General features: G+C 69.8%; 57 protein-coding genes (1 of these 57 only partly in view). 42 read left to right on the top strand and 15 right to left on the bottom strand.

Annotated features, from left to right (window positions below; translation table 11 throughout):
- Positions 1-29 carry the beginning of a hypothetical protein gene (locus ACFSOX_RS11540; RefSeq protein ID WP_378477960.1) on the bottom strand. 277 nt of this gene lie to the left of the window's left edge, so only the first 29 of its 306 coding nucleotides appear in the window; its start codon is at positions 27-29; its stop codon lies beyond the left edge, outside the window.
- Positions 30-519: 490 nt separating this feature from the next.
- On the opposite strand from ACFSOX_RS11540, the gene ACFSOX_RS11535 reads away from it, so the two are divergent.
- The 5 genes from ACFSOX_RS11535 to ACFSOX_RS11515 all read left to right on the top strand — a co-directional run bounded on the left by ACFSOX_RS11535 (position 520) and on the right by ACFSOX_RS11515 (position 5,479).
- Positions 520-1,362 carry a dihydroorotate dehydrogenase electron transfer subunit gene (locus ACFSOX_RS11535; RefSeq protein ID WP_378477959.1) on the top strand — a complete coding sequence of 281 codons (843 nt, stop codon included), beginning with the start codon at positions 520-522 and terminating at the stop codon, positions 1,360-1,362.
- Positions 1,356-2,360 carry a dihydroorotate dehydrogenase gene (locus tag ACFSOX_RS11530; RefSeq protein ID WP_378477958.1) on the top strand — a complete coding sequence of 335 codons (1,005 nt, stop codon included), beginning with the start codon at positions 1,356-1,358 and terminating at the stop codon, positions 2,358-2,360. The genes ACFSOX_RS11535 and ACFSOX_RS11530 overlap by 7 nt, the downstream gene beginning before the upstream one ends.
- 41 nt (positions 2,361-2,401) lie before the next feature.
- Positions 2,402-3,685 (top strand): Zn-dependent hydrolase, encoded by a 1,284-nt coding sequence (locus ACFSOX_RS11525; RefSeq protein ID WP_378477957.1) that lies wholly within the window; start codon positions 2,402-2,404, stop codon positions 3,683-3,685.
- Positions 3,686-3,945: 260 nt separating this feature from the next.
- Positions 3,946-4,731: an orotate phosphoribosyltransferase gene (locus ACFSOX_RS11520; protein WP_111355768.1), complete on the top strand. Its 786-nt coding sequence runs from the start codon at positions 3,946-3,948 to the stop codon at positions 4,729-4,731.
- Between the two features lie 46 nt (positions 4,732-4,777).
- The gene (locus ACFSOX_RS11515; protein ID WP_378477956.1) at positions 4,778-5,479 is read left to right on the top strand and encodes an HAD hydrolase-like protein; all 702 of its coding nucleotides are present in this window, start codon (positions 4,778-4,780) and stop codon (positions 5,477-5,479) included.
- Positions 5,480-5,497: 18 nt separating this feature from the next.
- Here the strand turns inward: ACFSOX_RS11515 and ACFSOX_RS11510 are convergent, their stop codons facing one another.
- Entirely contained in the window at positions 5,498-6,238 is a 741-nt protein-coding gene (locus tag ACFSOX_RS11510; RefSeq protein WP_378477955.1) for a hypothetical protein, read from the bottom strand.
- Between the two features lie 658 nt (positions 6,239-6,896).
- Here ACFSOX_RS11510 and ACFSOX_RS11505 point away from each other — a divergent pair.
- The 13 genes from ACFSOX_RS11505 to ACFSOX_RS11445 all read left to right on the top strand — a co-directional run bounded on the left by ACFSOX_RS11505 (position 6,897) and on the right by ACFSOX_RS11445 (position 20,824).
- Positions 6,897-7,415, top strand: coding sequence for a Spy/CpxP family protein refolding chaperone (locus tag ACFSOX_RS11505; protein ID WP_378477954.1), 519 nt, complete (start codon positions 6,897-6,899; stop codon positions 7,413-7,415).
- A 645-nt stretch (positions 7,416-8,060) separates the two neighbouring features.
- A complete protein-coding gene (locus ACFSOX_RS11500; RefSeq protein WP_378477953.1) occupies positions 8,061-8,882 on the top strand; it encodes an outer membrane protein in 822 nt (273 codons plus the stop codon).
- A 262-nt stretch (positions 8,883-9,144) separates the two neighbouring features.
- The gene (locus ACFSOX_RS11495; protein WP_378477952.1) at positions 9,145-9,969 is read left to right on the top strand and encodes an outer membrane protein; all 825 of its coding nucleotides are present in this window, start codon (positions 9,145-9,147) and stop codon (positions 9,967-9,969) included.
- A 196-nt stretch (positions 9,970-10,165) separates the two neighbouring features.
- The gene (locus tag ACFSOX_RS11490) at positions 10,166-11,335 is read left to right on the top strand and encodes a phosphoserine transaminase (RefSeq protein WP_378477951.1); all 1,170 of its coding nucleotides are present in this window, start codon (positions 10,166-10,168) and stop codon (positions 11,333-11,335) included.
- Between the two features lie 229 nt (positions 11,336-11,564).
- Complete coding sequence (gene serA, locus ACFSOX_RS11485) at positions 11,565-13,151, top strand: phosphoglycerate dehydrogenase (protein ID WP_378477950.1); 1,587 nt, start codon at positions 11,565-11,567, stop codon at positions 13,149-13,151.
- 559 nt (positions 13,152-13,710) lie between these two features.
- Positions 13,711-14,133, top strand: a complete 423-nt coding sequence (locus tag ACFSOX_RS11480) for a DUF485 domain-containing protein (RefSeq protein WP_378477949.1) — start codon at positions 13,711-13,713, stop codon at positions 14,131-14,133.
- A 20-nt stretch (positions 14,134-14,153) separates the two neighbouring features.
- Positions 14,154-15,848: a cation acetate symporter gene (locus ACFSOX_RS11475; protein ID WP_378477999.1), complete on the top strand. Its 1,695-nt coding sequence runs from the start codon at positions 14,154-14,156 to the stop codon at positions 15,846-15,848.
- Between the two features lie 330 nt (positions 15,849-16,178).
- Positions 16,179-16,517, top strand: coding sequence for a hypothetical protein (locus tag ACFSOX_RS11470; RefSeq protein WP_378477948.1), 339 nt, complete (start codon positions 16,179-16,181; stop codon positions 16,515-16,517).
- A 64-nt stretch (positions 16,518-16,581) separates the two neighbouring features.
- Complete coding sequence (locus ACFSOX_RS11465) at positions 16,582-17,793, top strand: sodium ion-translocating decarboxylase subunit beta (protein WP_378477947.1); 1,212 nt, start codon at positions 16,582-16,584, stop codon at positions 17,791-17,793.
- A gap of 186 nt (positions 17,794-17,979) precedes the next feature.
- Complete coding sequence (locus ACFSOX_RS11460) at positions 17,980-18,423, top strand: secondary thiamine-phosphate synthase enzyme YjbQ (protein ID WP_378477946.1); 444 nt, start codon at positions 17,980-17,982, stop codon at positions 18,421-18,423.
- Positions 18,424-19,716 carry a RuBisCO large subunit C-terminal-like domain-containing protein gene (locus ACFSOX_RS11455; protein WP_378477945.1) on the top strand — a complete coding sequence of 431 codons (1,293 nt, stop codon included), beginning with the start codon at positions 18,424-18,426 and terminating at the stop codon, positions 19,714-19,716.
- Positions 19,717-19,968: 252 nt separating this feature from the next.
- A complete protein-coding gene (locus ACFSOX_RS11450; protein ID WP_378477944.1) occupies positions 19,969-20,214 on the top strand; it encodes a hypothetical protein in 246 nt (81 codons plus the stop codon).
- A 298-nt stretch (positions 20,215-20,512) separates the two neighbouring features.
- On the top strand, positions 20,513-20,824 hold the full coding sequence (locus tag ACFSOX_RS11445) for a hypothetical protein (protein WP_378477943.1): 312 nt from the start codon (positions 20,513-20,515) through the stop codon (positions 20,822-20,824).
- Between the two features lie 111 nt (positions 20,825-20,935).
- Here ACFSOX_RS11445 and ACFSOX_RS11440 read toward each other — a convergent pair whose 3' ends face one another.
- A complete protein-coding gene (locus tag ACFSOX_RS11440; RefSeq protein ID WP_378477942.1) occupies positions 20,936-21,229 on the bottom strand; it encodes a DUF1330 domain-containing protein in 294 nt (97 codons plus the stop codon).
- A gap of 229 nt (positions 21,230-21,458) precedes the next feature.
- Between ACFSOX_RS11440 and ACFSOX_RS11435 the strand changes: the two genes are divergently transcribed.
- The 7 genes from ACFSOX_RS11435 to ACFSOX_RS11405 all read left to right on the top strand — a co-directional run bounded on the left by ACFSOX_RS11435 (position 21,459) and on the right by ACFSOX_RS11405 (position 27,069).
- Complete coding sequence (locus ACFSOX_RS11435; protein ID WP_378477941.1) at positions 21,459-22,304, top strand: lytic murein transglycosylase; 846 nt, start codon at positions 21,459-21,461, stop codon at positions 22,302-22,304.
- Between the two features lie 78 nt (positions 22,305-22,382).
- Positions 22,383-22,982 (top strand): Uma2 family endonuclease, encoded by a 600-nt coding sequence (locus ACFSOX_RS11430; RefSeq protein WP_378477940.1) that lies wholly within the window; start codon positions 22,383-22,385, stop codon positions 22,980-22,982.
- Between the two features lie 152 nt (positions 22,983-23,134).
- Positions 23,135-24,640: a sensor histidine kinase gene (locus ACFSOX_RS11425; RefSeq protein WP_378477939.1), complete on the top strand. Its 1,506-nt coding sequence runs from the start codon at positions 23,135-23,137 to the stop codon at positions 24,638-24,640.
- 29 nt (positions 24,641-24,669) lie between these two features.
- Complete coding sequence (locus tag ACFSOX_RS11420) at positions 24,670-25,083, top strand: response regulator (protein ID WP_378477998.1); 414 nt, start codon at positions 24,670-24,672, stop codon at positions 25,081-25,083.
- A 3-nt stretch (positions 25,084-25,086) separates the two neighbouring features.
- Positions 25,087-26,133, top strand: a complete 1,047-nt coding sequence (locus ACFSOX_RS11415) for a histidine kinase dimerization/phosphoacceptor domain -containing protein (RefSeq protein WP_378477938.1) — start codon at positions 25,087-25,089, stop codon at positions 26,131-26,133.
- Between the two features lie 225 nt (positions 26,134-26,358).
- Positions 26,359-26,604 (top strand): hypothetical protein, encoded by a 246-nt coding sequence (locus ACFSOX_RS11410; RefSeq protein WP_378477937.1) that lies wholly within the window; start codon positions 26,359-26,361, stop codon positions 26,602-26,604.
- A gap of 180 nt (positions 26,605-26,784) precedes the next feature.
- Positions 26,785-27,069: an HlyU family transcriptional regulator gene (locus ACFSOX_RS11405; protein WP_378477936.1), complete on the top strand. Its 285-nt coding sequence runs from the start codon at positions 26,785-26,787 to the stop codon at positions 27,067-27,069.
- 230 nt (positions 27,070-27,299) lie between these two features.
- Here ACFSOX_RS11405 and glmM read toward each other — a convergent pair whose 3' ends face one another.
- From glmM to ACFSOX_RS11370, 7 genes are all read right to left on the bottom strand, one after another.
- On the bottom strand, positions 27,300-28,655 hold the full coding sequence (gene glmM / locus ACFSOX_RS11400) for a phosphoglucosamine mutase (RefSeq protein ID WP_378477935.1): 1,356 nt from the start codon (positions 28,653-28,655) through the stop codon (positions 27,300-27,302).
- Between the two features lie 130 nt (positions 28,656-28,785).
- Positions 28,786-28,968 (bottom strand): hypothetical protein, encoded by a 183-nt coding sequence (locus tag ACFSOX_RS11395; RefSeq protein WP_378477934.1) that lies wholly within the window; start codon positions 28,966-28,968, stop codon positions 28,786-28,788.
- A 91-nt stretch (positions 28,969-29,059) separates the two neighbouring features.
- Positions 29,060-29,749 (bottom strand): LutC/YkgG family protein, encoded by a 690-nt coding sequence (locus ACFSOX_RS11390; protein ID WP_378477933.1) that lies wholly within the window; start codon positions 29,747-29,749, stop codon positions 29,060-29,062.
- Positions 29,746-31,341, bottom strand: coding sequence for a lactate utilization protein B (locus ACFSOX_RS11385; protein WP_378477932.1), 1,596 nt, complete (start codon positions 31,339-31,341; stop codon positions 29,746-29,748). Before ACFSOX_RS11385 ends, ACFSOX_RS11390 begins: the two co-directional genes overlap by 4 nt.
- A gap of 187 nt (positions 31,342-31,528) precedes the next feature.
- Positions 31,529-32,320 (bottom strand): (Fe-S)-binding protein, encoded by a 792-nt coding sequence (locus ACFSOX_RS11380; protein ID WP_378477931.1) that lies wholly within the window; start codon positions 32,318-32,320, stop codon positions 31,529-31,531.
- A 103-nt stretch (positions 32,321-32,423) separates the two neighbouring features.
- Positions 32,424-33,308: a shikimate dehydrogenase gene (locus tag ACFSOX_RS11375; RefSeq protein ID WP_378477930.1), complete on the bottom strand. Its 885-nt coding sequence runs from the start codon at positions 33,306-33,308 to the stop codon at positions 32,424-32,426.
- Entirely contained in the window at positions 33,305-34,165 is an 861-nt protein-coding gene (locus ACFSOX_RS11370) for a fumarylacetoacetate hydrolase family protein (RefSeq protein ID WP_378477929.1), read from the bottom strand. The genes ACFSOX_RS11375 and ACFSOX_RS11370 overlap by 4 nt, the downstream gene beginning before the upstream one ends.
- 211 nt (positions 34,166-34,376) lie before the next feature.
- Here ACFSOX_RS11370 and ACFSOX_RS11365 point away from each other — a divergent pair, with 211 nt between their 5' ends.
- The 3 genes from ACFSOX_RS11365 (at position 34,377) to ACFSOX_RS11355 (ending at position 37,694) form a co-directional block, all read left to right on the top strand.
- A complete protein-coding gene (locus tag ACFSOX_RS11365) occupies positions 34,377-35,282 on the top strand; it encodes an NAD(P)-dependent oxidoreductase (protein ID WP_378477928.1) in 906 nt (301 codons plus the stop codon).
- A 172-nt stretch (positions 35,283-35,454) separates the two neighbouring features.
- A complete protein-coding gene (locus ACFSOX_RS11360) occupies positions 35,455-36,516 on the top strand; it encodes an ROK family protein (protein ID WP_378477927.1) in 1,062 nt (353 codons plus the stop codon).
- 224 nt (positions 36,517-36,740) lie between these two features.
- On the top strand, positions 36,741-37,694 hold the full coding sequence (locus ACFSOX_RS11355) for a cyclase family protein (protein WP_378477926.1): 954 nt from the start codon (positions 36,741-36,743) through the stop codon (positions 37,692-37,694).
- A gap of 128 nt (positions 37,695-37,822) precedes the next feature.
- Here ACFSOX_RS11355 and ACFSOX_RS11350 read toward each other — a convergent pair whose 3' ends face one another.
- From ACFSOX_RS11350 to maiA, 3 genes are all read right to left on the bottom strand, one after another.
- Entirely contained in the window at positions 37,823-38,782 is a 960-nt protein-coding gene (locus ACFSOX_RS11350; RefSeq protein WP_378477925.1) for a C-terminal binding protein, read from the bottom strand.
- An 83-nt stretch (positions 38,783-38,865) separates the two neighbouring features.
- Positions 38,866-39,849 carry a 2-hydroxyacid dehydrogenase gene (locus tag ACFSOX_RS11345; protein WP_378477924.1) on the bottom strand — a complete coding sequence of 328 codons (984 nt, stop codon included), beginning with the start codon at positions 39,847-39,849 and terminating at the stop codon, positions 38,866-38,868.
- A 235-nt stretch (positions 39,850-40,084) separates the two neighbouring features.
- On the bottom strand, positions 40,085-40,741 hold the full coding sequence (maiA, locus tag ACFSOX_RS11340; protein WP_378477923.1) for a maleylacetoacetate isomerase: 657 nt from the start codon (positions 40,739-40,741) through the stop codon (positions 40,085-40,087).
- 243 nt (positions 40,742-40,984) lie between these two features.
- Between maiA and ACFSOX_RS11335 the strand changes: the two genes are divergently transcribed.
- From ACFSOX_RS11335 to ACFSOX_RS11320, 4 genes are all read left to right on the top strand, one after another.
- On the top strand, positions 40,985-41,929 hold the full coding sequence (locus tag ACFSOX_RS11335; RefSeq protein WP_378477922.1) for an NAD(P)-dependent oxidoreductase: 945 nt from the start codon (positions 40,985-40,987) through the stop codon (positions 41,927-41,929).
- Positions 41,930-42,017: 88 nt separating this feature from the next.
- Entirely contained in the window at positions 42,018-43,907 is a 1,890-nt protein-coding gene (locus ACFSOX_RS11330) for a CocE/NonD family hydrolase (protein ID WP_378477921.1), read from the top strand.
- Between the two features lie 130 nt (positions 43,908-44,037).
- Complete coding sequence (locus ACFSOX_RS11325; RefSeq protein ID WP_378477920.1) at positions 44,038-44,475, top strand: FKBP-type peptidyl-prolyl cis-trans isomerase; 438 nt, start codon at positions 44,038-44,040, stop codon at positions 44,473-44,475.
- A 244-nt stretch (positions 44,476-44,719) separates the two neighbouring features.
- Positions 44,720-45,784: an amidohydrolase family protein gene (locus ACFSOX_RS11320; protein WP_378477919.1), complete on the top strand. Its 1,065-nt coding sequence runs from the start codon at positions 44,720-44,722 to the stop codon at positions 45,782-45,784.
- A gap of 303 nt (positions 45,785-46,087) precedes the next feature.
- Here the strand turns inward: ACFSOX_RS11320 and ACFSOX_RS11315 are convergent, their stop codons facing one another.
- On the bottom strand, positions 46,088-47,320 hold the full coding sequence (locus tag ACFSOX_RS11315; protein WP_378477918.1) for an FAD binding domain-containing protein: 1,233 nt from the start codon (positions 47,318-47,320) through the stop codon (positions 46,088-46,090).
- Between the two features lie 62 nt (positions 47,321-47,382).
- Here ACFSOX_RS11315 and ACFSOX_RS11310 point away from each other — a divergent pair, with 62 nt between their 5' ends.
- The 5 genes from ACFSOX_RS11310 to ACFSOX_RS11290 all read left to right on the top strand — a co-directional run bounded on the left by ACFSOX_RS11310 (position 47,383) and on the right by ACFSOX_RS11290 (position 51,432).
- Positions 47,383-47,880 carry a cupin domain-containing protein gene (locus tag ACFSOX_RS11310; protein ID WP_378477917.1) on the top strand — a complete coding sequence of 166 codons (498 nt, stop codon included), beginning with the start codon at positions 47,383-47,385 and terminating at the stop codon, positions 47,878-47,880.
- Positions 47,881-48,108: 228 nt separating this feature from the next.
- Positions 48,109-48,981 (top strand): branched-chain amino acid ABC transporter permease, encoded by an 873-nt coding sequence (locus tag ACFSOX_RS11305; protein ID WP_378477916.1) that lies wholly within the window; start codon positions 48,109-48,111, stop codon positions 48,979-48,981.
- 36 nt (positions 48,982-49,017) lie between these two features.
- Positions 49,018-49,977 (top strand): branched-chain amino acid ABC transporter permease, encoded by a 960-nt coding sequence (locus ACFSOX_RS11300; RefSeq protein ID WP_378477915.1) that lies wholly within the window; start codon positions 49,018-49,020, stop codon positions 49,975-49,977.
- On the top strand, positions 49,974-50,711 hold the full coding sequence (locus ACFSOX_RS11295) for an ABC transporter ATP-binding protein (protein WP_378477914.1): 738 nt from the start codon (positions 49,974-49,976) through the stop codon (positions 50,709-50,711). Before ACFSOX_RS11300 ends, ACFSOX_RS11295 begins: the two co-directional genes overlap by 4 nt.
- A complete protein-coding gene (locus ACFSOX_RS11290; RefSeq protein WP_378477913.1) occupies positions 50,701-51,432 on the top strand; it encodes an ABC transporter ATP-binding protein in 732 nt (243 codons plus the stop codon). The genes ACFSOX_RS11295 and ACFSOX_RS11290 overlap by 11 nt, the downstream gene beginning before the upstream one ends.
- Before the next feature lie 150 nt (positions 51,433-51,582).
- Here ACFSOX_RS11290 and ACFSOX_RS11285 read toward each other — a convergent pair whose 3' ends face one another.
- Entirely contained in the window at positions 51,583-52,917 is a 1,335-nt protein-coding gene (locus tag ACFSOX_RS11285) for an Nramp family divalent metal transporter (RefSeq protein ID WP_378477912.1), read from the bottom strand.
- A gap of 169 nt (positions 52,918-53,086) precedes the next feature.
- Between ACFSOX_RS11285 and mntR the strand changes: the two genes are divergently transcribed.
- From mntR to ACFSOX_RS11260, 5 genes are all read left to right on the top strand, one after another.
- Positions 53,087-53,599, top strand: coding sequence for a manganese-binding transcriptional regulator MntR (gene mntR / locus ACFSOX_RS11280; protein WP_378477911.1), 513 nt, complete (start codon positions 53,087-53,089; stop codon positions 53,597-53,599).
- Positions 53,600-53,659: 60 nt separating this feature from the next.
- Positions 53,660-54,034 carry a hypothetical protein gene (locus ACFSOX_RS11275; RefSeq protein WP_378477910.1) on the top strand — a complete coding sequence of 125 codons (375 nt, stop codon included), beginning with the start codon at positions 53,660-53,662 and terminating at the stop codon, positions 54,032-54,034.
- A gap of 111 nt (positions 54,035-54,145) precedes the next feature.
- Positions 54,146-54,520, top strand: a complete 375-nt coding sequence (locus tag ACFSOX_RS11270) for a hypothetical protein (protein ID WP_378477909.1) — start codon at positions 54,146-54,148, stop codon at positions 54,518-54,520.
- A gap of 138 nt (positions 54,521-54,658) precedes the next feature.
- Positions 54,659-55,024: a phosphoribosyl-ATP diphosphatase gene (hisE, locus tag ACFSOX_RS11265; protein WP_378477908.1), complete on the top strand. Its 366-nt coding sequence runs from the start codon at positions 54,659-54,661 to the stop codon at positions 55,022-55,024.
- 81 nt (positions 55,025-55,105) lie between these two features.
- Positions 55,106-55,687 (top strand): YqaA family protein, encoded by a 582-nt coding sequence (locus ACFSOX_RS11260; protein ID WP_378477907.1) that lies wholly within the window; start codon positions 55,106-55,108, stop codon positions 55,685-55,687.
- Positions 55,688-55,854: the final 167 nt, after the last annotated feature.

Raw genomic sequence — 55,854 nt, 5'->3', positions numbered from 1 at the left:
GCCTTCAGCCAGGTGAGCAGGTCGTCCAAGAGCGTTCCCTCCCTCGAATGCACGCGCGGGCGCCGACGGCGCCCCCGGAGAAGAAACCACCGTTGATACCACAACAAGAGGAGAAAAAAAGAGATTTCGATCGTTCGAACGTCGGCATCGGCTCCGCTGAAAACCGGCGTCGTGTCACCGACGATTCACGACAACGTTGTTTTACCGTCACAAATTTCCGGCGCGTCGCGCCCCCGATTGACAACGCGACCGCTCGCTGCGATAGTCTCAGAAATTAGACGGTCGGCCGACCTGCGGCGACGGTGAGATTCACCGGTCCGCGGCGGCCGAAACGATTCGGCCCGGCCCGCCTCGCGACCGCCGCAGCCGATCAGAAAGGGCGCCATGGGCCAGACGATCAGCTTCCCGCCGATCCGACCCGCCGCCGGTCCGCCGACGATCGGACCGCACGCGAGCGGCCCGCATGGCGGCACGCCGCAAGGGACTGGCGGAGCTCCGTCCGGCACGGCAGGATCGAGTGTGCAGACCGCCCCCGATCCGCATGCGGCGCCCGTGCCGGCGCCGCCCCCGGTCGCCGACGTGCTCGGCGTCGTGGTGTCGCATGTCTGGCTGAACGACGAATACCGCCACCTCGTGCTGGAGGCGCCCGACCCGGCGCCGCTCGCCAAGGCCGGCCAGTTCTTCAATCTCGAATGCCCGCACACGGCCGAGGACAAGCCGTTCCTGCGCCGGCCGATGAGCCTCTACGGCGCCGACCCGGCGCGCGGCCGCGTCGAGTTCCTCTACAAGGTCACGGGCGTCGGCACCCGGGCGCTCGCCTCGATCAAGGTCGGCCGCACCATGCGGCTGCTCGGCCCGCTCGGCGTCGGCTTCTCGATTCCGGAGAGCGCGAAGCACATCGTCGTGCTCGGCCGCGGCGTCGGGCTCGCCACGCTCGCGCCGCTCGCCGAGGCGGCGGCCGCGCAGGGCGTCGGCGTCACGGCGATCCTGTCGGCCCGCAGCCCCGCGACCGTGATGTCGGCGGAGCGCTTCGCCGCGGTCGGCGCGGCGGTGCGCATCGTGCTCGACACCGACGGGTCGAGCGATCCGGCGAATGTCGAGGCGATCCTGCGCGAGGCCGTCGCGGCGGGGCGCGCCGATGCGTTCTACACCTGCGGCTCCAACCGGCTGATGCTCACGATGCAGCGCGTCGGCCGCGAGCTGAACATTCCGGGCGAGGTCGCGCTCGAGCAGCAGATGGCCTGCGGGCTCGGCATGTGCTTCTGCTGCGTGCGCAACTTCTCGGTCGACGGCACCGTCGAGGCGCGCCGCGTCTGCACCGAGGGGCCGGTGTTCCCGCTCGCCGAGGCGATGTCATGGTAGGCCCGGCCTCACCCCACGGCGCCGGTCCGGGCGGGACGACAGGCATCGCCGCCGGCCAGACGATCGACCAGACGGTCCGCATCGGCAGCCTGACGCTGCGCAACGCCGTGATGCCGGCGTCCGGCACCTTCGCCGAGAATCTCGGCGCGATCGTGCCGTTCGAGGCGCTCGGCGCGCTGGTGACGAAGACCGTGACGCCGCAGCTGCGCGGCGGCAACCCGACGCCGCGCGTCTGCGAGGTCGGCCAGGGCATGCTCAATTCGATCGGCATCCCGAGCAAGGGGCTCGATCACTTCGTCGAGGAGACGCTGCCGCTCTATCGCGGCGTGCCGACCCCGCTGGTCGTCAGCGTCTCGGCGCTCTCGGCCGACGCCTTCGCCGACGCGGTGAAACACGTCGACGTGCCGGGCGTCGCCGCGATCGAGGCGAACATCTCGTGCCCGAACATCGAGGAGGACGGCAAGGCCTTCGCCATGGACCCGCGCCCGACCGCGCTGGTGGTCGAGAAGATGCGGCGCGCCACGGCGCTGCCGCTGTGGGTGAAGCTGTCGCCCAACACGGGCGATATCGCGAGCGTCGCCCGCGCCGCCGAGGCGGCCGGCGCCGACGCCGTCGTGGTCGCCAACACGATCCTCGCCATGTCGATCGACATCGAGACGATGCGGCCGCGGCTCGGCAACGTGATGGGCGGGCTCTCCGGTCCCGCCATCAAGCCGATCGCGGTGCGGATGGTGTGGCAATGCGCCCGCGCCGTCAAAATCCCGGTGATCGGCTGTGGCGGCATCGCGACGGCCGCCGACGCGGTCGAGTTCATGCTGGCCGGCGCCACCGCCGTCCAGGTCGGCACCGCCACCTTCGTGCGCCCGACCGCGATGCTCACCGTGATCCACGGCCTCGTCGACTACTGCCGGCGAAAAGGATTCCCGCGCGTCGCCGCGCTCACCGGCGCGATCCACGACGCGGATCTGACGGTCGACACCCACGAGGCCGCCTCGTGATCACGACCGCCGCAACCAGAGTATCGTAGCGAGATCGTCCCATGAGTGACGCCGCCGTGGTCCGCCTGCCCGAGCCGCTCCGCCTGCGCGACATCGCGCGCGACCTGTTCGACGCCCTGCGCGAGGCGTCGTTCGACGGTGTCGGCATCACGCGCGAGTGCTACGACGCCGGCGAGAACGCCGCGATCGCGATCTTTCGCGAGACCGCCGAGCGGCACGGCCTCAAGGTGAAGACCGACGCCGCCCAGAACATGATCGTGTCGCTTCCCGGCGACGACGGCACCAAGCCGGCGCTGCTGCTCGCCTCGCATGCCGACTCGGTGCCGCAGGGCGGCAATTTCGACGGCGGCGCCGGCGTCGTCGCGGCCCTGCTCACGCTGATCCGCATCGCGGCCGACGGCACACGTCCGCCCGTGCCGGTGCGCGCCATGGTGCTGCGCGGCGAGGAGAGCGCCTTCTACGGCCGCGCCAATATCGGCTCGCGCCTCCTGTTCGGCACGCTCGATCCGAAGGACATGGAGGCGAAGCGCCGCGGCACCGGCCGCACGCTGCGCGAGACGCTCCAAGCCGCCGGCATCGACGTCGAGGCGGCCGCGGCGGGACAGCGGATGATCGACCCGGCGACGATCCGGGCCTTCGTGGAGCTGCACATCGAGCAAGGCCCGGTGATGCTCGCGCGAAAATTTCCCACCGCGGTGGTGACCGGCATCCGCGGCAACCTGCGCCACCGCGCGATCATGTGCCGCGGCGAGGCGGGCCATTCCGGCACGGTGCCGCGCTGGTTGCGCCGCGACGCCGTGTTCGCGGTCGCCGATCTGCTCATGCGGCTCGACGAGCACTGGATGCGGCTCCTGGAGCGCGGCCTCGACCTCGTCGTCACGGCCGGCGTGATCGGCACCGATCCGAACGAGCACGCGATCAGCCGCATCCCCGGCGAGGTCACCTTCTCGTTCGAGGTGCGCAGCCAGAGCTTCGAGACGCTGGAGGCGTTCTACGAGCTGTTCCGCTCGGAGTGCCGCGCCGTCTCCGACCTGCGCCACGTCAAGTTCGAGTTCGACGACCGCGTCTACGCCGAGCCCGCCCGCATGGACGAGGCGCTGGTGCGAAAGCTCGTCGCGGCGTCCGAGAAGCTCGGCCTGCCGACCGAGACGCTCGCTTCCGGGGCCGGCCACGACGCCGCCGTGTTCGCCAATGCCGGCATCCCCTCGGCCATGATCTTCGTGCGCAACGCCAACGGCTCGCACAATCCGGCCGAGGCCCTGGACCTCGACGACTTCATACAGGGCGTCGAGCTGATGCACGCCTTCGCGGTCGAAGGGCCGTGACCGCACCCGGCCGACCATCGGTTGCGGCGCGGAGGGCGGCGGCCGTCGCCGATGCCGCCGGCGATGCCGCGGAGCCGCCCTGCGGCGCCGCCACGTCTCGCGAAGCTGTTTGGAGAACTTGGGGAAACCGGAATTCCTGAAGGGGCCGAGTCGCTTGACCGGCCCGGCGCATGGCGCGATAAGAGCCGAGTCGCGCTCATGCTCGAGACTGAACTCGACGCCGGCAGCCACGGCTGACCGGCGGTTTTCGCGCGCGGCTCATGACGGTGCCAGAGACGGAGGACCCCGTGAGCACGTTTTCCCCCCCGACCGAGAAACGCGTGATCGCCCAGCAGACCGCCAAGATGCTGCTGGAGATCAAGGCGATCCAGTTCAATGCGGCGCAGCCCTTCGTGTTCACGTCGGGGTGGGCGAGCCCGGTCTACGTCGACTGCCGCAAGATCATCTCCTATCCGCGGCTGCGCTCCGCCTTGATGGACTTCGCGGCCTCCACGATCCTCACCGAGGTCGGCTACGAGTCGATCGACAACATCGCGGGCGGCGAGACCGCCGGTATCCCATTCGCCGCCTGGATCGCCGACAAGCTGATGCTGCCGATGCAGTACATCCGCAAGAAGGCGAAGGGCTTCGGCCGCAACGCCCAGATCGAGGGCGAGGTTGTGCCGGGCTCGCGCACCCTGCTGGTCGAGGATCTGGCCACCGACGGGCGCAGCAAGGTGAATTTCTGCAACGCGCTCCGCAAGGCCGGCGCCACGGTCGACCACTGCTTCGTGCTGTTCTACTACGACATCTTCCCGATGGTGTCGGGCAACATGCGCGACCTCGGCGTCGAGCTGCATCACCTCGCCACCTGGCGCGACGTGCTGGAGGTCGCCACCGCCAGCGGCCATTTCGATCCCGGCGTGCTGCGCGAGGTGAAGGCGTTCCTCGAAGGACCGTCGGAGTGGTCGGCCGCGCACGGCGGCATCTCCAACTTCGACAGCGATCCGGAGAAGGTCGGCACCGGCGCGGGTGGCCCCGCCTCCGGCGCCAGCGCCGCGGCGTGAGCGCCTTGACCCAGGCGATGATCGCCGCACCGTCCGGGCGACCCGCATGAGCGGGTCCGTCCCTGCCCCGCGCGGCACCGTGCTGTTGGACCTCGACGGGACCATCAGCGATCCGGCCGGCGGCGTGTACGCCTCGTTCCGCTTCGCGCTGGAGCAGGTCGGCAAGCCGTGGCCGGACGGCGAGCCGCTCGCCTGGATCATCGGACCGCCGCTGCGGGAGAGCTTCATGCTCCTGCTCGACGACCCCGAGAAGGCGGCGGCGGCGCTCCAGCACTACCGCACCCACTACGCGGCCGGCGCCCTCTACGACAACCGACTCTATCCCGGCATGGCCGAGGCGGTCGCGGCACTCGCCGACGACGGCTTCCGCCTCTACGTCGCCACCTCCAAGCTGGTCGGCTTCGCCGAGAAGATCGTCGCCCGCTTCGGCCTCGCGCCGCGTTTCGAGCGCGTCTACGGCTCGTCGCTGGACGGCCGCATCGACCAGAAGGCCGACGTCATCGCGATGTGCCTCGGCACCGAGGACATCGATCCCGAGACCTGCATCATGGTCGGCGACCGCGAGCACGACGTGAACGGCGCGCGCGCCAACGGCCTCGACTGCATCGGCGTGACCTGGGGATTCGGCGGCGCCGAGGAGCTCACGGCCGCGCAAGCCCTGACGCTGTGCGAGCGGCCGGCGGATCTCCCCGGACTGATCCGGCAGGTGATCGACGCGCGCCTCGCGGTGCTCCCTTCCGAGACCTGAGCCCGGACGGCGCCGGCGTCAGCCGGCGGTCTCGCCGGGCAGCAGGTCGTGCCCCGTCGGCGGCGCGACGCCGCGGCTGCCGCCGGCGGCCCGGACCGGTCGCGGCATCGCCACGACCGACTCCGCCGACGCGATCACCGCGGCGAGCCACTCCTGCGGATAACCGCCGGCCAGCATCAGCCGCCGGTCGAGCGCCCGCATCACCAGGAGATCGAGCGGCATCACCGGCCGCTCCGCCGCCGCGCTGCCGGCCGACAACACGATCGTCGCCACCCGATCGGCGAAGCGCGCGTGCTCGTTCATGAAGGCCAACATGTAGCTGCGGTAGCTCATGTCGGGCAGCCGGTACCCGATCGCCTGAATGCCGCGGCGCGCGTGTCGCGTCGCCGGCGCGTAGACGGCGGGTGCACAGGCGCAGGCGAAGCGGGTGAGCAGCCCCGTCAGCGAGGCCGTGGTGATGCCGGCCCGCACGGCGTCGAAGTTGATCTCGTCGAGCCGCGCGAACGCCTCGGAGGTCGGCATCGCCGCACTGCGAAAGGCCGGGCGCGCGACGTCGTCGAGGAATGCGAGCAGCTGGCGGCGCTGAGCGGGGCGCAGGCGATCGGCGAGGTCGTGGAAGGCGAGCCAGCGATCGAACGTTCGCGGGGTCAGCGCCGCGGCGGCTCGCATCTCGGCCGAGAACGCCGCCTCGCCGGCACGCCATGTCGCCATGGCGGCGCGCACCGACAGATCGTCCAGTTCCCGCTGATTCCGCATCATGCACCCTGCTCGCCGCGCGACCGTACCCGTCGGGATCCCTCGGCCCACCGGCCTCGCAACCTCGATCGTCGACGAACCCCGCGCCTTCTGCTCCGGCCGCACGGCAATGTCGAAGAGCATCACGCCGAGAACGGGCATCGGTGTGAGGACGTGTTCGGATTTCCGCGCGATCCGTTAACATCAACGGCCCCGGACCTTGGACCCGTCATCCCGAGGTGCTCGCGCAGCCTGATGTGCTCGCGCCGCGAGTGCTCGCGCTGCGAGTATTCGCGCAGCGAGCCTCGAAGGACGCGGCCACCCAAGTCGGTGTTGCCGACTTGGGCTTCAATGGCATCGATCTCGGGCAAGCCCGAGATCGATGCCGTCGCCCTTCGAGGCCCGGCTTCGCCGGGCACTTCAGGGTGGCGGAAAGAGTCAGCCGTCATGGCCGTCGGTGTAACGCACGAGATCTGATCCGGGTCCGTGGAAAACCAGAAATCTCCCGAGTCGCCGCGGTCCTGGCGCATTTCCCATAAGGTGGGACCGAGGCAACGCTCGGAGAGGTCGCGCCTCGCCGGCGAGCGGGCTCGACCGCCTGATCAGGACGCCCCTTGACGCATGTCAACATGGCCGCGCGTGTGCGCGCGACACTCGTCACCGTAAAAGCAGGAGGTGTGTCATGACGACGAAGCGTCTCGTCGGTCTCGCGGTCGGCCTCGGCTTGCTCGGCCTTGCGGCGGCGGCTCCGGCCCTGGCGCAGGCGCCCGCCTATCCGGAGCCGGTGCGCGGCGCCCGCGGGATGGTGCTGCTGCCCGGCGTGATGACCGGCCCGGGCACGCTCGGCACCGGTGGCATGCGCCGGCTGTGCGATTCGCGCTCCATCGGTCTCACCCAGTGGCGGGTGACCTGGATCGAGCGGGTGATCAAGCCGACGGAGGCCCAGCAGAAGCCGCTCGACGACCTCAAGACCGCCTCGGCCAAGGCGGCGGACCTGTTCGCGACCGCCTGCCCGAAGCGGGTGCCGCGCCTGCAGACGGCGCCCGAGCAGCTCGCCATGATGGAGAAGCGGCTCGACACGGCGATCCAGGCGCTGCGCCTGGTCCGCCCGGCCTTCGACGCCTTCTACGCCGCGCTCGACGCGACCCAGAAAGCCCGCATCGACGAGCTCGGCCCGAAGCGCAGCGGCTGGCTGTGGTGAACGCGACGGCGCGCCGGCGTCGCCGGTGACCGGAAGGCTCGTGTTCCGGGTGCGGCGTAACGCGCTGCGACCCGAGCAACCGGGACCAAGGGTCACGGATCCGACCGGCGACAGGGGGGCCGCGATTCCGGTTTTGTCCAGACCTGTTTCTCCTGCGGTTGCGGGGGCTTCTGGATCCCGTGGGCGAAGCGGCGCGTCGTCCACGAGCCACGCCGATCCGACCGCCTCGGCCGGTCGCTGCCGAGCGTGACGACGCCGAACAGGATCGCCGCGTCGATCACCGCGACGCCGCGCGATCACCGCGACGCCCCGGTCCGTGGCCGTGCACGCCGACCGTCTCGCCCGCCAGACCTCGGCGACGTCGACGCACCGACCGGACACCCGAGCTCGCCGTCGCCGCGCTCGCCGCCATCCTCCGTTAACCCCCCGTCAATCGTTCGGGCAAAATACCTCCGTTAACACGCCGTAAACCATAAAAAGCAGATCGCCGTTAGGGTTAAGTTTTAGGGTTAAGTCGCCTTTAACCCTTGGTTGCCATCATCGCCTGGCCAGTGAGTGATCAGTCGGGTCGCGTCCTCGCGCCCTGCCACACGGAAGGACGATGTCATGGCAAGCGTGAAGTTGTTAGCAGTCGCGGGGTCGGCCGTGCTTCTCTCCCTGAATGCCGCGGGCGCCGCCGATCTCCCCCTCGCCCCGCCGCCCGTGCCGGTGGTCCAGGACTATTCGGGCTGGTACCTGCGCGGCGACATCGGGTTCAGCAATCAGCAGGTCAAGGAGATCGACAACCTGCTGTATCATCAGCCGCAGGTGACCTCGGTCGTCAACAAGAACAAGAGCTTCGACGCGGCGCCGTTCTTCGGCCTCGGCGTCGGCTATCAGTTCAACAGCTGGCTGCGCGCCGACCTGATCGGCGAGTATCGGGCCAACGCGAACTTCCACGGCGCCGACATCCAGACCTTCTCGGCCTATGGCCAGCCCGGCTGGACCGCCAACAACTTCACGGCCACCAAGTCCGAATGGCTGGTGATGGCCAACGCCTATGTGGATCTCGGCACCTGGTGGTGCGTGACGCCGTTCGTCGGCGCCGGCATCGGCGCGTCGTACAACCGGATCAGCAACATGGCTGATTCGTCGCTCTCCTATTATTATCTACCGGCGGCCGGCGGCTACGTGACGAGCCCCGGCATGGCCTTCGGGGCCGACACCGGCAAGTGGAACTTCGCCTGGGCGCTGCACGCCGGTCTCGCCTACAAGGTGACGCCCGGTCTCACGCTCGAGGTCGCATACCGCTACCTGAATCTGGGCGACGGCGCCTCCGGCGATCTCGTCGACTACACGGGCGGCAATTTCTACAACAACCCGGTCGACTTCAAGACGATCACGTCGCACGACCTGAAGGTCGGCATGCGCTGGATGCTCTCCGCGCCCGAGCCGGTCTATCAGCCGCCGCTGATGCGCAAGGGCTGAGCCGCGGGCGAGCGACCCGGCACAACGAGCTTCCGCCGGACCGGAAAAAGGTCTCGCGTACCGGACCGGCAAAGACAAACGGCGCGGAGCGTTTCTCCGCGCCGTTTTCATTTCGTTAACGACTTTTTTTAATTGCGCACCGCGCCGCTTCAATGAGTTTGCCCGGGTTCGCGCATCGCGGGTAACCCGACATTAAGGTTAATGCCCGATGATCGGTTGTGGCCGCGAGCGTTGCGGCCGTCCGGATCAGAGGGTCAGTCCCATGCGTAGCGTCGGCCTGTGCGGCCTCCTCCTCGCCGCCCTCGGCACCTCCTCGTTCGCCGCCGACATGCCGGTCCTGCGCGGCTCCCAGGGCCTGATGCCGAGCGAGCCCACCTATTTCCGCTGGCAGGGCGTCTACCTCGGCGGCCATGTCAGCTACTCGGCCGGCAACGCCGATTTCTCCAACGGCTCGGGGGATCTCGTCTCCTACATCCTGCGCAACACCATCGAGGAGAACGAGATGGGCGTGTCGCGTTGGACGACGCTCCCGTCGAAGAACGGCATGACCGGCGCCGGCTGGGGCGGCTACATCGGCTACAACGCGCAATGGGACGACGCGGTGCTCGGCATCGAGTTCAACTACACGCGGATCGGCCAGAAGGCGACGGCGTCGGATACGATGTCGCGCTACCAACTGTTGTCCGACAACTACATCCACAGCGTCAATCTGACGACCGGGGCGGGCATCGACCTCACCGATCTCGCCACGCTGCGTCTGCGCGGCGGCTGGGCGGCGTCGTGGTTCATGCCCTACGCCTTCATCGGTGTGGCCGCCGGCCGTGCCGACCTGACGCGCACCGCGACGGTGAGCGAGACCGTCTACGACGCGAACTGGAACTATCTCTACCGGGTCTCGCCGATGACCCGCGCCGACAACCGCACCGGCGCCTGGGGGTTCGGCTACTCGGCCGGCCTCGGCATCGATGTCGCGCTGATGGCCAACATCTTCCTGCGCGCCGAGTACGAGTACGTCTATTTCGGCGACTTCCAGGACATGAAGGTCACGGTCAACACCGTGCGCGGCGGCCTCGGTGTCAAGTTCTGAACGCGGCGAGCGGGCGGCGTCACGCCGTCTCCCGTGATCGCGAGGGTCGTGTGCGAACGCCATCGCGTGGCATCCAGACACCAAATATTCTCGAAAACGCGACGACCGAGGGTTGACACCCGCGGTCGTCTCTCATATTGCCGGCGGCGGGACACCCCTCCCCACCGAGGGGCGCCTATCTGAAAGGGTAGACACCATGACAGACGCTCCCGCCGCGCGTCCGCGCGTGCCCAATTTCTCGTCCGGCCCCTGCGCCAAGCGCCCCGGCTGGTCCCTCCAAAATCTGGCAGACGCGCCGCTCGGCCGCTCGCACCGGGCCAAGATCGGCAAGGCGAAGCTCGAGCGCGCCATCGAGCAGACCCGCACCGTGCTGAAGGTGCCGGCCGACTATCGCATCGGCATCGTCCCGGCCTCCGACACCGGCGCCGTCGAGATGGCGCTGTGGTCGCTTCTCGGCGCCCGCCCCGTCACCATGCTGGCGTGGGAATCGTTCGGCGAAGGCTGGGTCACCGACGTGACGAAGCAGCTCAAGCTGCCGAACGTCACGACCATGACGGCCGGCTACGGCGAGCTTCCGGACCTTTCGAAGGTCGACTGGTCGAACGACGTCGTCTTCACCTGGAACGGCACCACGTCCGGCGTGCGGGTGCCGAACGGCGACTGGATCGCCGCCGACCGCCAAGGCCTCGCGATCTGCGACGCGACCTCGGCCGCCTTCGCGCAGCCGCTCGACTGGGCGAAGCTCGATGTCGTCACCTTCTCGTGGCAGAAGGTTCTCGGCGGCGAGGCCGCACACGGCATGCTGATCCTCTCGCCCCGCGCCGTCGAGCGGCTGGTGACCTACAAGCCGGCCTGGCCGCTGCCGAAGATCTTCCGCATGACCTCGGGCGGCAAGCTCAACGAGGGCATCTTCAAGGGCGAGACCATCAACACGCCGTCGATGCTGTGCGTCGAGGACTATCTCGACGCGCTCGACTGGGCCGTGTCGATCGGCGGCCTCGAGGCGCTGTTCGCGCGCGCCGACGCCAACGCGCAGGCGATCGCCGACTGGGTCGCCAAGACCCCGTGGGTCGATTTCCTGGCGAGCGATCCGGCGATCCGCTCCAACACCTCGGTCTGCCTGAAGGTCGTCGATCCGGAGATCGCGGCGCTTCCGGCCGACGCGCAGGCGGCGTTCGCGAAGTCGCTGGCCTCGGCGGTCGAGAAGGAGGGCGTCGGCTACGATCTCGGCGCTTATCGCGACGCGCCTCCGGGCCTGCGCATCTGGTGCGGCGCCACGGTGGAGCGCGACGACGTCGTCGCCCTGACCGCCTGGCTCGACTGGGCCTTCGCCAAGACCAAGGCGGCACTCGCCAAGGCGGCGTGAGCTTTCTGCACAGCATCGACCCGTCACCCTGAGGCGGCCGCCGAAGGCGGCCCTCGAAGGGCGACGGGCACCAGCCTCGGACTTCGAGGCGGTCCATCTAAACGACATTTCAGTCCGCTATCGACGGACATTGGCCGTTCATCGTTCGAGGCGGGCTTGCCCGGTCGGCGCGAAGCGCCGCCGGGTCACGCACCTCCGGATGACGGATAACGAACAGGATGCTTCCAAAATGGCTCCTCGCGTTCTCATCTCCGACGCGCTGTCTCCCGCCGCCGTGCAGATCTTCAAGGATCGCGGCATCGAGGTCGACTTCCAGCCGGCTCTCGGCAAGGACAAGGACAAGCTCGCCGCGATCATCGGCGACTACGACGGCCTCGCCATCCGCTCCGCCACCAAGGTGACGCCGAAGATCATCGAGCAGGCGAAGAAGCTGAAGGTGATCGGCCGCGCCGGCATCGGCGTGGACAATGTCGACATCCCGGCCGCGACCGCCAAGGGCATCATCGTGATGAACACGCCCTTCGGCAACTCGATCACCACGGCCGAGCACGCCATCACCATGATGCTGGCGCTGGCCCGCGAGATCCCGCAGGCCGACGCCTCGACCCAGGCCGGCAAGTGGGAGAAGAACCGCTTCATGGGCGTCGAGATCACGGGCAAGACGCTCGGCGTGATCGGCTGCGGCAACATCGGCTCGATCGTCGCCGACCGCGCGCACGGCCTGAAGATGAAGGTGATCGCGTTCGATCCGTTCCTGTCGCCGGAGCGCGCCGTGACGCTCGGCGTCGAGAAGGTCGAGCTGCCGGAGCTGTTTCGCCGCGCCGACTTCATCACGCTGCACACGCCGCTCACCGAGAAGACCAAGAACATCATCTCGGCCGAGGCCATCGCTTCGATGAAGAAAGGCGTGCGTATCGTCAACTGCGCCCGCGGCGGCCTCGTCGACGAGGCGGCGTTGCGCGCCGCGCTCGATTCGGGCCACGTCGCCGGCGCCGCCTTCGACGTGTTCACCGAGGAGCCGGCGACCACCAACGTGCTGTTCGGCCATCCGAACGTGATCTGCACGCCGCATCTCGGCGCCTCGACGACCGAGGCGCAGGAGAACGTCGCCCTGCAGGTCGCCGAGCAGATGTCCGACTACCTGCTCCAGGGCGCCATCTCCAACGCCGTGAACTTCCCGAGCATCACGGCCGAGGAAGCCCCGCGCCTGAAGCCGATGGTCGATCTCGCCGAGAAGCTCGGCTCGTTCGCCGGCCAGCTCACCGAGACCGGTCTCACCAAGGTGCAGATCACCTACGAGGGCGAGGTCGCCACCATGAACACCAAGGCGCTGACCTCGGCGGCGATCGCCGGCCTCCTGCGCCCGATGCTGCAGGACGTCAACTTCGTCTCGGCCCCGGTGATGGCCAAGGAGCGCGGCATCGTGGTCGAGGAGGTCACCCGCGAGCACGAGGGCGATTACGAGAGCCTGATCACCGTCACGGTCGTGACCGAGCGGCGCACCCGCTCGGTCAGCGGCACCGTGTTCGCCGACGGCCGGCCGCGCATCGTCAACATCAAGGGCATCCGGGTCGACGCCGAGTTCGGCAAGTCGATGCTCTACGTGACCAACGACGATGCGCCCGGCTTCATCGGCCGCTTCGCCTCGCTGCTCGGCGAGGCCGGCATCAACATCGCGACCTTCGCGCTCGGCCGCGACGCGCCCGGCGGCAACGCCATCGCGCTGGTCGAGGTCGACGGCGAGGTGCCGGCCGACGTCCTCGACAAAGTCGGCAAGATCCAGAACGTCCAGCAGGCCCGCGCCCTGCGGTTCTGAGCCTTCCCTGCCCCGACGACGATCCGACGGGCCCGCTCCGCGGGCCCGTTTTTTTTTACGCATCCGCGACGATGTGGACAGGTCGCTGCGGTCCGCTTGTGCCGATGTGCAAAACAAGTGCCGCCGCGCCCCCTGCGAAAGTCTGCCTCCGCCGTCGTCCTCCCATGACAAAACGCAAAGCGGGTGGGTCCGCGATCTGATCCGATCGCAACCATTGCTTGCCGATCCGCTCGCATCGGACTGCCGGCCCGGTCGCCGGACATGCGGACCGCCGGTGCGGCTCCGCCCACTGCCGAAAGCCAGCTCCGGGACTCGCTTCGCCGACGTGATCAGGTCGCGGCGGCGGCACCCGGACCAGACCCGACATGCCCGGCCGCGACCCCGTCGCGGCTGCGATGTCGCACATCGGCGAGAGGGTCGCGTGTCGGCCCGGGCCGCGTGCCGGCCCAGACCGCGTGCCGGCCCAGGACGGCGGCCCGCCACGGGCCGGAGGGGAAACGTCGTGAGTCACGAGTGCAACGAGGACGCTCCAGAGAGGACGCCATGAGGAGGGACCGCCATGAGTGAGGCCGTCTATGCGCGCATCCGCGCCAATCCGAAGTTCCGGCAGCTCGTCGAGAGCCGCGGCCGGCTCGCCTGGACGCTGGCGAGCATCGTCCTCGTGCTGTTCTACGCCCTGGTGCTGACCATCGCGTTCGCGCCCGGCGTGATCGGCAGCCGGGTCGCCCCGGGCTCGACCCTGTCGGTCGGGATCGCGGCAGGCCTGTTCCAGTTCGTCTTCTTCTGGCTGCTCACCGCGCTCTACGTGAGCAAGGCGAACACCACCTACGACACGCTCACCAGCGAGGTCGTCCAGGACGCCGTCGCCGCCGAGGTGGCCGCGAGCCGCGAGACCGCCACCAAGGAGGCGCTCGCCGCCGAGACGGTCGTCGCGGTCGTGCACGAGCGGCCCCGCGAGGCTTCGGGAGGAGCACGCCGATGACCCGCACACCGACGACGGAAATGTCGACGATCCGCGCCACTGCGCATCGCGCCGCCGGCGCGGCTCTCGGCACCCTCGCGGCGTCGCTCGCCGGTCCGGCGCTCGCCGCCGGCCCGGCGGTCGGCGAGGCCGCCAAGCAGGCGACCAACTGGCACGCCATCGTCATGTTCGTCGCCTTCGTGAGCCTGACGCTCGGCATCACCTACTGGGCCGCCAAGCGCACCCGCTCGGCGGCGCACTTCTACACGGCGGGCGGCGGCATCACGGGGCTTCAGAACGGCCTCGCGATCGCCGGCGACTACATGTCGGCGGCGACGCTGCTCGGCCTCACGGCCATGGTCTACACGACCGGCTACGACGGCTACATCTACATGATCGCCTTCTTCGTCGGCTGGCCCATCATCCTGTTCCTGATGGCCGAGCGGCTGCGCAATCTCGGCCGCTACACGTTCGCCGACATCACGTCCTACCGGCTCGATCAGGGCCGGGTGCGCACCATGGCGGCGGTGTCGTCGCTCACCGTCGTGTGCTTCTATCTGGTCGCCCAGATGGTGGGTGCCGGCCAGCTCATCAAGCTCCTGTTCGGGCTCGACTACGTCTACGCGCTGTTCATCGTCGGCGGCCTGATGATGGTCTACGTCACCTTCGGCGGCATGGTCGCCACCACCTGGGTCCAGATCATCAAGGCCTGCATGCTGCTGGTCGGCGGCACCCTGGTGATGGTGCTGGCGATGAGTCGCTTCGGCTTCAGCTACGCCACCGTGGTGAACGAGGCGACGTCGATCCACAAGCTCGGCTTCAAGCTGTTCCAGCCCGGAGCGCTGCTCGCCGACCCGGTCAACGCCGTGTCGCTCGGCATCGGCCTGATGTTCGGCACCGCCGGCCTGCCGCATATTCTCATGCGGTTCTTCACCGTGTCGGACGCCAAGGCCGCGCGAAAATCGGTGCTCTATGCGTCCGGCTTCGTCGGCTACTTCTTCAACGTGATCTTCCTGATGGGACTCTGCGCCATCGTCATCGTCGGCACCAACCCGGCCTATTTCGAGGGCGGGCAGATCGGCGGCAAGATCATCGGCGGCGGCAACATGGTGGTGATGCACCTCGCCAACGCGGTCGGCGGCGATCTGCTGCTCGGCTTCCTGGCGGCGGTCGCCTTCGCCACCATCCTGGCCGTGGTGTCGGGCCTGGCGCTCGCCGGCGCCTCGGCGATCGGCCACGATCTCTACGCCCGCGTGATCATGAAGGGCAAGGCGACCGAGCAGGCGGAGCTGCGCGTCTCCAAGTTCGCCTCGATCGGGCTCGGCCTCGTCGCCATCACGCTCGGCATCCTGTTCGAGAGGATGAACGTCGCCTTCATGGTCGGGCTGGCCTTCGGCATCGCCGCCTCGGCGAATTTCCCGGTCCTGATCCTGTCGATGTACTGGCGGGGGCTGACGACGCGCGGCGCCGTGATCGGCGGCTACACCGGGCTCGTCTGCGCGGTGGTGCTGGTGGTGCTGTCCAAGCTCGTCTGGGTGCAGGTGCTCGGCTTCGCCAAGCCGATCGTGCCCTACGACCAGCCGGCCCTGTTCTCGATGCCGCTCGCGTTCCTGGTCACCATCGTCGTGTCGATGCTCGACCGCAGTCGGCAGGCGGCGGCCGAGAAAGCGGCCTTCGAGGACCAGTATGTCCGCGCGCAGACCGGCTTCGGTGCCGCCGGCGCGGTCGCGCACTGAAACGGCCGAGCCGACGGCCGCACGACTGCGGGCCCTCTCGCGACGCGCGAGAGGGCCCGTCCGCCCGGCCGGCGATCGCGCCGTTCGGCCCGGCGTCATACCGCTGTCACGCCAGCTCCGACCGCACCGGCCGGCGCTCGCCTGCGACATTGTCTCATGCCGGTGCCGCCTTTCGCGCCGCACCCCGTGTCCGTCCGGACATGACGGCATCCCGTAAAAGCGGTTGCCGCGCGGCCTGCCGCATCGCACACTCTGCCCGAATCGCGACCGTGAAACGGGCCTGGACCGCATGTGCATCGGCGCACCTGCGGCCTGCGACGGAGTATGCTCATGGGACACCTCGCCCTCTCGGCGCTCGGCAAGGGCCTGTTCTCGTTCGTGCTGATGGCCGTGCTGGCGGCCATCTGCGCCGTCATCATCCGCGGCATCGTGCTCCTGCTGGCCCGCTCCCGGCCGAAGGCGCCGGTCGTCGCGCCACAGCTGACCGTGCCGATGCCGAAGCCCGTGGGCGAGGAGGAATCGGACATCGTCGCCGCCGTCATCGCCGCCGCCGCCCATGTGGTGACGACGCCGCACCGCATCGTCTATCTGGCCGAGCAGAAGCGCAGCGCGAACTGGATCAGCGAGGTCCGCGCGCGCCATCACGGCGGGCACAGCCCTCATCGCTGACCCGAAGCCGGCGCGAGCCGCCGACCGTCACGCAACCCGTCCGAGTCCAGCAGAGCACCACGGCATGCCCGACATCGCCTTTCTCGACCTGTTCCAGGGCATCGCCACGCTGGTCAGCGCGGAGCCCACCATCCTGATCGGCCGCATCGCCCTGATGGCGCTCGGCGTGCTGCTGATCTATCTCGGCCAGCGGGGCGTCCTCGAGGCCCTGCTGATGATCCCGATGGGTCTCGGCATGGCGACCGTCAACGCCGCCGTGCTGTTCCTACCGGGCGGCAAGACCGGAACGCTGTTCCTCGATCCGCTCGCCAGCGGCACCGACGAGGTGATGACCCAGCTCCAGGTCGACTGGCTGCAGCCGATCTACACCTTCGCGTTCTCCAACGGGCTGATCGCCTGCCTGGTGTTCCTCGGCATCGGCACGCTGCTCGACGTCGGCTACGTGATGCAGCGGCCGTTCCGCTCGATGTTCCTCGCCGTCTGCGGCGAGCTCGGCACCCTGGTCGCCTTCCCGCTCGGCGTGCTGATGGGGCTGACCGACAAGCAGGCCGCCGCGACCGCGACCATCGGCGGCGCCGACGGCCCGATGGTGCTGTTCACGTCGCTGATTCTCGCGCCCGAGATCTTCGTCCCCATCACGGTGGTCGGCTATCTGTATCTCGGCCTCACCTATGGCGGCTATCCGTACCTGATCAAGCTGGTGGTTCCGAAGCACTTGCGCGCCATCGCGATGCCGCCCGACACCAAGCGACCGATCACGGCGAGCGAGAAGATGGTGTTCGCCGTGGTCGCTTGCCTGCTCCTGTCGTTGCTGTTCCCGGTCGCTGCACCGCTCTTCCTGTCGCTGTTTCTCGGCGTCATCGTGCGCGAGAGCGGGCTCTCCTATTTCTACGACCTGTTCTCCAATCAAATTCTCTACGGTGCGACCTTCTTCCTCGGCCTGGTGCTCGGCGTGCTGTGCGAGGCGAGCACCATCCTCAATCCCAAGGTTCTGATCCTCCTGGTGCTCGGCATCGTCGCGCTCACCTTCTCGGCGCTCGGCGGCCTCGCCGGCGGCTACGTGCTGTATTGGCTGTCGGGCGGCAAGTACAATCCGGTGATCGGCATCGCCGCCGTGTCCTGCGTGCCGACCACGGCCAAGGTGGCCCAGAAGGTGGTGACGGAGGCCAACAAGAACGCGATCGTCCTGCCGCACGCGCTCGGCGCCAGCATCTCGGGCGTCATCACCAGCGCGATCTTCGCGGCCGTGCTGGTGAGCGTTCTGAAGGCGAGCTGAAACGGCACGCTGCGGACGCGCCGCCGGCGGGAGCGGGCGTTTCGCGGGCCCGGCCGGGCGTCCGACCCGACCGGGAGGGTTTGCCTCGCTGCGCCCCGCGCGATAGACAGGGGCGTCCGGGGATTGCGCCCCGTCCTTCGGCCCGCGGCCTCGCCGCGCCTCGGGCGCGCCGCACGGAAGACCCCGATGCGTATCGTCAAGCACAGGATCACGGTCGCCACCACGGCGCCGATCGAGATCATCGACCTCACGCCGCAGGTGCGCGACTGGCTCGCCGGCACCGGCGTCGTCGACGGCCTGCTCACCGTGACGACGCTCCACACCACGGCGCGGCTCAACATCAACGAGCGCGAGGAGCGGCTCCAGCGCGACATGGTGACGTTCCTGAAGCGCCTGGTGCCGCGTGACGGCGACTACTTGCACAATCTCGACACGGTCGACGGCCGCGACAACGCCCATTCGCATCTGCTCGGCCTGTTCATGAGCTCGACCGAGAGCATTCCGGTCGCCGACGGCAAGCCGGTGCTGGGCGACTGGCAGGCGATCTTCTTCGTCGAGCTCGACGGGCCGCGCGAGCGCCGCGCGATCGAGCTGCAAGCCATGGGCGCGGAAAAATCCTCGGGGGCGTGAGTGAACGCGGACGACATCGTGGGCTTCTTCGCCCGCCGGCAGGATCTCGATCCCGAGCTCTACGTCGAGCTCGACTTCGCCTTCGAATGCGCCGGCGATCCACGCGAGGCGGCCGCGCATCTCGCCAGCGAGCAATCGACGGCGCAGTGGCGCCGCGTCGGCGTCGACGAGGATTTCCGCCCGCGCTTCGCCGCCAAGGTGGTGGATCTGGACGCCACGCCGCGTGAAACCTTCAGCGTGCCGGTGGACGGCGTTCCGGCGACCGACGTCCATCACGTGCGGGTGACGCTCGCGCATCCGCACGGCAATTTCGGGCCGCGGCTGCCGAACCTGCTGTCCGCCGTGTGTGGCGAGGGCGTGTTCTTCGTGCCGCGGATCCCGCTGATCCGTTTCCTCGACATCCGCTTCCCGGTGTCGCTCCTGGCCGCCTTCGAAGGGCCACGCTTCGGCATCGCCGGGCTTCGCGGTCTGTTGCGGGCCTACGACCGGCCGATCTTCTTCGGCGTCATCAAGCCCAACATCGGGCTGCCGGCCGAGCCCTTCGCCGAGATCGGATACCAGGCGATGGCGGGCGGGCTCGACATCGCCAAGGACGACGAGATGCTGGCCGACGCGCCGTGGTGCCCGCTCGCCGAGCGCGCCGCCCTGCTCGGCGACGCCGCCCGCCGCGCGAGCGCGGAGACCGGCGCGCCGAAGCTGTATCTCGCCAACATCACCGACGAGGTCGACCGGCTGATCCCGCTGCACGACCTCGCGGTGGCGCGCGGCGCCGGCGCCGTGCTGATCAACGCGATGCCGGTCGGGCTCTCGGCGGTGCGGATGCTGCGCGCCCATGCGAGCGTGCCGCTGATCGCGCATTTCCCCTTCATCGCCTCGTTCGCAAGGCTGCCCTGGTACGGCATCCACGCGCGCGTGCTGACGCGGCTGCAACGCCTCGCCGGCTTCGATGCGGTGATCATGCCGGGCTTCGGGCCGCGCATGATGACGCCGGAGGCGGAGGTGCAGGACTGCATCCGGGCCTGCCTGGAGCCGATGGGCGACATCCTCACGAGCCTCCCGGTGCCGGGCGGCAGCGACTCGGCCGCGACGCTCGAACGGGTTTTTTCGAAGGTCGGTGGAGTCGATTTCGGCTTCGTGCCAGGGCGCGGCGTGTTCGGCCACCCGATGGGACCGGCGGCGGGGGCGGCGAGCCTGCGCCAAGCCTGGGACGCGATCGCGGCCGGCGTGCCGGTCGAGGAGCGCGCCGCCGCCCATCCCGAGCTCGCCGCCGCGCTCGCCGCTTTCGGGGGCTGACCGGGCGGCCGGCGACCCCGTCGGCGACGCCAGCCCGAGAGCGGTCGCACGTCCGGGCGCGCCGCGGGCTGTGACAAGACTGTCACGCGAACGCAATTTAAGGCCCTGTGAAGCCACTCTTCAGGAAATTTAATTAGTATCAGCGCTGCAGTTGTGGCACCTTTTGCCCAATCCGTCCCGTGTCGTGACAGGCGCGTGACAATGGCGCCGCTGCCGCCGCGGCGCCTGGCAAGAAGCGGAAGGGGAAACTCCATGCGCGACGACGACACCCGCCATCGGCACGCCACCACCTGCCGAACCTGCGGCACCCCGGTCGCGGTGCCGGTCTTCTTCGACACCCGCGGGCACCACTATTGCTCGCCCGACTGCGGCGAGAATGTCGGCCTGGCGCATGGCCACGCCCATCCGCATGCTTATCAGCATGCTCATCCGCAAGCTTACCCGCACGCTTATCCGCAGGTGCCCGTCCACGCGCCCGCCGCGATGGAGATGCACTGAACCGCTCGGCCGCTCTCGAACGGCCATTCGGCCGGCGAGGAACCGGATCTCGCCCGATCCGCCGGCGCCTGAAGGGCGACGGTTCGGGCCGCAGCCGTCGGAGCTCGCTGCGCGAGCCCCCGACGGATGACGGGACGGGGTTCGGAACTGCGGCAGACGGCCGACACCGTGGTGGCTGCATGCGGCGGCCACCGACCCCGACCCGCAGGCGACGACCGCGGCGCGCGCCCGCCGCCTCCGCATCGTCACGGTCAGCGGCAAGAGCGGCCTGCCGCCACCGTTCCGGCAGGTTCTCGACGTGATCGGTCAGTGGGACTGGTTCGGCGCGTCGAACTCGCGCCCCGACCTGGAAGCCGACCACCCGGTGCCGCGCGCCTGGCACACCACCAATCCGGAGTTCCCGCTGGGACTCGGGATCGACGTGAAGGCGGCGCTGCGTCACGTGCTGCCGATGTTCGATCAGCCGCGACCGGCCGGCAAGGCGGCGATGCCGCTGTTCGCCGACCTGTCGCAGCGCGCCACCGCGGCCCTCGCCACCGCGGCCCTCGCCGCCGCGGCCCTCGCCGCCGCGGCCCTGAACGGCCGGGCGGGCCCGGGGCCGACCAGCTGAGCGGCCGGTCTCCGCCGGCCCGTGGCGCTTCGGCCCGCCGCGCATCGGGCGCGTGATCGCCCGATGCGGCGGGCCGTGCGGCTCACGCCGCGCCTTTCACGTCGTGTCGCGTCACTCCACGCCTTCGACGAAGCGCATGTCGCGCACGGCGCCGTCGGCCAGCACCTCGAGCGCCTTCTGGTAGCCGGGGCTGTCGTGGCAGGCGATCGCGGCCGCGAGGCTCGGGAACTCGCCGACGACGACGCGCTCCTTGACGCCCTGCTCGTGGGCGACGGCGGCCGGGCCACGGCACAGATAGCGGCAGCCGTGCTCGGTCATCACCGGGCCGGCGAGCGCCGCATAGGCGGCGACCTTGGCGGGATCCTTGATCGAACGATAGGTGGTGACCCAGTAGCCCTTCGGCATGGTGGCTCCGTTGCTCGAGACGCATCGCGGGTGGCGGCGGCGTGCCGTCGTCCCGACCGCACCATAAAACATCGTCCCGCCCCGGGCAGCCGGGCGGTCCGCGGATCTGTCGCGACGCCGGTGCACGGGAAGGGCGCCACGGCGTCGCAAACTGCCCGTCGAACCCGCCTTTTCCCCGCCGCACCCGCGTGCCACTCTCGCCCCGACATCGATCGACACGGGGACCGGAATGGCCTTTGCGAAATCTTTCGTGCGCCGCGGCGCACGCGCCTGTCTCGTCGCGTTCTCCGGTCTCCTCCTGGCGAGTCTCGTCGCCGTGGCACCCGCTCGCGCCGCCCCGTGCGGCGGCGACTTCGACACGTTCCTGGCCGCGATGGCGCGCGAGGCACAGGCGCAGGGCGTCTCGCGCGCCGTGATCGAGCAAGCCTTCGCCGGCGTCACGCCCGATCCGGCCGTCCTCGCCTTCGATCGCCGCCAACGCTACACCTTCAAGAAGAGCTTCGAGGAATACGCCGCGACCCGCGTCATCCCGGCCCGTATCAAGCGCGCCCGGGCGCTGATGCAGAAGCACGCGGCGCTCCTCGGCCGCGTCGAGCGCCAGTTCGGCGTGCCCAAGGAGCTCCTGATGGCGATCTGGACGCTGGAGAGCGACAACGGCACCGGCGACATGGGTAAGCTGCCGGTGATCCGCACCATCGCGACGCTGGCGCACGACTGCCGCCGCACCGAGCTGTTCCAGGGCGAGCTGATCGCCGCGCTGAAGATCCTCCAGCGCGGCGACCTGCCGCTGCGCGACATGATCGGCGCCTTCGCGGGCGAGCTCGGCCAGACCCAGTTCCTGCCGTCCTCCTACATCAAATACGGCGTCGACTACGACGGCAACGGCCATGTCGACCTGCGCCACAGCGTGCCGGACGTGCTCGCCTCGACGGCCAATCTCCTGAAGGTCAACGGCTGGCAGCCCGGCGCGCCGTTCGGCGAGGGCACGCAGAACTTCGAGGTGATGCGCGAGTGGAACCGCTCGGTCATCTACCGCAAGACCATGCACCTGTTCGCCGAGCGCCTGACCGAGTGAGGCCTGCGATGCGGCACCGTGGCCGGCGCGTGGCGCGCGACGTTCCGGGCCGACGCCCGTCGTGCCAGCATGGTCCTCATGAACGAGGTTCTCCGCCCCCCCGATCCGCCCCTGACGACGCAGGCCGCCGAAGGCCTGATGCGCCGGCGCTGGAGCGTCGCCGAGATCGAGGCGATGGTGAAGGCCGGCGTCATCGCCGAGGACGAGCGCTTCGAGCTGATCGGCGGGGAGGTGGTGCCGATGTCGCCGAAGGGGCTCCGCCACGAGCGGATCAAGGTCGATCTCGCATTGTATTGGGTGCCGCGCCTGCCCGAGGATCTCGCTGTCGCTCAGGAGACCACCTTCCGGCTCGATCCCGACACGTTCCTGGAGCCGGACTTCGTCTTCTTCCGCCGCGCCGACGGGCTGGAAAATCTCTCGGCCGAGACGGCGTTGGCCGCCGTCGAGATATCGGACTCGCGCCTCGTCTACGACCTCGGTCGCAAGGCCCGACTCTATGCGGCGTTCGGAATTCGGGAGGTCTGGGTCATCGAGACCGACGGGCTCGTCGCCCACGTCCACCCCAGCCCCGAACCGGAGGGGTTTCGCGAGAAGGTCACGGTCGACCCGGACGAGCCGCTGCGGCTCGGCTTCGCCCCGACGCTCGATCTGCGGCTGCGCGACCTCCCGCTCCTCTGACGGCGGTACATGGATAGCGTTAACGTGCTCGTCACGCAGGCGAATCCGGCGCGGCGCCGGACCTTTGCCGGCGCGGGCTGGCGAGCCGCGGAGAGCACCCTATATGAGCCGGATTGCCGTCTCGGCGGCGCCGGACGGCCGAAAACTCCCGCATGCCGATCTCGAAGCTCGCCCTGATCCGCTCGACCGTCGCCGCCTTGCTGGTCGGGCTGGCGGCGCTGCTCGCCATCGTGGTCACCACGCTGTGGCTGGTGGCCGACACGCGCGTCTATTCCGACCTGTCGGTCAAGGTGCGCCAGCAGCGCGCCGCGCTCGCCGACCTGCGCAGCCTGATGCAGGACGCCGAGACCGGACAACGCGGCTATCTGCTCACCACCGACGATCCCTATCTCGGCCCTTACGAGCGGGCGCGCCGCGGCCTCGTCGACCAGATCGACCTGGTGCGTCGGCGTCTCGCTTCCGAACCGACGGTCGCGGCACCGATCGCCCGCCTGTCCGAGATCGTCTCGGCCAAGCTCACGGAGATGGAGGAGACCATCGATCTGGTGCGCGCCGGCCGCCGCGACGAGGCGGTCGCCATCGTGCGGACCGACCGCGGCCGCGAGCTGATGGACGAGGCGCGCGCCATCCTCGCGATGCTCATCGGCGACGCCGAGGGGCGCATCGCGGAGGCCGTGTCCCACCAGTCCAAGACCATCTCGACCCTGTACTGGATCACCATCCTGGGCGCCCTCGCCATCGTCGCCGTGGTCGGCGGCGCCGCCTGGATGGCGATCGCCTACACGCGCCAGCTCGTCGCGGCGCAGGAGGAGGTGCGGGCTCTCAACGCCAGCCTGGAGCAGCGGGTCGCCGAGCGCACCGCCGATCTCGGCCGCGCCAACGACGAGATCCAGCGATTCGCCTACATCGTCACCCACGACCTGCGGGCGCCGCTCGTCAACATCATGGGCTTCACCAGCGAGCTGGAGGGGAGCCTCGGCGCCATCCGCGGCTGGATCGAGAAGACCGGCGTACCCGACGACGACCCGGTCGCCGCCGAGGCGCGGATCGCGGCGACCGAGGACGCGCCGGAGGCGCTCGGCTTCATCCGCTCCTCGACCCGCAAGATGGACGGGCTGATCAACGCCATCCTGAAGCTCTCCCGCGAGGGACGCCGCACGCTGCGGCCGGAACGCATCGAGCTCGGTGCACTGCTGGAGACCGCGGCGGAGAGCATCCGCCATCAGGTCGTCGAGGCCGGCGGCGAGGTGACGCTGTCGCCCGGCCTGCCGTCCGTGGTCTCCGACCGGCTGGCGCTCGAGCAGGTGTTCGGCAACCTGCTCGACAACGCCGTCAAGTATCGCAGCCCCGACCGCCCGATCCACATCCGAATCCGGGCGACGCCGGAACCGGGCCAACGCATCGTCGTCGAGGTCGAGGACAACGGCCGCGGCATCGCGCCTCAAGACCACGAGCGCGTGTTCGATCTGTTCCGCCGCTCCGGCGCACAGGATCAGCCCGGCGAGGGCATCGGCCTCGCCCATGTCCGCGCCATGGTGCGCAATCTCGGCGGCGACATCACGCTCGCCTCCGAGGTCGGGCGCGGCACCACTATGAAGATCAACCTGCCGCGCGACCTCCGCCAGGTCGCGCGTGCCGTCGGGAGTGAACGGACGTGAACCAGAACGCGAGGCCGGTCCGGATCGTGATGATCGAGGACGACGAGGGGCATGCCCGCCTCATCGAGAAGAACATCCGGCGCGCCGGCGTCAACAACGAGATCCTGCCGTTCACCAACGGCACCGACGCGCTCGACTTCCTGCTCGGGCCGGACGGCTCGGGGGAGGTCAGCGCCGGGCGTCAGCTCCTCGTGCTGCTCGACCTCAACCTGCCGGACATGACCGGCATCGACATCCTGGAGCGACTGAAGTCCAACCCGCACACGCGGCGCTCGCCCGTCGTGGTTCTCACCACCACGGACGACGCGCGAGAAATTCAGCGCTGCTACGACCTCGGCGCCAACGTGTACATCACCAAGCCCGTCAACTACGACGGCTTCGCCAACGCGATCCGCCAACTCGGCCTCTTCTTCGCCGTGATGCAGGTTCCGGAAACCGACTGATCCATGCCCAACTCGCCCGTCACGGTGCTGCATGTCGACGACGATCCCGGCCTCGCGCGCCTGGTGCAGAAGGCGCTCGGCCGGCGCGGCTACGCGGTCGAGCGGGTGACCACCGCCGAGGAAGGCTTCACGCGGCTCGCGCGCGGCGGCATCCAGGTGATCGTGCTCGACCACTTCCTGCCGACCGGCACCGGGCTCGACATGCTGGCCCAGCTGAAGGAGCTGCCGGCGGCGCCCCCCGTCGTCTATGTCACGGCCTCAGGCGAGACCTCGGTCGCGGTCGCGGCCCTCAAGGCCGGCGCCGCCGACTACGTCTCGAAAAGCGTCGGCGAGGAGTTCATGGCCCTGCTCGAGAGCGCCATCGACCAGGCGCTGGAGAAGGCCCGGCTCGCCGCCGCGCGCGACCGCGCCGAGCGCGAGATGCGTGAGGCCAAGGAGCGTGCCGAGGTGCTGCTGCACGAGGTCAACCACCGCGTCGCCAACTCGCTCGCGCTGGTCGCCGCCCTCGTCCACATGCAGGCCAAGGAGATCAGCGATCCGGCCGCCCAGGCGGCGCTGCGCGAGATGCAGGCCCGCATCATGGCGATCGCCGGCGTGCATCGCCGCCTGTACACGTCCGGCGACGTCCGCTCGGTGGAGATTTCCGAGTATCTCGGCGCCCTGCTCGGCGACCTCGAGGCGACCATGAAGGCGTCCGGTCACGCCGCCACGGTCCGGCTCGCCGCCGCGCCGCTGCGGGTGCCGACCGACAAGGCGGTGTCGATCGGCGTGATCGTGACCGAGCTGGTCACCAACGCCTTCAAGTATGCCTATCCGGTTGATCGCGGCGGCGAGATCCGGGTGCGCGTCGATGCGCTCGACGACGGCCGGGCGGCGCTGCGGGTCGAGGACGACGGCGTCGGCTGGCGCGGCGAGGGGCCGGCCAAGGGCACCGGCATGGGCAGCCGCATCGTCGCCGCGATGGCGCGCGGGCTCGGCTCCGAGGTCGTCTATCCGGCGCCGGCCGGGGCAGCCGCCGGCTGCTGTGTCAGCCTCGAGTTCGCGGTGTGAGCCGGGCGTGCCGGGGTCGCGCTGCGCTGCGGCAGAAGCCGGCTTTTTCTGCCGCACCGCCGCATGCATGGCTGTGCCGCGGCACGCTTGCGATCGGGTTTGCCGTTGAGGCAGACGTAAGCCCCGTGTAAGCTCGGACCCGGCTGCCGCCGTGCTGCCCGGCCGGTTCTGGCATCCCCGTTCCGCCCCCGAACGCTCGTCCTCGATCCTGCCCGGAGACCGTCCATGAAGGCGCTGGTCCTGTATGTCGTGTTCGTCCTGATCGGCGCCGCGATCGCCGCCGGCATCAGCTACTATGTCGAGATGTACGTCTCGGTGACGGCCGGCCTGATCACGTTCCTGGCGCTGTTCTTCACCAACTTCGTGACCGCCTGGCTCGCCGTGATTCTTGCCATGGACGGCTCGCTGCGCAACGCGACGGGGCGTGCCGAGCAGCTCGAGATCGAGGCCAGGACTCGGCGCGCGCACTGACGCGGCGCGCACACTGACGCGGCGCACCCGCTGACCCGGCGCACCCACTGACCCGGCGCACCCACTGACGCGGCCCCGCCCGGTCGCCGACGCCCGCCACGGCCGCGCCGTGCGGCGCGGTTTGCCGCGGCACCGTCCGCGGGCTAAGGTCGTGTCGGTGTTTCTGCTCCGGTGATCGCGATGTCGTTCTGGAAATCCCTGTTCGGCGGGCGCCCGTCCGCGCCCGCGACTGTCCCACGCAGCGAGGCGGTCGAGTACAAGGGGTACACGATCCGGGCCGAGCCGTTCCCGAACAACGGCCAGTACCAGACCGCCGGCGTGATCGAGAAGGAGATCGGCGGGGTTCGCAAGGAGCACCGCTTCATCCGCGCCGACAGCCACGCCGCACTCGACGACGCGACGAGCTTCACGCTCGCCAAGGCCCGCCAGATCGTCGACCTGCAGGGCGACCGCATCTTCGAGTGACATCCTGTCCGTAAGACGACCGCTCCGAGCGACGACGTTGCCGTCAGGGAACGCCCCGGCGCGTGGCTGCGCGCCCCGGACACGGCACGCCATGCTCGGTCCGAGGGACCGGCTCGGTCCTTGCCCGCTCCCGGCGAGGCTGCCGTGGAGGGGGCCAGGACCGGCCACAGGGGCGCCGGTTCGGCCCCCGACGACACAGGGGACAGGTCGGCAGATCGGCGCGCCGAGCCTCAGCCCGCCGAGACCTCGGTGATGGCGCCGACGATGTCGTCGACCACGGCCTCGATCAGCTCGGCGTCGTCACCCTCGCCGGTGACCCGGATCACCGGCTCGGTGCCGGAGGGCCGCACGATCAGCCGGCCGTGGCCGTTGAGCCGCGTCTCGGCGTCGGCGATGGCGCCCTTGACCTTCTCGTGCTCGGTCGGACGCCCGGCCGTGCCCTTGGCGTAGCGGACGTTCTTGGTCACCTGCGGCAGCGGCTCGAAGCGCCGGCACACCGCCGACATGGGCTGGTCGAGCTTCTTGACGCAGGCGAGCACCTGCAGGGCGGCGACGAAGCCGTCGCCCGTGGTCGCATAATCGGACAGGATGATGTGGCCGGACGGCTCGCCGCCGACATTGTAGCCCTGCTCGCGCATCTGCTCGAGCACGTAGCGGTCGCCGACCGCGGTGCGCACCAGCGACAGGCCCTTGGCGGCGAGATGCCGCTCGAGCCCGAGATTGCTCATCACGGTCGAGACGACGCCGGGCTTGGCGAGGCGGCCGTCCTCCAGCCAGCTCTCGGCGATCACGGCGAGGAGCTGGTCGCCGTCGATCAGATGACCCTGCTCGTCCACCATCACGACGCGGTCGGCGTCGCCGTCGAGCGCGATGCCGACATCGGCGCGCAGCTCGCGCACCTTCGCCTTGAGGGCCTGCGGCGAGGTGGAGCCGCATTCGCGGTTGATGTTGAGACCGTCCGGATCGACGCCGATCGAGATCACCTCGGCGCCGAGCTCCCACAGCGCCTCCGGCACCACCCGGTAGGCCGCCCCGTTGGCGCAGTCGACGACGACGCGCAGGCCGTCGAGCGACATGGCACGCGGCAGCGTGCGCTTGGCGAACTCGATGTAGCGGTCGTGCACGCCCTCGATACGCTTGGCGCGGCCGAGCGCCGCCGACTTGGCGAACTTCTTGGTGAGATCGGCGTCGATCATCGCCTCGATCTCGAGCTCGTCCTCGTCGGAGAGCTTGAAGCCGTCCGGACCGAACAGCTTGATGCCGTTGTCGTCGAACGGGTTGTGCGAGGCCGAGATCATCACGCCGAGATCGGCCCGCATCGAGCGCGTCAGCATCGCCACGGCCGGGGTCGGCATCGGGCCGAGCAGCAGCACGTCGAAGCCGACCGAGGTGAAGCCGGCCACCATGGCGGTCTCGATCATGTAGCCGGAGAGACGGGTGTCCTTGCCGATGACGACGCGATGGCGATGCTCGCCGCGTCGGAACACGAGGCCGGTCGCCTGCCCCACCCGCAACGCCAGATCCGCCGTGATGACGCCGTTGGCACGCCCGCGGATTCCGTCGGTGCCGAAGTATTTCCGAGCCATATGCCCCCCGGTCGTAGAATCGTGCGGCCGCGCGGAAAACGCGCGGCCGGGTCGGGCGCATATTACGGCCTCGGGGCGGACCGCGCTTTAAGAAAATTATCTTATCGTGAACGGGCTAGCCGCCCGGCTCCTAATCCGCGTCCTTGTCCTGCGGACTGGGGGCCGGCTGGGCGATCGAGACCGGGTCGGAGCCCGGAAAGCTCTCCTCCAGCGCCTCGTCGAGCGTCTTGTCCAGCGCCTCCTTCGACTTGCCGAGCGGCGGATTCGGGCGCCGCGCGGGATCGACGACATGCTTCTTCTTGGCGTCGGACATCGGACTCTCCTTGGAAACGAAGGCGGACACGCGCCGCGACGGCACGACAACGCCGGGCCGCCCGCGTGGTTTCATGGTGCGGCGCGACGGGTCAGACGTCGCCGACCAGGACCACGTGCAGGCGGCGCGGGCCGTGGGCGCCGAGGATCAGGGTCTGCTCGATGTCGGCGGTGCGCGACGGCCCGGTGACGAGGTGCACGCTGCGCGGCAACCCGCCGGGCCATCCCCCTGCCCCGCGGGTCTCCCGCAGCCCGGCCAGCACGGTCTCGAGGTCGCCCGCGACGGTCGCGGCGTCGACGACGACGAGGTGATGGTCCGGCAGGAAGTTCAGTGTGGTCGGGTTGTCGGGGCCGGAGAGAAGCACCAGTGTGCCGGTCTCGGCGACCGCCGCATGGGCGTGCGACACGCCGACGAGGTCGTCGCCCGCGGACGCGCCGACCGTCACGGCGAGATCCGGCACCCTCGCCCAGGGCAATGCTGCGAGCCGCGCGTCGGCACCGTGGCGGATCGCCCGCGGCAGATCGGCAGCGGCGAGATAATCGGCGACGGCGGCCGGTACCGCATCGGCGCCGGCCACCCGCACCACCGTGCCGGCGGCGAGCTCGACGCGCTTCTGGAACAGTGCGAGGCGCGCCGCCGGAAGGAGCTGGCCGCGCGCCGGGATGACGCCGCGCGGATGATCGGCGAGACGGTCGGCGACGATCTTCCGGCGTGACGGCTCCTCGCCCGTGACGCCGAGCGCGCGGCGGACGCCGCCGAGGACGTGATCACGTCCGCTCACGGCCGCGCCTCCGGTCCGGAGGCGACGATACGCGGTCGCGGCCGGCCGGATGCCGGCTCCGCCGGCGCGGTCTCGGCGACTTGCGAATCGGCGACTTGCGGCTCGGCGATTTGCGGCTCGCTGCCGCGACCGTGCGGATTGCCGGACGGCACGGTCCGTAGCCGATCGGAGCGGCGCCCGGCGCGCGCGCGCCACTGCTGCTGGAACGTCGCGCCCTGCGGGGCGGCGATATCGCGGGTCGCCGTGAAGCCGCCGGCGAGCGGCAGCCAGCGAAAATGTCCGCGGGCGCGGCCGAGCCGGGCGAGCAGCCGCGTGCCGAGTCCCGTGGTGACGCGATAGAGCCGGGGCCGCGCGGCGAAGAAGCCCCACAGCGCGAGACCGGCGCGCGAGATGGACGCCGGCGATCGCGCGAAATCCCGGTCGCGCCAGTGACGCATCAGCCGCGGCAACGGGATCTTGACCGGGCACACCTGCTCGCAGCGACCGCAGAAGGTCGAGGCGTTCGGCAGATCGCCGGCGCGGTCGACACCGAGCAGGCTCGGTGTCAGCACGGCACCCATCGGCCCCGGATAGACGAAGCCGTAGGCGTGGCCGCCGACCGCGTGATAAACCGGGCAGTGGTTCATGCAGGCGCCGCAGCGGATGCAGCGGAGCATGTCGCGGAACTCGCCGGCCAGCATGGCCGAGCGGCCGTTGTCGAGCACGACGACGTGATACTCGTGCGGCCCGTCGGGATCGTCGGCGCGCCGCGGGCCGGTCGTGATCGTCGTGTAGACCGACATCTCCTGGGCAGTCGCCGATCGCGCCAGCACGCGCAGCAGCTGCGCCAGATCCTCCAGCGTCGGGATCACCTTCTCGATCGAGGCGAGCACGATGTGGACACGCGGCAGCGTGCAGGTGAGGTCGCCGTTGCCCTCGTTGGTGACGATCACGGACGAGCCGGTCTCGGCGATCAGGAAGTTGGCGCCCGTGATGCCGACATCGGCGGCCAGGAACGTCTTGCGCAGCGTCGCCCGCGCCTCGGTGAGAAGCGACTGGGCCGTGCTCAGGTCGCGGTCCTTCGGCAGACCCGTGTGGACGCGGCGAAAGTCGGCGGCGATCTGATGCCGGTTGAGATGCACGGCCGGCATGATGATGTGCGAGGGCAGCTCGTCGCGGATCTGGACGATGTACTCGCCGAGATCGGTCTCGACCGGCACGATGCCGGCGGCGGCGAGATGCTCGTTGACGCCGATCTCCTCGCCCACCATCGACTTGCCCTTGGTGACGGTGCGGGCGCCGGCGTCGCGGCAGATCTTCAGCACGATGTCGTTGGCGTCCGCGGCGGTCGCGGCCCAGTGGACCCGTCCGCCCTGCGCCGTGACGCGCTCCTCCCAGGCCGCGAGATAGAGGTCGAGATGAGCGAGCGTGTGGACCTTGATGTCGCGGGCGGAGTCGCGCAGGGCGTCGAACTCGGGCAGCGCCTCGACGACGGCGCGCCGGCGCGCCGGGAAGGTCGTCTCGACGAAGCCGAGCGCACCCTGCAGGTCCGCGTCGGCGAGCGCCCGGCGGGCGTTGGCGACGAATTTTTCCGACGTCGCGGCGCGGCTCATCGGACGTCCTCGTGATCACGTCTCGTCATTCCGGGCGCCTCGCGCCGCGAGGCGATCCGGACTCCGGCGCCGGGCTCGGCGCGTCCGTTTGGATTCCGGGTTCGCCGCGGAGCCTGTACCCGGACGGCGCACAGCGCCGATCCGGGTACGGCGCCCCGAAACGACCTGCGAATGGAAACAGCGCGGCTCACGGCTTCGCCTCCGTCGGCGACGGGAGAACCGGCGCCGCCACGCCGATCGCCGGCACGTCGACCTCACCGGCCAGCACCTCGGCGACGTGACGGACGCTGACGCCGCGGCCGTCGCGCGACAGCTTGCCGGCGATGTTGAGGAGGCAGCCGAGATCGCCGGCGAGCAGCAGGCCGGCCCCGGTCGCCGCGACGGCGTCGGCCTTCTTGCCGACCATGCGGTCCGAGATCTCGGGGTACTTGACGCAGAAGGTGCCGCCGAAGCCGCAGCAGACCTCGGTGTCGGAAAGCTCGATCAGATCGAGCCCCTCGACGCTCCCCAAGAGCTTCCGTGGCTGCAGCCGGACGCCGAGCTCGCGCAGGCTCGAGCAGGAGTCGTGATAAGTGGCGCGGCCGGAGAAGCGTGCCGCGACGCCCGACACGCCGCGGACATCGACCAGAAACTGGGTGAGCTCGAACGTCTTCGCGGCGATCGCGTCGGCGCGCGGCTGCCAGGCGGGATCGCCCTGGAAGATCTCGGGGTAGTGCAGTCGCACCTGCCCGGAGCAGGAGCCGGACGGCACCACCACGTAATCGAACGGCTCGAACGCCGTGATCACCTGCTCGGCGAGTCGTCGCGCCGTCGCGCGATCCCCTGAATTGAACGCCGGTTGGCCGCAGCAGGTCTGCGCCGGCACCTCGACCGTGCAGCCGGCGTCGTCGAGCAGCCGCGCCGCCGCGAACCCGACCGACGGACGCACGAGGTCGACCAGGCACGTGACCAGAAGGCCGACACGCACCGATGCGGCCATGTGCCGACTCCTCCGGGCTCGGGACGGAGAGTCAGGATGGCGGAAAGGACTCGGCGGTGCAACCCGGCCGAATCGCGGCCAGGCTCGCGCGCCGATGGCGTGACTACCCGGGCCCACCGGCGGCCTTGGCGGCCAGGGTCGCGGCGGCGGCGAGATCCGCCTCGACGAGCTTGCGCAGCTCCGGCGTCACCTCCGGCGTCACGCCGAACCACAGGGCGAAGCCGCGCACCGCCTGGTGCAGCAGCATGCCGAGCCCGTCGGCGCGGCGCAGGCCGCGCTCGCGCGCCGCGGCGAGCAGCGCGGTCTCCAGCGGCGCATAGACGAGATCGGCGACCACAGCGTTGGCGGGCAGCCGGCCGAGCCCGATCTCCAGCGCCGGCTGGCCGACCATGCCGAGCGTCGTGGTGTTGACGAGGAGCTGCGTCGCGCCGAACAGACCGCGCGCCTCGTCCCAATGGATCGGCCGCACCGCCGCGCCGAAGCGGCGTCCCAGCTCCTCGGCCCGGCCGAGGGTCCGGTTCGCGACATAGATGCGCGGCACGCCACGATCGACGAGGCCGTAGACGACGGCCCGGGCCGAGCCGCCGGCCCCGAGCACCAGCGCGGTCTCCAGCCCGCGGTCCCATTTCGGCGCCGCGGCGTCGAGATTGGCGATGAAGCCCTCGGCGTCCGTGTTGGTGGCGCGCAGCTTCGTCCCGTCGAGCCACAGCGTGTTGGCGGCGCCGATCTTCTTGGCCCGCTCGTCGGGCGTCGCGAGCGTCAGCGCCGCCTCCTTGTGGGGCAGCGTGACGTTGGCGCCGACATAGCCGCGGCCGGCCAGATCCTTCACGAAGGCGGCGAAGTCCTCGGGCGGCACGGCCTCGACCCGATAGTCGCCGGCGATGCCGTAGACCGACAGCCAGTGGCGATGGATGAGCGGCGAGCGTGAATGCGCCGCGGGCCAGCCGATGACGCAGGCGGCCCGCGTGCCGGACACTGAATCCGTCATGGTTCGTCGATGACCTCGTTACGCAGAACGCCGATCTCCGGCACGGCGACCTCGACGACGTCGCCCGGCTCGAGCCAGCGCGGGGGCTCGAAGCGGGCGCCCGCGCCGACGGGCGTGCCGGTGACGATGACGTCTCCGGGCACCAGCGTCGTGAACACGCTGGCATAGGCGATCAGCTCGGCGAAGCCGAAGATCATCGACGCCGTGGTGGCGTCCTGCCGCATCTCGCCGTTCACCCTGGTGGTGAGCCGCATCGGCACGCCGGGATCGATCTCGTCGGCCGTGACGATCCACGGGCCGAGGCTGCCGGACGCATCGAAATTCTTCCCCGGTGTGATGTTGCGCGAACCGTGGCGCAGCCAGTCGCGCACCGTGCCCTCGTTGCACAGCGTGTAGCCGGCGACGTGGGAGAGCGCCTCCTCGACCGGGATGCGACGGCCGCGCTTGCCGATCACCAGGGCGATCTCGCCCTCGTAGTCGAGCTGCTCGGATTCGCGCGGCCGCACCAGCGGCTCCAGGTGACCGGTCAGGGATCCGGGGGCGCGGAAGAACAGGTTGGGGTACTTCGCGTCGTGCGCCGGATCCTGGTACTCGTCCGAACGCCCGGCGTAGTTGACGCCGACGCAGAGAATCTTCTCCGGCCCGACCACGGGCGGCAGGAAGCGGACCTCGCTCAGCGGGTAGTCGGGACGCACCCCGGCGGCGCCGGCACGCAGTTCGTCGAGCGCGCCCTCGCGCAGCACGTCGAGGAGCGTCGGAAAGCGCGGCCCCATGCGCAGCCGCATGTCGACCACCCCGGTCCCGACGACCGCCCCGAACCCGGAGCGGCCGTGGGTGATGTAGCTCGCCAGGCGCATGGCCCCGTCCCCCGAATCTCGGACCGCACACAACACCCGTCGCCGGTCGGGCGCAAGGCGGCGCGGTCCCGCAGCCCCCGGGATATCCCCGGCCGGGCCCTCCCCGGACCGCCGTCGATCCCGGCCGGGTCGTGCCAACCCCTTCGAAAAATTGCGCGATCGGGTTATGACCGGGGAGCCCTTCCGCCCACCCGAGCCCGATCCGGACCGCATGAAAGCCCTGTTCATCGACTGCAACCAGCAGCTCGCCCCCGTGTTCGCCCGCGTACATCGGCCCGACGACCCGCCGATCGCCGTCAACATGGCGCCGTTCGGCTCCGCCGACCTGCCCGCGCTGCTCGACGGCTGCGCCATCTGCCTCGACGACCATTCCTACCTGCCGACGGCCGAGATCGCCCGCTGCAAGAACCTCCGCCACATCGTGTTTCTGGGCACCGGCGCGGCCAGCTACATGAGCCTCGCGGAGCTGAAGGATCTCGGCGTCACGGTGCACACCATCAAGGGCTACGGCGACACGGCGGTCGCCGAGCACACGATCGCGCTGATGTTCGCCTGCGCCCGCTCGGTCGCACTGATGGACCGCAGCGTGAGGTCCGGCACCTGGACGCCGCTCGAGGGCATGCAGCTCCTCGGCAAGACGCTCGGCGTCGTCGGCCTTGGCGGCATCGGCGGCGAGGTCGCCCGCATCGCGGCCGGCATCGGCATGAAGGTCGTCGCCTGGAACCGGACGCCGCGGCCGGAGGCCGGCGTCCCCCAGGTCGGGCTCGACGAGCTCTTGTCCACGTCCGATGTCGTGTCGCTGAATCTGGTGCTCAACGACGAGACCCGCGGGATCATCGATGCGACGAAGCTCGCGCTGATGAAGCCGGGGGCGATCCTGGTCAACACGGCGCGCGGCGCGCTCGTCGACGAGGCGGCGCTGATCGACGCGCTGCGGAACCGCCGCATCCGCCACGCCGGCCTCGACGTGTTCCACGCCGAGCCGCTGAAGGCCGATCATCCGCTGGCGAGCCTCGACAACGTGACGATCACGGCGCACGCCGCCTTCCGCACCGCCGAGGCCTCCGAGACCCTGCTGCGCCGCGCGATCGACATCGTCCGGGGCATCTTGGGGTGAGCGCAGAGACCGAGCGGGGCTACGGCCGCGCGGGGCGCTGACGTCCTTCTCTCCGCGCGCGGGGAGAGGTGTGGACCCTCCTGAAACCTTTTGCCGCAATGCCGGTTGTCGGGAGGCTCCGCCGCCGCGTGCACGACCCCCGTCCGCCGGCAGGGCGCGCACCGGGGAGCCCATGCCCGACACCACGACGACACGGCCGTCCATCGCCCCGCACGGCGCCGCGCAGCTGCCCAGGGTCGTCCTCGACAGCTACAACGAGGAGCTGGCCGACGACGACGGCTTCCTCGGCGACCGCGCCAGCCGGCGCGCCTTCCGGGCGATCGTCGAGCGCTGGCGCAAGCCGCTGCGCGACCTCGGCGAGGATCCGTTCGGCGACGCGCCGAGCGACAAGCTGAGCAAGAAGGCGCTCGACGACCAGCTCGCCGCCGGCGACCCCGAGGCGGCCGGCATCGTCCACTCGGCCATCGAGGAGTTCGCCCAGGAGCTCGCGGCGGTGACGCGGCGCTTCCTCGCGGTGAAGGCGTGGCGCGACACCGAGCGCATCGTGGTGGGCGGCGGCTTCCGCAACAGCCGGGTCGGCGAGCTCGCCATCGGGCGCGCGGCCGTGCTCCTGAAGGCGGAGAAGATCAAGATCGACTTCGACATGATCCGTCACGACCCGGACGAGGCCGGGCTGGTCGGCGTCGCGCATCTGGCGCCCACCTGGATCTTCGAGGGGCACGACGCGCTGCTCGCCGTCGACATCGGCGGCACCAACATCCGGGCCGGCGTCGTCAAGCCGAACCTGAAGAAGGCGAACGACCTCTCGAAGGCCGCCGTCGACCGTTTCGAGCTGTGGCGCCACGGCGACGAGAAGCCCGGCCGCACCGAGGCGGTCGACCGCCTGATCGACATGCTGAAGCGGCTGATCGACCGGGCCGACAAGGACGGCCTGCGACTCGCGCCCTTCGTCGGCATCGGCTGCCCGGGCATGATCGAGGCGGACGGGTCGATCGACCGCGGCGCCCGGAACCTCCCCGGCAAGTGGGAGAGCCCGCGCTTCAATCTCGCCGCTGCGCTGCACAAGGCGATTCCGAAGATCGGCGACCACGAGACCGCGATCCTGATGCACAACGACGCCGTGGTGCAGGGCCTGAGCCAGACGCCGTTCATGCAGGACGTCGACCGCTGGGGCGTGTTCACCGTCGGCACCGGCCTCGGCAATGCGCGATTCACGAACCGCGAGGGGGATTGAGCAGTCGGTCTGCTCCGCACACTTTGTATGACCGGCCCCTCCCCGATGCATGGCTGACCGGGCCACGGCGCAACCCGGCCGCAGGGCTCGGTAGACAGACGGCCTCGGGACGCGCCACACTCGCCGCCCCTCCCGGGAGTGCCCGCGCGGGCGAGACGGCGCCAAATCACCTTATCGCGAAGTGAGACCGCCGTCGGGAGGACACCAAGGACGGACGGAGCACGATGAACATCACGGTCAACAAGCAGGCGATCGCCGAAGCGGCGCAGAAGCTCTCCAACTGGGGGCGCTGGGGCAAGGACGACCAGATCGGCACCCTCAACCACGTGACGCCGCAGGACGTCGTCGCCGCCGCGTCGTTGATCCGCAGCGGCAAGATCTTCGCGCTCGGCATCCCGCTCGATCGCAACGGCCCGCAGACCGGCCTGTTCGGCGGCCGCTTCAACCCGATCCACCAGATGCTGGCGACCGGCACCGACGCGGTGGCGGGCCAGCAGGACTGGAACAAGATCCGCTACGCCGACGACACGCTGAACCTGTGCGTCCAGGGCGCCACCCACTGGGACGCGCTCGGCCACGTGTTCTACGAGGACAAGGCCTACAACGGCCACGACGCCAAGCTGATCGATTCGCGCGGCCTCGGCGTGCTCGGCATCGAGCATTCGCGCAACAAGATGGTCGGCCGCGGCGTGCTGCTCGACATCGCGCGCTTTCGCGGCGTCGACTGGCTCGCCGACGGCGAAGGCATCTCCAACGACGAGCTGAACAAATGCGCCCGCGCCCAGAACGTGGAGGTGCGCAAGGGCGACTTCGTCGTCATCCGCACCGGCCAGATGGAGCGCTGCCTGAAGGAAGGCCAGTGGGGCGGCTATGCCGGCGGCGACGCGCCGGGCGTCAAGTTCGAGAACTGTTACTGGTGCCAGGAGCACCAGATCGCGGCGATCTGCTCCGACACCTGGGGCGTCGAGGTGCGGCCGAACGAGACCGACGAGGCGAACCAGCCGTGGCACTGGGTGGTGATCCCGGCCATGGGCCTGTGCATGGGCGAGATCTTCTACCTGAAGGATCTGGCCGCCGACTGCGCCGACGACGGCATCTACGAGTTCTTCTTCTGCGGCCCGCCGCTGATCATCACGGGCGGCACCGGCTCGCCGATCAACCCGCAGGCGATCAAGTGACGCCGTCCCGCCGACACCGCTCGTCATGCCCGCGCGCGTCGCGGGCATCGACGTCCTTTCGGACGTGAGCAGGTCGTTGATGACCGGGACGAGCCCGGCCATGACGACGTCATCCGGTCGCGCCGCGACTACATCTTCACCGGATACACCGGCTTCTCGCCGGACAGCACGCGAGCGACGTCGCTCGCGCATTTCGTCTCCAGCTCGAGCAGCGCCTCGACCGAGTAGAAGCCGGTGTGCGGCGTCAGCACCACGTTCGGTCGGCCGATCAGCGGAGAGTCCTTCGGCAGCGGCTCGACCGTGACGACGTCGAGACCGGCGGCCGCGACCTTGCCGGAGTCGAGGGCGCGCACCAGCGCCGCCTCGTCGATCAGCGGTCCGCGCGCCGTGTTCACGATCATCACGCCTTGCTTCATCTTGGCGAAGGCTTCGTCGTTCACGAGACCGCGGGTCGAGGGCAAGAGCGGCGCATGAACCGAGATCAGATCCGAGCGCGCGTAGAGCTCGTCGAGCGACACGCTCTCGACTCCCGCTTTCTCGAACACGTCCTGCGGCAGATACGGGTCCGACGCGATCACCTTGAAGCCGAAGGCCTGCGCTTTGGGGGCGAGGTTGCGCGGGATGCCACCGAAGCCGATCAGGCCGAGCGTCATCGTGTTGAAGCGGCGCAGCGGCACCACGACCGGCATCTTCCACTCGCCGCCGTGGACCGACCGATCGGCCAGCGGGATCTTCCGCGCGATCGCGAGCAGCAGGGCCATGGCGTGGTCGGAGACCTCGTGCAGGCAGTAGTCCGGCACATAGGTGACGACGATGCCGAGCTCCTTGGCGGCCGGGATGTCGATGTTGTCGACGCCGAGGCCGAAGCGGCCGATCACCTTGAGCTTCGGACACTCGCGCAGGAGCTCGCCCGGCAGCTTGGCGTAGGTGACCAGGATGCCGTCGGCGTCGCGCGCCTCGGCGAGAATGTCCTCGGCCGACGGGCTCTTCGCCTGGACGACGAGCGGGTCGATGCGGGCCAGCGCCTCCTTGGCGGGATCGAGCGAGGGAAACGGGCTGTCGGTGACGACGATCTTGAACTTGCTCATGGGTCGCTCCGGTGGCGCTCCGGCGTGGCGGGCTCGAACGGGCTCCCGGTCGGCGACCGGGGCATGGCGGCGGGCGAACCCGATCAGGTGGTCGGCCCGGCGAAGTCGAACAGATTCGGCGGCGTCTTGCCGGTCGCCAGCGCGACGGCGTTCTCCGCGACGATGCGGGCCATCGCGGCGCGCAGATCGGCGACCGCGCTGCCGAGATGCGGCGTGAGCACCACATTGCTCATCGCGAGCAGCTCGGCCGGAACGAGCGGTTCGTGCTCGAACACGTCGAGCCCGGCACCCGCGATGGCGCCGCTCCGCAGCGCCGCGATCAGGGCCGGCTCGTCGACGATCGGGCCGCGCGACGTGTTGACGAAATAGGCGGTCGGCTTCATCAGCGCGAACTCGCGCGCGCCGATCGAGTGGTAGGTGTCGTCGCGTAGCGGCGAGTGCACCGAGACGATGTCGGACTCCTTCAGGAGATCGTCGATCGAGGCATAGATGAGCCCCCACTCACGCTCCTCCGCCTCGGGCTTGCGGCGGGGTGTGGAATACAGGACGCGCATGTCGAAGCCGCGGCAGCGCTTCGCCACCAGACGGCCGATGCGGCCACCGCCTCCGATCAGGCCGATCGTCTTGCCGGTGACGCCGAGGCCGGCCAGATAGTTCGACTGCCCGCCCGGATAGATCCCGGCGCGCACCAGCCGGTCGCCCTCCAGCACGCGGCGCGCGCAGGCGAGGATCAGCGCCATCGCCATGTCGGCGGTCGCCTCGCTCACCATCGGCGGGATGTTGGTGAGCGGAATGCCGCGGCGCTCCATCGCCTTGACGTCGATGAGCTGCGGATGGATGCCCATCCAGGCGATTCCCTTGAGGGTCGGATTCGCCGCGATCACGTCGGCGTCGACCGTGTCGTGCATCAGGCAGACCAGCACGTCGGCGCGCTTGACGCCCTCGATCATCGTCGCCTTGGCGATCGGCGCCGTCGCGTCGGGATGGACCTCGACGTCGGCGACCGCACGCATCATGTCGACGGCGTCCTGCGCGATCGGCTGGGTGACGAAAATCCTGGGGCGCATGCGGGCATCCGTGGCGGCAGGACGAGGATCGCGACGCGACCCCGAGGGACGATCGGGACAACGCGGCCGAGAGGTGGATCGGCCGCGGCGTTCAAAGCGACGGGCCGCGAGTCTAGACAGGCGAGTCCGGCGGCAGAAGCCACGTTCCGGCATACGCTCCCCGTCGGAAACGCAACGCCGGCGATCGTCGATCCGGCCGATCGATCGCTTCGTATGAAGAGGCGGATGAAACGACCTAGACCGCCGCCGGCGCGCCCGGCTGCTTCAACGGATGTGCGGATGCGAAGGCTTCGATTGCACTGCACGCTTCGGCGATCCGCCGCACCGTCGGATAAGGCGCCGTGTCGACCCCGAAAAAGCCGGCGCCGGCGACCTGGCTGACCAGGCAGATGTCGGCGAGCGACACCGTGTCGCCGTGACAGAAACGCCCGGTCTCGGGCTCGGTCGAGAGTCGCCGCTCCAGCGCGGCGAGTGCGGTGGCGATCCAATGCCGGCACCATGCGGTGCGGGCCGGCTCCGGCACACCCAGCTCGTGCTCCAGATACTCCCGCACCCGCGGAACCATCAAGGGATGCGAATCCGCCGCGACCATCAGGGCGAGGCTGCGCACCCGGGCGCGGCCGCGCGGATCGGGCGGCAGGAGCGGCGGGTCGGGTCGCGTCTCGTCCAGATACTCGATGACGGCGAGCGACTGGACGAGCGGCGGTCCGCCGCCGTCGACGAAGGCCGGCAGCGCATGCATGGGATTCACGGCATCGTAGGCGTCGCCGTGCTGGTCGCCCGTCGTCAGGTCGACCACCACGATTTCGTCCGGCACGACGCCCTTGAGGGCCAGTGCGATGCGCACCCGATGGGTCGCGAGCGATCGCCAGAAGGAATAGAGTCTCGTCACCGGGGGCTCCCTGAGCTGGCGTCGCGGCGGTGCCGGCCCCGGGGCCGCACGCACGGCCGCCCACGGCTTTTTTATACAGAGTATCGACACCTGCCGCCGTCCTGTGCGGCAGGCAGGATAGGCGATCGTCGCACGCATGGACAGCTCTCTTGAAACGCGCGCTCCCGACCGGCTAGCGTCACGGCAAGACAGAACGAGATCCGGCGTCGACGCGGTCGTCCGGCCGGCACGGGGGAGAGAACCATGGCGGCGCGATCCAAAGGCGCGGTCGGCATCATCGGGCTCGGCATCATGGGGGGAGCGTTCGCCAGGAACCTCGTCCAGGCGGGCTTTCGCGTGACCGGCTACGACATCGATCCGGCGCGCCGGCGTGCGATGGTCCGCGCCGGCGTGACGATCGCGCCCGACATCGCCGCCGCGGCGGCCGCGGCGCGCTTCGTGATCACCAGCCTGCCGAGCGCCAAGGCGCTGCACGCCGTGGTCGATCAGATCGTCGCGGCGAAGCTCGAGCCGAAGATCGTCGCCGAGGCGTCGACGTTCACGCTGGCGGACAAGATCGCGGCCGAGACCGCGCTGAAGAAGGCCGGGCACACGCTGCTCGACACGCCGATGAGCGGCACCGGCGCGCAGGCGGCGGTCAAGGATCTGGTGGTGCTCGCCTCCGGCGAGAGCAAGGCCGTCAAGGCGATGCGGCCCGTTCTGGAAGGCTTCTCGCGGGTGGTCTACGACCTCGGCGTTTTCGGCAACGGCAGCCGCATGAAGTACGTCGCCAATCTGCTGGTCGCGGTCCACAACGTCGCCAGCGCCGAGGCCATGGTGCTCGGGATGAAGGCCGGGCTCGATCCGAAGCAGGTGCTCGAGGTGATCAGCGCCGGCGCCGGCACGTCGCGCATGTTCGAGATGCGCGCGCCCATGATGGTGGCCGATCGTTACGAGCCGCCGACCATGAAGATCGACGTGTGGCGCAAGGACATGGACGTGATCGGCGCATTCGCCGAGGATCTCGGCGTGCCGACCCCGACCTTCAGCGCGACCGGCCCCGTCTACGCGGCCGCCCGCTCGATGGGGCTCGGCCTGCAGGACACCGGCGCCGTCTGCACGGTGCTGGAGCGCATGGCCGGCGTGACGCGCCGCAAGGGCACGGGGAAAGGACGGCGCAAAGGCGCCGGCCCGCGGCGGAGGGCGTGACGGGGCGCGCGCCGAACACCGGGCTCGGAGCCACGTCGACGGACCTCGTGAAGAAAGTGTCCGCGACCAGCAACCAGGGAGAGACGCCATGAACCTGACGATCGACACCTCGGCGAGGAACGCGACGACCTCGGCCGGCGCGGCGATCGTTCCGCGCTCGGACACACGCGACGGGATGCGGATCGACTGGAACGTGCCGATCACCATGGACGACGGCGTGGTGCTGCGCGCCGATGTCTTCGCGCCGGTGAAGCCCGGCCGCTACCCTGTCATCATGAGCTACGGCCCGTATGCGAAGGGCCTCGCCTTCCAGGAGGGCTATCCGAGCGCCTGGAACCGGATGGCGGAGATGCACCCGGACGTCACGGCCGGCTCGTCGAATCTCTATCAGAGCTGGGAGGTGGTCGATCCCGAGAAGTGGGTGCCGCACGACTATGTCTGTGTCCGAGTCGATTCGCGCGGCTGCGGCTGTTCGGAGGGCGTCGTCGATCCGTGGTCGCCGCGCGAGGCGAAGGATTTCCACGACTGCATCGAATGGGCCGCCGCGCAGCCGTGGTCGAACGGCAAGATCGGCCTCTCCGGCATCTCCTACTACGCGACCAACCAGTGGCACGTCGCCGGGCTGCAGCCGCCGCATCTCGCCGCCATCTGCATCTGGGAGGGCTTCGCCGACTTCTACCGCGACCTTTGTTATCACGGCGGCATCCTCTGCACCTTCGCCAAGAACTGGTACGACATGCAGGTGAAGACCGTGCAGTACGGCCTCGGGGCGCGCGGCGCGAAGAGCCGCGTCACCGGCGAGCCGGTATGCGGCGTCGCGCAGCTGAGCGACGCCGAACTCGCCCGCAACCGCCGTGACTTCGGCGCCGACATCGCCGCCCATCCGCTCGACGACGACTGGCACAAGGCTCGCTCGGCCGCATGGGACAAGGTGACGGTGCCGCTGCTCTCGGCGGCCAATTGGGGCGGGCAGCCGCTGCATCCGCGCGGCAATTTCGAGGGCTTCATGCGCGCCGCCTCGGAGAACAAGTGGCTCGAGGTGCACGGCATCGAGCACTGGACGCATTTCTACACCGACTACGGCCGCGAGTTGCAACTGAGGTTCTTCGATCACTTCCTGCACGGCAAGGACAACGGCTGGCGCGAGCAGCCGCGCGTCTATCTGCAGGTACGCCACGTCGACAAGTTCGTGCCGCGCGGCGAATCCGAATGGCCGCTCGCCCGCACGAAGTGGACGAAGCTGCATCTCGACCCCTCCGCCCTGACGCTCGGCCGCGAGCCGGCCGGCCGGGAAACGAAGGTGCGCTTCGAGGCGCTCGGCGACGGCGTCACGTTCCTGTCCGCGCCGTTCCCGCAGGAGGCCGAGATCACCGGGCCGATGGCGGCGCGGCTGGTCGTCTCCTCCTCCACCCCGGACGCCGACCTGTTCCTGGTGGTGCGTGTGTTCTCGCCCGACATGAAGGAGGTGACGTTCCAGGGCGCCATCGATCCGCACGCCCCGGTGGCGCAGGGCTGGCTGCGCGCCTCGCACCGCAAGCTCGACGAAAAGCTGTCCACACCCTGGCGCCCCTATCACACCCACGACGAGGAGCGGCCACTCGTGCCCGGCGAGGCCGTGGCCCTCGACATCGAGATTTGGCCGACCTCGATCGTGGTGCCGGCCGGCCACCGGCTCGCCCTCACGGTGCGCGGCAAGGACTACGTGTATCCGGGCGGTAGCGGCGGCAGGCTCTCCAACTTCAAGAACGAGCTCACCGGCTGCGGCCCGTTCCTGCACGACGACCCGGACGACCGCCCGGCCGACGTGTTCGGCGGCACCACGACGCTGCACATCGGCGGCGGCCGTGAGGCGTGGCTGCTGGTGCCGTTCATCCCGTCGGCGTCAGGGGACGACACGACGGCCGAGCCCGCCGTGTCGGGCGTGACCAGCCCGGTGGAGGGCGTCCGCCCCCGCGACGCCGGCGTGAAGCCGCGGTAGCTCGGAGCCCTCTCGCCGCGGTGCGGGGAGAGGGGCCGTCGGCCATGCTCCGGCACTCCTTTCCCCGTCCCGCCCGTCCGGTGTAGCGTGCGCCCGCACGCCGCACCGTCGCGGCGGGGGAGGTTTCGTCATGTCGCGTATCCGCATCGGTTTCGTCCTCGGGGCCGGTCTTCTGCTCGCCGCGTGCGCCAGCGGCTTCGACAGCCCGTCGCCCGAGACCACCGCCGCACCGGCCGGCGCGCCCGCGGCCGGGCTCGAGATCCAGGATCTGAAGGTCGGCACCGGCGCCGAGGCGCGGGCCGGCCGACGCGTGCGGGTGAACTACACCGGCAAGCTGACCAACGGCACGACCTTCGACACCTCGGTCGGACGCGCGCCTTTCACCTTCGCGCTCGGCTCGGGCCAGGTGATCAAGGGCTGGGACCAGGGCGTCGCCGGCATGAAGGTCGGCGGCAAGCGCAAGCTCGTCATCCCGCCCGATCTCGGCTACGGCCCCGCGGGCGCGCCGCCCAAGATCCCGCCGAACGCGACGCTGGTGTTCGAGGTGGATCTGTTGGGCGTGGAGTAGCCGCGCAGCCTCCGCCGCGACGCGGATTGTGACCCGCGGAAAAGCCTTCTATACAGAGCGCGGGCCTTCGTGTCGTGCGACCTGCCGCAACGGCGGGGGCGCGGCGCGAGACGGCCCCGGCAGGCGGTTCGGCGAGCCCGGTTCTCGACGGCTCATTTCCCGCATCGGGCAGCTTCCGCCCCGCCCTGTCTGCTTTCGACATCCCGCTTCGAGACGCAGCCAGCACGCAGGAAGGAGTCGCCGCATGGCGAACGACTGGAATCGTTATGGTCCGACCGCCGCACGCCCGCAGGGGCGGCCCGGCCGCGAGGTTCGCCCGCAAAGCATCACGATTGACATCCACTCGCACGTCGCGGTGCCGCGCGCGATGGAGCTCGCCAGGCCGCATCTCGACTGGTCGACCATCCCGCTCGCGCATTTCTCGACGCCCGAGACCAAGGCGCTGAACCAGAAGCAGGACGCCGCGCGCACCGCGCAGATGACCGGCGTGACGGAGCGGCTCGCCGATCTCGACGCCATGGGGCTCGACCGGCAGGTGATCATGTGCCCGCCGCCGCAGTGCTACTACACGGTGCCGCTCGACATCGCCGTACCGGCGTCCCGCATGGTCAACGAGGGGCTCTCCGAATACGCCGCCAAGAATCCGGACCACTATCTGGTGTTCGGCACCGTGCCGCTCGCGAACGGCGAGGAGGCCGCCAAGGAGCTCGAGCATTGCATGGGCAGGCTCGGGCACAAGGGCGTGCAGATCCTCACCAACGTCGCCGGCAAGGAGCTGTCGGATCCGGCCTTCGCGCCGTTCTGGAGGAAGGCCGAGGAGCTCGGCGCCGTGGTGCTGCTGCATCCCAACGGCTTCACCGAGGGCGACCGGCTCACCCGCTTCTACTTCAACAACGTCATCGGCAACCCCCTCGAGACGACGATGGCGCTGCACTACCTGATCTTCGACGGGGTGCTGGAGCGGCACCCGAACCTGAAGATCGTCGCCGTGCACGGCGGCGGTTATCTCGCCGCCTATTCGGGCCGCATCGACCACGCCTGGGGCGCACGCGCCGACACGCACGGCACGCTGCCGAACCCGCCGACCAGCTACCTGAAGAAGATCTACGTGGACTCGGTCGTGTTCACGCCGCATCAGCTCCGCGCGCTCGTCGAGGTGTTCGGGCCGGACCACGTGATCCTCGGCACCGACTATCCCTACGACATGGCCGAGTACGAGCCGATCGAGCACGTCGTCTCAGCCGGCCTCGACGACACGACGGTCGCCAAGATCTGCGGCGGCACGGCGAAGCGGCTGCTGGGGATCTGATCTGATCGGATCGGGCGTGGCGCGCCCACCTCACGGACGCCGGTTTCACCCTCTCCCTAAGAGCTGGCTCGGGGACAGATCTCGCGACGCATGGGCGGCCTCACAGGGACGGTGGTGCGGGCATCCTCTGACGATCCGGCGAATGCGGCGCGGCTCCCTCTCCCCGGCGCGGAGAGGACTGGGGTGAGGGGGGGGGGCCGACGCCAGTTAGATCATCGTGACCTCGGCCCCCCTCACCCGGATCTCGCGCAGTCGCGCGAGATCCGACCTCTCCCCGCTGGGGAGAGGTGAAGAACGCCTCCCTCACGCTTCGTGCAGGAAGTCCAGCACGGCGGTCTCGGCCATCACGGCGCGCGGGATGCCGTGGCGGCGCGAGCGGACCCGCTCCTCGGCCGACCGGTTCGCCTGCAGATAGGCGCCCAGATGCCGCGCTCGCTCGACGATGCGGCGGTTGACCGGCAGCCGCTCCGCCTCGAAGGCGCGGATCGCCGCCGGCACGTCGTCGGCCTCGGCGACCGCATCGACCAGCGCGGCCGCGTCGTCGGCCGCCTTGGCGACCCCGGCCGCGACATGCGGCCGCGCCACGCAGGCCGCATCGCCGACGATCGCGACACGGCCGAAGGCGAGCCGCCCGGCCTCGAGATCGTAGATCGGCTGCAGGATCGGCTCCTCCATCAGAACGGCGAGATCGGCGAGCTGCGGCGCGAGCAGGCGCCGCGCATCGGCCATCAGGCCGGCGATGGCGGCGCGGCGGATCAGCGGCGGCGGAATCGATATCGCGTGCGTCGTGCCGGTCTCGTCGGTGAGCAGATCGCGCAGCCGGCCCGTGGCGTCGGCGGGGCGGTACCAGACGATGTTGTAGCGCCGGTGCCCCACTCTCGGATCGTCGTCCGGCCCGGCCACGGGATATCCCAGAAACTGCTCCCCGGGCGGCAGGCAGAACGTCATCTTGTCGAACAGCGCCTCATGCGCGGCCGGCGTGACGTCGCTCTCGGCGAGCAGACTGCGCCAGGCGACGTAACCGGCATATTGCGGGGCGACCGACGCGTCGCAGGCATGTCGCACCGTGGACCGAATGCCGTCGGCGCCGATCAGCAGGTCGGCCGCCGCGCTGCTCCCGTCGGCGAACCGGGCCAGGACACCGGTCGCGGACTGCTCGATACCGGCGAGTCCACGCCCGCTGTGGTAATGCGCGGCCGGGAACGCGTCGCGCAAAAGCCGCCACAGCCGCTCCCAGGCGGTCAGCGTCTGCCGGCACTCCATTTGGTCGGAAACGCTGCCGTCGCGCTCCAGGATCTGACGGGTCGTGATCTCGACTCCGAGCGCGGTCGTGTCGAGCCCGAGCGCCCGCAGGCGCGCGACGAGATCGTCCTGCGCCACGATACCGGCGCCGCGGCCCGACAGCGCCGTCGCGACCCGCTCGTGGACGTCGACGTCCCAGCCGCGCCGGCGCAGCAGAAGGCCGACGAGCAGGCCGCTCATCGAGCCGCCGATCACGATCGCGCGCCGCGCCCGTCCGTTCGCTGGACCGCCCACTTTCTCCTCCCGGCATCGTTGTTATATCGTGTTCATCATCCGGAGGGCCCCCGATGAATGCAATGACCATGCTGGACAAGGCCGCCGCCGCCGTCGACACCTCGGCCTGGCCGGCGGAGATCCGCCAGGAGTTCGAGCGCGAGGCGAGAGCTCCGAACGGCTGCGTCGGCCACACGCTCGTCTCGGAGACCGACAAGGTGCGGGTGTGGATGATCCGCCTCGCGCCCGGCGAGCGCATCGGCTTCCACCGTCACGTCCTCGACTACTTCTGGACCGCCGTGACGGCGAGCCGCGGCCGCCAGCATCTGATGGACGGCACCACGGTGGAATACACCTACCAGCCGGGCGAGACGCGGCACGAGACCTACGGGCCGGGCGAGTTCAAGGTGCACGATCTCGAGAACATCGGCGACGGCGAGATGGTGTTCCTCACCGTCGAGACGCTGCAGAGCAGCAATCCACCGCTGCCGATTCCGGCGAGCGCGCGGCGACAGGCGGCGGCATCGACACGCAGAACAGCTACACACGACCGGCTGCCCACCTCTGCCCACTCTGCATGAAAAGTCTCTAGCCAAGCGGCCCGCCGTCCTGCACACTGACGACGACAGAACGAGGTCCGGCGCACGAACGCCGGAGCCGGAGAGGAACCGTCGGGGAGAGGAAGGCCCGGTGCCGTTTCGGCGCCGCGCAGTTCGTTTCGTCTCGACATCGCACCATCGTCTCGGTCGCGGCGCGCCTGCGCCGTGCCGCCGTTTGTCGTCGCCGCGCCGGAGCCGTCGGACCCCGCAATGCTCGAGCTCGATTTGGTGCTCAATGCGCTGATCGCCGGCCTGCTGCTCGGCGGCTTCTATGCCGCCGTGACGGTCGGCATCTCGATCTCGTTCGGCATCCTCGACATCGTCAACATCGCCCATCCGGCCTTCGTCATTCTCGGCTCCTATGTCGCCTACATGGCAAACGCGGCTTTCGGCCTCGATCCGATCGTCGTCGGGGTGCTGGCGCTGCCGCTGTTCTATGCGCTCGGCGCCGCGATCTATCAGATCTACTTCCTGTCCTTCGAGACGCGCGGCCAGGAGTCGCTGCGCGGCCTCGCCTTCTTCTTCGGCCTCCTGTTCGTCACCGAGGTGGCGTTGATCCTGGGATTCGGCGTCGACTACCGCTACGTCAACGCCGCCTATGTCGACCGCTCGCTCGACCTCGGCCTCGTCCAGATCCCGCTGCGCATGCTGGTGCCGTGCCTGGTGTCGCTGCTCATGCTGGCGGTGCTTCAGCTCCTCCTCACCAAGACCTTCGTCGGCTGCGCCGTGACGGCGGTGGCGCAGGATCCGCTGGCGCTGCAACTGATGGGCGCCGATCCGACGCGGATCCGCCGGATCGCCTTCGCCGTGTCGATCGCCACCTGCGCACTCGCCGGCGCCTTCCTGATCGTCATCCAGCCGATCGAGCCGTCGATCGGCCGCGAGTATATCGGGCGCGTGTTCGCCATCTGCGTGCTCGGCGGGCTCGGCAGCCTGCCCGGCACGCTGATCGGCGCCATGCTGCTCGGCGTCGTCGAGAGCCTGACCGCGACGTTCTACGGTCCGTCCTGGGCCCCGGCCGTCGCCTTCGGCCTCCTGCTGATCACCCTCGCGGTGCGTCCCGCCGGTCTGTTCGGACGGTGAGCATGGCGTTCCACCTTCCACGCTGCGGTTCCGGCCTTGCGTAACTCGCTCTTCGTCCTGATCAGCATCGGGGTCGCGGCGGCGCTCTACGGCGTCGCCCTCGCCTTGCGCAGCGACTATCTGATGTTCGCCGGCTACACGGTTCTTCAGTTCGTCGTGCTCGCCACCGCATGGAACATCCTCGGCGGCTACATGGGCTACGTGAACTTCGGATCGGCCGCGTTCTTCGCGGTCGGGGCCTACACGTCGGTGTTCCTCCACAAGGCGTTCCCGCTGCCCGTGCCGGCGCTGGTCATCGTCGCGGCGATGCTGTGCGGGATGCTCGGCCTCGCCATGGGCTGGCTGACGCTGCGACTGCGCGGCGCCTTCTTCTCGATCGCGACGCTCGCGCTCGCGGTCGTGCTACAGACCGTCGTCGTCAACTGGCACTATGTCGGCGGTTCGCGCGGCGCCTACATCATCAAGCCGGCGGCGGGGCCGATCCCGGGATTGAGCTACATCGATTATCTGGTGCTGGTGATGCTGGCGCTCGCCGTGATCGCGGTCGCCACGGCGCGCGCGATCGAACGGTCGCGCCTCGGCCTCGGCTTCACCGCGATCCGCGACGACGAGCTCGCCGCGGAGGCGAACGGCGTGCCGACGCTCCGCCTGAAGCTGATCGCCACCACCGTCTCGGGCGCCTTCATGGGCATGGCCGGCGCGCCGTTTCCTTATTACATCGGCTATGTCGAGCCGAATTCCGCCTTCGGCCTGCCCTACGCCGTCAACGCCATCGCCATGCCGATGATCGGCGGGACCACGACCTGGGTGGGGCCGCTGATCGGCGCCGTGCTGCTCGGCTCGCTGCAGCAGATCGCCACCGTGACGATATCGTCGGCCGTCAACCTGCTGATCGTCGGCCTCCTGCTGGTCGGCTTCGTCATCGTCGCGCCGAACGGCATCGTCGGGCTGTGGCGGCGCGTCTTCGGCCGCGACCGCAAAGGGGCCGCGCCATGACGAAGCCGCTGCTCCAGGTCGAGGGCGTCGGCAAGCGCTTCGGCGGCTTCATCGCGCTCGACGGCGTGGATCTGACGATCCCGGCCGGCGAGCGGGTCGGCCTGATCGGCCCGAACGGCTCCGGCAAGAGCACGCTGGTGAACTGCCTGTCCGGCACGCTCGTGCACGAGACCGGCACGGTGCGGTTCGAGGGCCGCGATCTCGCCGGCCTCGGCCCACACCAGCGCACACGGCGTGGGCTCGCGCGCTCGTTCCAGCTCCCGCGTCCGTTCGCGAGCCTCACGATCGCCGAGAACATCCGGGTGCCGCTTGTCTACGCCGCCGAGAGCCGGCGCGGGCGGCGGCTCTCCGAACCGGAGATCGCCGAGCGCATCGCCGAGGTGCTGGGCCAGATGGGGCTCGCCGATCGCGCCCGCCACATGCCGTGCGATCTCACCCAGGTCGACATGCGCAAGCTCGAGCTCGCCCGCGCGCTCGCCGCGGAGCCGCAGCTGCTGATCGCCGACGAGGCGATGGCGGGTCTCTCGAACTCCGAAGTGGACGAGATCGTCGCGCTGCTGATCGGGCTCAACGAAGCCGGCATCACGGTCGTCCTGATCGAGCACATCATGCGGGCCGTGATGCAGTTCTCGCAGCGCCTCGTGGTGCTGGTGTCGGGCAGGAAGATCGCCGACGGCGCGCCCGCCGAGGTGGTGCGCCATCCCGAGGTCGAAAGGGCGTATCTTGGCCAGTAGCATCAGGATCGAGGGGATCGACGCCGGCTACGGCGCCGTGCGGGTGCTGGAGGACGTTTCGCTCGCCGTGAACCCCGGCGAGACCGTGGTGCTGCTCGGCACCAACGGTAACGGCAAGAGCACCGTGATCAAGTGCATCATGGGCCTGCTGCGGCCGACCGCGGGTCGCATCACGGTGACGATCGACGGCGCGACGCACGACCTCGGCGGGATGTCGACGGTCGAGATCGTCGATCTCGGCATCGCGCTCGTTCCGGAGGGGCGGCGGCTGTTTCCACGCCTGTCGGTCGAGGAGAACTTGCTGCTCGGGGCCTTCCGGCCGACGGCACGGGCCGCCCTGAAGGACAATCTCGGCTTCTGCTACGAGGCGTTCCCGCGGCTCGCCGAGCGGCGCCGCCAGCTCGCCGGCTCGATGTCGGGGGGCGAGCAGCAGATGCTGGCGCTCGGCCGTGCCTTGATGCTCGCGCCGAAGCTCTTGCTGGTCGACGAGCCGTCGGTCGGCCTGGCGCCCGTGCTGGTCGCCCGCACCATCGACAAGATCCAGGAGCTGAAGGAGCGCTGGGGCCTCACCGTGCTGATGGCCGAGCAGAACTTCACCCAGGCGTTGCGCATCGCCGACCGCGGCTACGTCATCGTCCACGGCCGCATCGCCTTCGAAGGCAGGTCGGCCGCCGAGCTCGCCGACAACGAGCTGATCAGGAAGCTCTATCTGGGGGGGTGAGCCGCTCTCCTCGTCATGGCCGGGCTCGATCCGGCCATCCCACGCCTTCCGACGTTCACCAAGACGTGGATGCCTGCGACGAGCGTGGGCATGACGACGTCCGGGAGAGCCTTTGCCTGCCGCGGGCGCGTCCGTGAAGGGGACGCATCGTCACCCCGCGGACCAACCGTCCAAGAGCCCGAAGGTCTGGGCCAGCAGGACGACGTTGAGGATCGACACCACGACGGCACCCAGGACGGCGACGCTCTGGAGGAGCCGGCCGTTGGCGTAGCGGCCCATGATGGACTTGCGGCCCGTGAACCAGACGAGCGCGATCATCGGCACCGGCAGCGCGAGGCTGAGCACCACTTGGCTCATCACCAGCGCGTTGGTGGCGTCGACGCCGAGCCAGACCACGACGAAGGCCGGAATCATGGTGACCAGCCGGCGGACCAGCAACGGGATGGCGAAGCCGACGAAGCCCTGCATGATCAGCTGTCCCGCCATGGTGCCGACCACCGACGACGACACGCCCGACGCGATCAGCGAGACGAGGAAGACGGCCGCCGCGCCCGCCCCGAGCAGCGGGGTGAGCGTCTTGTAGGCGGTCTCGATCTCCCCGACGTCGCTGTGACCGAGATGGAAGGCGGCCGAGGCCATCATCACCATGGCCATGTTGACGAGACCGGCGACGGCGAGCGCCACCACCACCTCGCGGTTCGACCAGCGCAGCAGCGCGCGGCGCTCGCGCTCGTCGCGAGCCGGGGCGCGGGCCTGGGTGAGGCCGGAATGCAGGTAGATGGCGTGCGGCATCACGGTGGCGCCGATGATGCCGACCGCGATGGTGAGCGCCTCGGCGGACGGGATGCTCGGCGTCACCATGCCGGCGAGCGCGCCCGTCCACGAGATCGGCGCGATGAACACCTCGATCAGATAACAGAGGCCGATGATCGCCACCATGGCACCGATGATCAGCTCCATGACACGGAATCCGCCGCGCTCGAACAGCAGGATGCCGTAGGTGATCACGGCCGTGATGGCCATGCCGGCGAGGAGCGGGATGCCGAAGAGGAGCGAGAAGCCGATGGCGCCGCCCAGAAACTCCGCGAGGTCGGTCGCCATGGCGGCGATCTCGCCCGTCACCCACATGCCCCACACCACCGGCTTCGGCAGGTGGTCGCGCGAGATCTCGGCGAGGTTCCGGTTGGTGACGATGCCGAGCTTGGCCGACAAGCCCTGGAACACCATCGCGACCAGGTTGGCGAGCAGCACGACCCACAGGAGCGTGTAGCCGTACTTGGCGCCGGCCTGGATGTTGGTCGCGAAGTTGCCGGGGTCCATGTAGGCGATCGACGAGATCACGGCCGGCCCGGCGAACAGGAGAAACGTGAAACGGCCGTGCCGCCGCCCCGCGAGCGCGTCGCGGATCGCGTCGGTCGTGCGGTCGGAGCCCTGCTCGGCCGCCACCTTCCCCTGAGTGTCCAATCCGTGGATGTCGGTCACCATGCCGGCCTTCGTGGTCCGCCGGAAATTATAGCCGTTGCTATAAATCGGGAGCGTTGCTATTTCGTCAAGGGTTCCATCTGCCGCTTCGGGGGCAGATGGGAGCGATTCTTGTACGGCGAGCGCCCGGCCCGGTCGTGGCCCGGCCCGACGACATTCGGACGACGGCGCGATGGCGACGAGACGACGCCCCTCCGCGGAACGGCAGACCGGGGCGGCACCCCGGCCGGCGAGCCGGCGCACGCCGACCGGAACACGGCCGACGGATGCGGCCGACGGCTTCCGGCAGGCCCGCGACGCGCGCCGGGCCGAGCTCGCCGAGGACTATGTCGAGCTGATCGCCGAGCTGATCCGCACCGGCGGCGAGGCCCGGCAGGTCGAGATCGCGGTCCGGCTCGGGGTGGCCCAGCCCACCGTCGCCAAGATGCTGAAACGGCTCGCCGAGGAGGGCCTCGTCCAGCAGCGTCCCTATCGTGGCGTGTTCCTCACGGCGGCCGGCGAGGCGATGGCGGAGCGCGCCCGCACCCGCCATCACGTCGTCGAGACCTTTCTGTGCGCGCTCGGCGTCGGCGCCGCGACAGCGCGGCGCGACAGCGAGGGCATCGAGCACCACGTCTCCGACGAGACCCTCGCCGCCATGGCGCGCTTCACGGCCCGCGCCAGCAAGGCGCGGCGGAAGGGATGAGACGGCGGGACGCTCGGGTCGACCGGCGAGCTTGCTTCAATTGCAAACCATGCGACGCCCTTGCCGCGCGCGTCGACCGCGCCGCTCCACGCCTTCGTCGGCTGCATCCTCGGTGTCCACGAGGTGAAGCACTCGGCCGTCGCCGTGCGGATCATGCTGGCGAAGGGTGTGCTCGGCGACGTGCCGAGGCCGTTCGACGTCGATCCGGCGCCGCGGGTGCTCGGCCTCGTCATCGCCCCGATCCTGGAGATGAGCCTGCGCCAGTCGCTGGTCATGTCGAACCGCCATCGGACGATCGTCGTCCTGCGACCGATCGCCGCCGTGCTGGTCGTGCTCGTCGCCGGCCTGCTCGTGCGGTCCGCCGCCTCGCTGCTGCGCCGACGCCGCGACTGGCCTGCCCGCCTCGCCGCCGAGGAGGCCGGCGACACCGCCTGACGCGACGTCCTGCCCTGCGGCCGCAGCATGCCGGGCGCGGAACGAAAGGCCGATCCGCGCGTTGATTTGTTCCGTCGGGACGCGGCGGAGCGGAGCAGTCCAGAGGATCCCATGCGCAAGTCACCCACCATGGCCGCCGCCGTGGTCGCGGCCGTCGCGATCGCGGTCGGCGGCTTCACCCCGGCGCCCGCCGCCGCGGCTTCGGCCGGCAAGGCCGGCCCCGATCTCACCAGCGGCACGGTCGAAGCCGGCGCCCAGCGTCGCTATTACCGGGGCGGCCGCTATTATCGCGGCGCGCCACGCGGCGTCCCTTACGCGGTCGGCGCCGCCGCCGCGACCATCATCGGCATCGCGGCCGCCAACGCCGCCGCCCGGCGCAGCTATTATTACGCGCCCTACGGCTATTATGGCGGGCCGCCGCCCGGCTACGGCTATTATGGGTATGGTCCCGGTTACGCGCCCTACGGCTATTACGACCGTTGGTGACCACCGTCGGGCTGCGGACCCGCGACGCCGGGTCGCGGCGCGAGACGACAGAGGCGGCGCCGCCACGCGGCGCCGTTTTTTGTGTGCGATGCGGTCGAACGGCGTTCCCGCAGGCCCGCGGTCGGTTATCGTTCGGACATGGCTGATTCGATCGACCGGTTGTTTCGGGCCGTACAGGCCGCTCAGACCGCGAAGCCGTCGAGCTCGCGGACGGCCCGCCTCGTCCATTCGGGCCGGGCCAAGATCGCCAAGAAGGTCGCCGAGGAAGCCGCCGAGGTGATCATCGAGGCGATGGACGATCACCACGACAATGTCGTGCGGGAAAGCGCCGACCTCGTCTACAACCTCACGGTGCTGTGGGCCGCGGTCGGCGTCAAGCCGACCGAGGTGTGGAAGGAGATGCACCGGCGCGAGCAGCTCTACGGCATCGCCGAGAAGCTCTCCAAGCGTCCGGCCAAGGCCCGCCGCAAGCGGCCGGCGGCGGCGGTCGGCAAGCGCGGGTGAGCATCGCCCCCGGACACCCCGGGCACCGCGCCGCACCACCCCGCATGGACTTTCCGCCCCGCGCCGGCTAAGCAGGCGCCCATGTTGAGAAAGATGTACGATTGGTGCATCGGCGCCGCAGGCAAGCCGCACGCCACCTGGGCACTCGGCACGGTGTCGTTCGCGGAGAGCTCGTTCTTTCCGATCCCGCCCGACACCATGCTGATCCCGATGGCGCTCGCGCGCCCGGACAAGGCCTATTACTACGCTCTGGTCTGCACCGTCACGTCGGTGCTGGGCGGCATCCTCGGTTACGCCATCGGGGCCTTCCTGTACGACTCGGTCGGCCTGTGGCTGATCTCGCTCTACGGCTACGGCGACAAGGTCGAAGCGTTCCGCGAAGCCTACGCCAAGTGGGGCTCGCTGATCATCCTGATCAAGGGCGTCACCCCGATCCCCTACAAGATCGTCACCATCACGTCGGGCTTCGCCGGCTACAACTTCTTCCTGTTCGTGCTGTTCTCGGTGATCACCCGGGGCGCCCGCTTCTTCCTGTCGGCCTACCTGCTTCAGCGCTACGGACCGGTCGCCCGCGAGCACATCGAGAAGCGCCTCGGCTTCTGGTTCACGATCTTCCTCGTCGTGCTGATCGCCGGCATCGTCGTCGCTCTGTATATCATGTGATCCGGATCGGGCGGCGGCCCGGACCGCCGTCGGCGGACCGCTGCGGTTTCGGATGGCGTCATGCGCCGGTCGCGGCACCGGACGAACGCGCATGCGTGCGCGGAGCATTCCCAGCCGCACCGGTTTCGCTCTAGAATGACGACGAGGCGGACGATCAAGATCCGCCC

The organism is Rhodoplanes azumiensis, assembly GCF_042682915.1.
Lineage (GTDB): Bacteria > Pseudomonadota > Alphaproteobacteria > Rhizobiales > Xanthobacteraceae > Rhodoplanes > Rhodoplanes azumiensis.
Note: the sequence above shows the minus strand (reverse complement) of the source record. Positions and strands in the feature narration are given on the sequence as shown.

Bases quoted from the DNA above. Each gene is read 5' to 3' on its own strand.
- ACFSOX_RS11490 (WP_378477951.1), top strand. From the start codon at position 10,166: ATGACAGACGCTCCCGCCGCGCGTCCGCGCGTGCCCAATTTCTCGTCC.
- ACFSOX_RS11360 (WP_378477927.1), top strand. From the start codon at position 35,455: ATGCCCGACACCACGACGACACGGCCGTCCATCGCCCCGCACGGCGCC.
- ACFSOX_RS11380 (WP_378477931.1), bottom strand. From the start codon at position 32,320: ATGGCCGCATCGGTGCGTGTCGGCCTTCTGGTCACGTGCCTGGTCGAC.
- ACFSOX_RS11260 (WP_378477907.1), top strand. From the start codon at position 55,106: ATGTTGAGAAAGATGTACGATTGGTGCATCGGCGCCGCAGGCAAGCCG.
- ACFSOX_RS11355 (WP_378477926.1), top strand. From the start codon at position 36,741: ATGAACATCACGGTCAACAAGCAGGCGATCGCCGAAGCGGCGCAGAAG.
- ACFSOX_RS11530 (WP_378477958.1), top strand. From the start codon at position 1,356: ATGGTAGGCCCGGCCTCACCCCACGGCGCCGGTCCGGGCGGGACGACA.
- ACFSOX_RS11440 (WP_378477942.1), bottom strand. From the start codon at position 21,229: ATGCCGAAGGGCTACTGGGTCACCACCTATCGTTCGATCAAGGATCCC.
- hisE (WP_378477908.1), top strand. From the start codon at position 54,659: ATGGCTGATTCGATCGACCGGTTGTTTCGGGCCGTACAGGCCGCTCAG.
- ACFSOX_RS11480 (WP_378477949.1), top strand. From the start codon at position 13,711: ATGAGTGAGGCCGTCTATGCGCGCATCCGCGCCAATCCGAAGTTCCGG.
- ACFSOX_RS11460 (WP_378477946.1), top strand. From the start codon at position 17,980: ATGCGTATCGTCAAGCACAGGATCACGGTCGCCACCACGGCGCCGATC.
- ACFSOX_RS11435 (WP_378477941.1), top strand. From the start codon at position 21,459: ATGGCCTTTGCGAAATCTTTCGTGCGCCGCGGCGCACGCGCCTGTCTC.
- ACFSOX_RS11510 (WP_378477955.1), bottom strand. From the start codon at position 6,238: ATGATGCGGAATCAGCGGGAACTGGACGATCTGTCGGTGCGCGCCGCC.
- ACFSOX_RS11475 (WP_378477999.1), top strand. From the start codon at position 14,154: ATGTCGACGATCCGCGCCACTGCGCATCGCGCCGCCGGCGCGGCTCTC.
- ACFSOX_RS11395 (WP_378477934.1), bottom strand. From the start codon at position 28,968: ATGTCCGACGCCAAGAAGAAGCATGTCGTCGATCCCGCGCGGCGCCCG.
- ACFSOX_RS11285 (WP_378477912.1), bottom strand. From the start codon at position 52,917: ATGGTGACCGACATCCACGGATTGGACACTCAGGGGAAGGTGGCGGCC.
- ACFSOX_RS11350 (WP_378477925.1), bottom strand. From the start codon at position 38,782: ATGAGCAAGTTCAAGATCGTCGTCACCGACAGCCCGTTTCCCTCGCTC.
- ACFSOX_RS11365 (WP_378477928.1), top strand. From the start codon at position 34,377: ATGAAAGCCCTGTTCATCGACTGCAACCAGCAGCTCGCCCCCGTGTTC.
- glmM (WP_378477935.1), bottom strand. From the start codon at position 28,655: ATGGCTCGGAAATACTTCGGCACCGACGGAATCCGCGGGCGTGCCAAC.
- ACFSOX_RS11270 (WP_378477909.1), top strand. From the start codon at position 54,146: ATGCGCAAGTCACCCACCATGGCCGCCGCCGTGGTCGCGGCCGTCGCG.
- ACFSOX_RS11345 (WP_378477924.1), bottom strand. From the start codon at position 39,849: ATGCGCCCCAGGATTTTCGTCACCCAGCCGATCGCGCAGGACGCCGTC.
- ACFSOX_RS11495 (WP_378477952.1), top strand. From the start codon at position 9,145: ATGCGTAGCGTCGGCCTGTGCGGCCTCCTCCTCGCCGCCCTCGGCACC.
- ACFSOX_RS11320 (WP_378477919.1), top strand. From the start codon at position 44,720: ATGGCGAACGACTGGAATCGTTATGGTCCGACCGCCGCACGCCCGCAG.
- ACFSOX_RS11420 (WP_378477998.1), top strand. From the start codon at position 24,670: ATGATCGAGGACGACGAGGGGCATGCCCGCCTCATCGAGAAGAACATC.
- ACFSOX_RS11470 (WP_378477948.1), top strand. From the start codon at position 16,179: ATGGGACACCTCGCCCTCTCGGCGCTCGGCAAGGGCCTGTTCTCGTTC.
- ACFSOX_RS11405 (WP_378477936.1), top strand. From the start codon at position 26,785: ATGTCGTTCTGGAAATCCCTGTTCGGCGGGCGCCCGTCCGCGCCCGCG.
- ACFSOX_RS11385 (WP_378477932.1), bottom strand. From the start codon at position 31,341: ATGAGCCGCGCCGCGACGTCGGAAAAATTCGTCGCCAACGCCCGCCGG.
- ACFSOX_RS11325 (WP_378477920.1), top strand. From the start codon at position 44,038: ATGTCGCGTATCCGCATCGGTTTCGTCCTCGGGGCCGGTCTTCTGCTC.
- ACFSOX_RS11415 (WP_378477938.1), top strand. From the start codon at position 25,087: ATGCCCAACTCGCCCGTCACGGTGCTGCATGTCGACGACGATCCCGGC.
- ACFSOX_RS11450 (WP_378477944.1), top strand. From the start codon at position 19,969: ATGCGCGACGACGACACCCGCCATCGGCACGCCACCACCTGCCGAACC.
- ACFSOX_RS11330 (WP_378477921.1), top strand. From the start codon at position 42,018: ATGAACCTGACGATCGACACCTCGGCGAGGAACGCGACGACCTCGGCC.
- ACFSOX_RS11505 (WP_378477954.1), top strand. From the start codon at position 6,897: ATGACGACGAAGCGTCTCGTCGGTCTCGCGGTCGGCCTCGGCTTGCTC.
- ACFSOX_RS11410 (WP_378477937.1), top strand. From the start codon at position 26,359: ATGAAGGCGCTGGTCCTGTATGTCGTGTTCGTCCTGATCGGCGCCGCG.
- ACFSOX_RS11430 (WP_378477940.1), top strand. From the start codon at position 22,383: ATGAACGAGGTTCTCCGCCCCCCCGATCCGCCCCTGACGACGCAGGCC.
- mntR (WP_378477911.1), top strand. From the start codon at position 53,087: ATGGCGACGAGACGACGCCCCTCCGCGGAACGGCAGACCGGGGCGGCA.
- ACFSOX_RS11520 (WP_111355768.1), top strand. From the start codon at position 3,946: ATGACGGTGCCAGAGACGGAGGACCCCGTGAGCACGTTTTCCCCCCCG.
- ACFSOX_RS11305 (WP_378477916.1), top strand. From the start codon at position 48,109: ATGCTCGAGCTCGATTTGGTGCTCAATGCGCTGATCGCCGGCCTGCTG.
- ACFSOX_RS11465 (WP_378477947.1), top strand. From the start codon at position 16,582: ATGCCCGACATCGCCTTTCTCGACCTGTTCCAGGGCATCGCCACGCTG.
- serA (WP_378477950.1), top strand. From the start codon at position 11,565: ATGGCTCCTCGCGTTCTCATCTCCGACGCGCTGTCTCCCGCCGCCGTG.
- ACFSOX_RS11425 (WP_378477939.1), top strand. From the start codon at position 23,135: ATGCCGATCTCGAAGCTCGCCCTGATCCGCTCGACCGTCGCCGCCTTG.
- ACFSOX_RS11310 (WP_378477917.1), top strand. From the start codon at position 47,383: ATGACCATGCTGGACAAGGCCGCCGCCGCCGTCGACACCTCGGCCTGG.
- ACFSOX_RS11370 (WP_378477929.1), bottom strand. From the start codon at position 34,165: ATGCGCCTGGCGAGCTACATCACCCACGGCCGCTCCGGGTTCGGGGCG.
- ACFSOX_RS11525 (WP_378477957.1), top strand. From the start codon at position 2,402: ATGAGTGACGCCGCCGTGGTCCGCCTGCCCGAGCCGCTCCGCCTGCGC.
- ACFSOX_RS11335 (WP_378477922.1), top strand. From the start codon at position 40,985: ATGGCGGCGCGATCCAAAGGCGCGGTCGGCATCATCGGGCTCGGCATC.
- ACFSOX_RS11375 (WP_378477930.1), bottom strand. From the start codon at position 33,308: ATGACGGATTCAGTGTCCGGCACGCGGGCCGCCTGCGTCATCGGCTGG.
- ACFSOX_RS11295 (WP_378477914.1), top strand. From the start codon at position 49,974: ATGACGAAGCCGCTGCTCCAGGTCGAGGGCGTCGGCAAGCGCTTCGGC.
- ACFSOX_RS11515 (WP_378477956.1), top strand. From the start codon at position 4,778: ATGAGCGGGTCCGTCCCTGCCCCGCGCGGCACCGTGCTGTTGGACCTC.